Source organism: Pontibacter pamirensis (assembly GCF_010015475.1).
Classification (GTDB): Bacteria; Bacteroidota; Bacteroidia; order Cytophagales; family Hymenobacteraceae; genus Pontibacter; species Pontibacter pamirensis.
In genome coordinates, this window is the sequence record NZ_SSNI01000025.1 from 1 (window position 1) to 57671 (window position 57671).

A 57671-nucleotide genomic window follows, 5' to 3' on the forward strand; every position below is an offset into this window, starting at 1 on the left:
GAGTGGTTTTGGAAAGTGCTCAGAAGGGTAATCAGGATAGGCAGGAAAGAAAAAAGAAGAGACAAAAACGGGCTACTAAAACCATCGCCAAATGATATACTTTACCCTTAGCCTGACGGCTATGGTGACAACACCAATAACGGCGAATTAGAAATGATTTAAACCTGTTACAGGTGTCCCTGCTGTATTCTCACCAACAATGCAAGAGGTGTCTTTTTTGTCCCCCTTTGAAGGGGGATTTTTCACAGACTTGACTTTTTCCTTTTTATAAATTCTAGAATTATCAGGAAATGTTTAAAGAGATATTCCTTTTCGAACTGAAGTACAGGCTGAAGCGGCCTGCTACTTATATATATTTCGGACTGCTGTTCCTGATGGCTTTTCTGGCGATGCTGGGACTAGCTGGGGCATTCGGTGCAAGTGTGATTATTGGGGATGCCAGCGGCGGGAAGGTATATGCCAACTCTCCTTACCAGATTAACTGGATTGTGACACTGCTGAGCTGGTTTGGGGTGCTGATAACCTCGGCCATGATGGGTACGCCTGTTTTCCGGGACTTCGAGCACAAAACACATTCGCTGTATTATACCACCCCCATCTCCAAGGCAGGCTATCTCTTTGGCCGCTTCTGTGGCTCCTTCCTTATCACGCTGCTCGTGTTTCTGGGAGTGGCGCTGGGGGCATGGGCTGCTACCTATATGCCGTGGGTAGAGCCTGAAAAGATTGGGCCGTTTAACGCCATGTGGTACCTGCAGCCTTACCTCACCATTATCATCCCGAACCTTATTCTGACAGGAGCCATTTTCTTTACCCTCGCCACGCTTACCCGCAGTGCCCTTTCCATTTACGTGGGCGGCGTGATTTTCCTGGTGCTGTATGGTGTTTCCAGCAGCCTCACCGGCGACCTGGACAATGAAATGTGGGCTAACCTGCTGGACCCAATGGGTGCCTCCGCCATCTACTTTACCCAACGCTACTGGACTACTGCCGAGCGTAATACCCTGATGCTGCCCTTCAGTGAGCACGTATTGCTTAACCGTGCGCTATGGACAGGTATTGGACTGGCTCTGCTGGCTTTCTGCTACTTCCGCTTTTCGTTCTCTTTCTCCAATGCAGGCATTAAGCTTTTCCGCAAGCGCAGCAGTGCTGAAGCCGCCGGTGCCTTTGTGCCGACTGCCAGGCTGCAACTACCTAAAGTAAAGCAGAATTTCTCCTTCAACCTCAGTTTGCAGCAGTTTTTCAAGCTCACCAAGTTGGAGTTTAAGGGCGTGGTGAAAAGCGTTTACTTCATCGCCATTGTGTCGGCGGGCATTATGTTCCTGTTTGTGACAGGTACCCAGATTGGGAAAATGTATGACACTAATTTCTTCCCGGTTACCTCGCAGGTAGTACAGATACTCAGTGGCACCTTCGCCTTGTTTTTCCTGATTATCATTACCTTTTATGCCGGTGATCTGGTGTGGCGCGAACGCGACAACCATATGAACCAGATATATGATGCCCTGCCTATCCCGAACTGGGTACCTTTCGCCTCCAAACTGGCCGCGCTGATGCTGGTGCAGGTCGTGCTGCTGTTTACTTTGATGCTTTGCGGCATCGTTATCCAGACGTTCAAGGGCTACTATAACTATGAACTGGACATATACCTGACCGGCCTCTTTGGTATAAAGCTAATTGATTACCTGATGCTGTGCGTGCTGGCCATGCTGGTGCAGGTGATTGTGAACAACAAATACCTGGGCCATTTTGTGATGGTGGTTTACTACCTGCTCAACATCTTTAAGGGGCAGTTAGGCTGGGAGCACAACCTGTACTCGTTCAACTCCGACCCGGGCGTCACTTATTCTGCCATGAACGACTACGGACACTTTGTGTGGCCTTTCACCGTGTTCAAGATTTACTGGGCCGCTTTTACCCTGCTGCTGGCAGTGCTGGCGAACCTGCTCTGGGCACGCGGCTCTGAAACCATGCTGAAGTGGCGCTTTAAGCTGGCGGGTCTGCAGCTCACAAAGTCTACTTTATTTGTAACGGGAGCAGGACTGGCAATATTCCTAATCTCCGGCGGCTTTATCTTCTACAACACGAATATCCTGAACGAATACCGCACTTCTGACGAGCAGGAGGAGCGTGCGGCCTTGTTCGAGAAAACCTACAAAAAGTATGACGGCATTCTGCAGCCCCGCATCACCGACGTGAAGCTGAACGTGGACATCTACCCCAAAGAGCGCAATTTTGCTTTTGAAGGCTATTTCTGGATGAAGAACAAGCACAGCCAGCCCATCGACTCGGTGCACCTGATGGTGAGCGACGAGGCGGATATCAGGAAGCTGGCCTTCTCTACCCCTGCGGAACTGGTGCTCACTGACAAAGCCAACGGCTATTACATCTATCAACTGGCGCAGCCCCTGCAGCCCGGTGATTCGGTTCAGCTGAACATGGACCTTTACTTTGAAACCAAAGGCTTCCGCAACCGTGGCTCCAACACCGGAATTGTATATAACGGCACCTTCATTAACAGCCAATACCTACCAAAAATCGGCTACCAATCTGGCGGAGAGCTGAGCCAGGACGACCTGCGCAAAGAGCACGGCCTGGAACCGAAACCGCGTATGGCCGACGTAAACGACCTGCAGGCCCGCATGAATACTTACATCAGCAACGAAGCCGACTGGATTAACTTCGAAGCCACCGTCAGCACGATCGAAGGTCAGATAGCCATCGCTCCGGGTTACCTGCAGAAAGAATGGACAGAGAACGACCGTCGTTACTTCCATTATAAAATGGATTCGCCTATTCTTAACTTCTATTCTTTCCTGTCTGCCGATTATGAAGTAAAGAAAGATGTATGGACGGATGCAGAAGGGAAGCCTGTCACCATTGAAATCTACTACCACAAAGACCACGACTATAACCTGGACCGCATGATAAAGGGCGTAAAGAAGTCGCTGGACTATTTTACAGCCAACTTCAGCCCGTACCAGCACCGGCAGGTGCGTATCCTAGAGTTTCCGGGCTACCAGAGTTTTGCACAGTCATTCCCGAACACGATTCCGTTCTCAGAGTCCATCGGTTTTATTGCGGATGTGGATGATGATGACCCGGAGGATGTAGATTATCCCTTCTATATTACAGCCCATGAGGTGGCGCACCAATGGTGGGCGCACCAGGTAATCGGTGGCAATGTGCAGGGTTCTGTGCTGATGTCAGAGACCATGAGCCAGTACAGCGCCCTAATGGTGATGAAGGAGGAGTATGGCGAAGAAAGAATGAATAAATTCCTGAAGTATGAGTTAAACTCTTATCTCACGGGCCGTACAGCGGAGCGCAAAAAAGAAATGCCGCTCTACCGCGTCGAGAACCAGCCCTATATCCATTACCGCAAAGGCAGCCTGGTAATGTATGCGCTGGCAAACTACATAGGTGAAGACAAGCTGAACCAGGCACTGCAGCAGTACATTGGGAAAGTAGCTTTTCAGCAGGCGCCTTATACCAACTCTGTCGAATTTATGCAGTATATTCGTGCCGCCACTCCAGATTCGCTGCAGTACCTTGTAACGGATATGTTTGAGAACATCACGCTCTACGAGAACAAGGCAACCGATGCAACTTATGAGGAGCTGAAGGACGGCAAGTATAAAGTATCGCTCACTGTGGACGCCAAGAAGCTGTACGCGGACAGCCTAGGCACCGAGAGTGAGGCGAAGATGAATGACTGGGTGGATGTGGGTGTGATGAGCCGCAAAAAAGTGGACGGACACTGGCAGGACGCACCGCTTTACCTTAAAAAGCACAGGCTGAAAACCGGTGAAAACAAGTTTGAGTTTATAGTAGATGAAAAGCCTGCCAAAGCGGGTATAGACCCGTATAATATTCTGATAGACAGGAATCCAGGGGATAATACAAAGACATTGTCGGCGAGCTAATAGCTTCCGGCAATAAGGTAAGCTTATTTTTAAAGGGGGTAAGCATTGCCTTTCCGTACCAAACAACCACAAGTGACGTTAAAAAGAAGAAGCCATACCTGCTGGGTGTGGCTTCTTTGGTTATATAGTATGTTTGTTTAAGAAGCCTCTAAAATAAAATTCTGCCCAAGCTGCCGTTGTGACTGTTCATCCAGCGGCATCAAGCCTACAGTTTCATTGTTTCTCTCTGAACTCTCCAGGCCGAGAGGCCTCGTCTTCGGGCATCGCGCTGGGAGTTTTTTGCGCCAAGGCGCTGCCGCGCGAGCGGCACCAAAAATCTCCAAATAGAGGGCTCCATTCCCCCAGGCGCTCTACCCAAAGACTGGAAACACCTTCACTCCGTGCTGACTTTTAGAATTCGAAGAAAAAAGCTTATCCAGTTTTTCTGAGAGGCGCCTTGTAAATTTCCGGTGCCACGCTAGTGGCAGCCGTAAGGCAGGAAATATACACAGCGCCGAACGGGAAAACGCGCCCTCGCGGGAGTGGAGTGCTAAGTTACATCCATGCAAAAGGTTGCTCATGAGTCGCTGGATGAACTACCACTACGGCAGCTTAGACAGAAACATTCCTTGCGAGTTAACTTGTGACTTATTATAGCCTGCTTTACTTAAACATACCCCCCAACTTACCACCTAAGCCCTTAGTAATAGAGTCTTTAATACCGCCGCCAATCAGGCTGCTCATAATGTCTGACTGTCCCATGCCCTCTGAGGTCACTTTGTTGGAGAACTTGTTCATGATAAAGGTCATTACAAACGGCCCAATCTGGTTGGCTACTGATGCTGGAATCCCCAGCTTGGTGGTCAGGTCTCCGACATACCTTTGGATGGCACCATTCACGGCCGTGCTTTCGGTAGCTCCCTTGTTCCCTTTCAGCACATCCATAATACCGCCGAAATCGCCGCTGCTGGCGCGGTTCTTCATCTCATCCATCAGGTTATCCTTTGCCAGATCTACTGATTTGTCCGCCTTCTCAGGCTCTAAATTATACTTGCTCTGCAACTCACCTGTCAGCTGCCCTTTCATGTTGTTGATAATATCTGTAAACATAGCTTTACGTATGGTTAAATGGTTGTTTTGTTACTTGCTTATCCTCTTTGTAATACCCCTCAATTGCTTTAAGTCAGCCTGATGAAGTTGCCGCACATACGGGAATAAGCACGCTCCCTTATCTAACGATATTTACCTGCAGAAGATATTACGGCACAATGAAAGCAGGTGGTGCATCGTTAGTGACTTTGGCAGAATAATTGCTTCTAAAGAGCAGTTCAGGCCCATTGTGCCTATAATTTCAATACCTTTGCCAACCGACCACTATGAATATGCGATATTTAGCTTTTTTAGCCATTCTTCTAATAACCGGCGTTGCTTTCGCTCAGCCCAAACCGAAAAAAGTAAACATCAGTAAGGAGCTAAGCGTCATGCTGCCGCGGGATTTCACACCGATGCCAGATGATGGAATCGCCCGCCGGTATCCTGCCACCACCAAGCCGCTCGCCGTTTACACCAGCCCGAATGGACAGGTAGACTTTAGCGTGACGCAGAAAATATCCCAGTTCAGAGCACAGGATCTGGGTATGATGCGTGAGTTTTACAAGGCTGCTTTGATGGAAAGGCATTCAAAAATCGATTTTATCCGCGATGAAGTGACGCAGATCAAAGGCAAAGACCATATTGTTTTTGAGTATGTGTCCTCGGTGGAGGATGAGCGCGGCGCCAGTAACCTGGCACCAGTGCAGAAATACAGCATTGTGCAGTACACCATTTCAGGAAACCAGATGATGATCTTCACTTTTCATGTGCCCTTCATGCTGAAGAACGATTGGCAGCAACCTGCCCGTGATATAATGAGCTCTATCAATATCAAATAAGAAAGAACCTTATGTATACTCTCAGAAGCCTCTCCTGTTGTGGAGGGGCTTTTACATTTGTAATGTGTTCTAAAACCGATCATTTCATTGTGGTTAGACAAGGGTACATTAACCACGGAGAATGAAAGACGGAGGAGCAGGTATAAAGTAACTTTAAAATATTCCTATATTTAGAATCTATCAAACTTATCTTCAAGAAAAACTTCTACACCACATTATTCAAATGGCAAACTCACCTCTCTTTATCTCTCTCCTGCTTCTCTTGTCGTCAGGCACATCGTCACTTGTCCAGGCTCAAAATTCTCACCCACCCACTACACAGGTTCCGGCACCGACAAAGGCTTCTGTATCGGCAGACAAAATAACAGCACCTCAGTACCCTGGAGGAGAAAATGAGATGTTAAAGTTGCTGGCGATGAACGCAAGGTATCCCTCTCAGGCTCAAATAGCTAAAAAAGCAGGCCGTGCCATTATGCAGGTAACCATAGATGAGGCAGGTAAACTTCGTAACATAAAAGCAGCCTATACTGATAACCCGCTCTTTGAGAAGGAAGGTATGAGAGTGCTCAAACTAATGCCAAAATGGGAGCCGGCAAAAAACAACGGAACCCCTGTTTCTTCCACTTACCTGTTTCCTTTTACTTTTAAGATGAGTGGATCAGATGGAAATGAGATGCCTTTACCGGAGGACAATACAAAAGAAGTCTCTGAGAAAATTTCAGCCGATGCTCCTGCTCAACCCGTTTACTTGGCTGAAGAAGTTGTCATCGTCGGTTATGGTGTAAGCAGAAGCAGATAATTTGCCGCCTGATATTAAGCACAGCCACTGTGCCTGCTTTTTGATTCGTACTCCCTATGCAGTAAATTTGCAGCAAAGGGGGTACACACTTCTGTTTGCATGCGCCACAGTATAGGCAAAGCCCATAGGTATATACCCTCCATCCTTACATAAAGCAGCCGGCTATAAAACCGGCTCCACCTAAACCAAACTTAATGGCAACAGACTTTTTATCAATCTACAGCGATGAGAATTTTATGCAGCAGGCGTATGTGCAGGCACAACAGGCCTTTGCCGAAGGCGAAGTGCCGATTGGCGCTGTGATTGTTTCTAATAACCGCGTTATTGCCAAGGCCTACAACCAGACCGAGAAGCTGAACGATGTAACGGCACATGCCGAGATGCTGGCTTTTACAGCTGCCTCTGAATACCTGGGCAACAAATACCTCCACGACTGCACCTTGTATGTAACGGTGGAGCCCTGCATTATGTGTGCCGGCGCCAGCTACTGGGCACAGCTGAAGCGCGTTGTGTTCGGAGCACCTGAACCTAAGCGCGGTTATCGGCGGGTGGGTAACCTGCTGCACCCCAAAACAGAGATGGTCAGCGGGATTATGGCGCAGGAGTGCGCCGGGCTGATGGCCTCCTTCTTTGCGGCTAAAAGAAATTAACTAACTTTGAAATCAACCCGTACACCTATAACAAGTGTACAAACATTATTTTTCAACCAAAAACCTATATAAAACTATGGCTTTCGAACTTCCGAACCTACCTTACGATTACAACGCACTGGAGCCGCACATCGATGCGCGCACCATGGAAATCCATCATACCAAGCACCACCAGGCTTATACAAACAAGCTGAATGAAGCCGTTCAGGGCTCTGACATGGAAGGTAAATCCATCGAAGAAATCATGCGCAACGTAAAAAAAGACAACGGAGCGGTGCGTAACAATGGCGGTGGTTACTACAACCACAACCTCTTCTGGACCATCCTGTCTCCGAACGGCGGCGGACAGCCATCTGGCGAGTTGGCTGATGCCATTAACTCTGCTTTCGGCTCTTTCGACCAGTTTAAAGAGAAATTCAACAGTGCTGCTGCTACACGTTTCGGTTCAGGCTGGGCCTGGCTTTGCGTGAAAGGCGGCAAGCTGGAAGTATGCTCTACCCCCAACCAGGATAACCCGCTGATGTCATTCGCAGATTGCGATGGACAGCCAATCCTTGGCTTGGATGTATGGGAGCATGCTTATTACCTGAACTACCAGAACCGTCGTCCGGACTACGTTAGCGCCTTCTGGAACGTGGTGAACTGGGACGAGGTAACGCGTCGCTTCAACGAAGCAAAGTAATCTTAAACAGCAGACGTTTAACGTCTATATTGTTAGTAAGTAAAAGCCCTGCCGGAAACGGTAGGGCTTTTATGTTGTGCAGGCAATCTATAGCAGCTCTGTTTCCTAATCCAGAAGAAAATCAGTAATATAGTCTTTTAGATTTAAGATTACCTATGGAATTAGCGTTGCTGCTGTTGCTTATTGTACTGGTGTTATGGCTGTCGAACCTGCTCTCCGAAAAGTTAAAGCAGAGCTCAATTGACATCCGCCAACTCAGCGATGAGGTGCAGCAACTGCGGGAGCAGCTGGAAAAGCAGGCCCGGACCAATACACCTATTAACCCACCAGCTGCTACAAGAACGACAGTGGCGCCTGCACCACCGCAACAGCAAGAGACGAAAACTCCTCTTACGCCACCAATTCCCGGACCAGAGCCAAAGCCTCCTGTTGCCCCTGCTCCTACGCCTTTGCGTGAACCTGCGCCACGGCGTATACCAGTGCCTGCCCCAGAACCGCAGCCTATAGCAGCTTTTACTTCAACAGAAGAACCAGTAGAATCAAAAAGCATTTTCTCTTCTTTCGGAGATAACCTGGATTTGGAGAAATTCATTGGCGAAAACCTCATCAACAAGCTTGGTATAGCAATACTGGTCCTGGGCATCGGCTTCTTCGTGAAGTATGCCATTGACCAGGACTGGATAAACGAAGTGGGACGTGTGGCGATAGGTATTCTGGCAGGTGGTGCTCTGTTGGCAGTAGCGCACCGCCTGCGAAAGGGCTACCAAGCCTTCAGTTCTGTGCTGGTGGGCGGTGGCATGGCCGTTTTATACTTCACAGTTGCCATTGCCTTTCACGAGTACCAACTGTTCAGCCAAACCGTCACTTTCCTGCTGATGGTGGGCATTACGGGCTTCTCTATTTTCATGTCTGTTGCCTATAACCGCATCGAACTGGCAGTATTGGCTTTGGTGGGCGGTTTTGCCAGTCCGTTTATGGTCAGCACAGGCGAGGGCAACTATGTGGTGCTGTTCTCTTTTATACTTATTCTGAACCTGGGCATTCTGGTGCTGGCTTACTTTAAAAAGTGGAACCTGCTCCATAGCATTGCTTATGTTTTCACAATTATCCTCTACGGCGGCTGGCTCTCTACCCGCGTCATCGGGGAACCGGACCGGCCTTATATTGGAGCTTTGGTGTTTGCCACGCTGTTCTACCTGGTCTTCTTCGGCATGAACATTATCAACAACATCAAAGAAAGCCGCCGCTTTACAGCTCCTGAAATTATGATGTTGCTGAGCAACACCTTTCTCTACTACTCCGCAGGCATGTATGCACTGGCGAATGTGGCAGGAGGTGCTTATCAAGGCCTGTTTACTGCCGCTATAGCCGTGTTTAATTTCGTGTTTGCTTACCTGCTATACCAGCGGCAGAGCACCGACCGCAATCTGGTGTACCTGCTCATCGGCGTGGTGCTTACGTTCCTCAGCTTAACAGCTCCTGTGCAGCTGGAGGGTAATTTTATCACCTTATTTTGGGCGCTGGAGGCTGTTCTGCTTCTGTGGCTCTCACAGAAATCAGGTATAAAGCTGATTAGAACTGCCTCTGTGGTAGTGTTGGCACTGATGCTCTTCAGCCTGATAATAGATTGGAGCATCTACAGCATGCCACTGGAAGCGCCGCTAAATGTTGTCTTCAATAAAGTGTTTATAACCGGCATAGTAGCGGTGCTGTCGATAGCTGCTACCTTTTGGTTGCTGCGCCGTGAGGAGGACGAAGAGGCTCCGGTGCTCTTTTCCTTTCTACCGGTAAGCCTGTATCGGACACTGGTGGCCGTCGTGTTTGCCCTGACCTTCTATGCGGTGCTGCTACTGGAGCTTCGTTACCAGCTAGACCGTTTTGGTTTAAGCTATGGCACCCAGGCCTTCATCTTCGGGCTGTATAATTACATTTACGTGTTTGGGCTGTTGCTGGGAAGCAAGCGGATGCACAACGCCAGGTTCAGACTGGCTGCAGGAGTTCTGGCCGCTATTAGTACCATTACATACCTTGCGGTGCTCCACCCAATTACCATTGAAACCCGTAACCTATACCTTCTGGAGCAGGGCGAGAGCTTTGGCAGCTTCCTGCTGCACTACTTCCCGCTGGCACTTATTCTGGCGATGCTGACGGTACTGGTGCGTATGGTGCGGCAAGAGACAGGCTTCCGAAACAAAGCAGGCAAAGCAGCCCTTTGGGCATTGAGCTTTGTCGCTGTTTTTATAGCTAGTGCGGAGCTGGAACATATTGCCCTCCTCTCGCTGCATGAACCAAATGCCAGAATTGCACCACTGCTCGATCAGATCCGTAAAATCGGGTTTCCCATTCTCTGGGGCATCAGTTCTTTTGTGCTGATGATGATCGGGATGCAGCACAAGTTGAAGACACTGCGCATTATTTCCCTGTCGCTGTTCTTCCTCACGCTGGCCAAACTTTTCCTGTTCGATGTCATGGACATGTCAGAAGGCGGTAAGATTGCCGCTTTCATTTGCCTGGGCATGCTGCTGCTGGTGGTTTCTTTTATGTACCAGAAGCTGAAGGTGCTAATTTTGGAAGATGATACGAATGCAACCCCGCAAGAACCTTCTACCGATGGGTTTCATGCATAAACTTCTGTTTAGCATCCTGCTTCTGCTGAGCGGGAGCACGTTTGCAAAGGCACAAGAATATGAATGGAAGGCTCCTGTTGCGCCAGCACCTGAAAAGGGCTATTACCGCATCCTGCTTTCTCCGGAGGTAAGAGGCAATTTACAGGCTGATCTCTCAGATGTAAGGCTGATAAATGAGCAGCAACAGGAAGTGCCTTACCTCCTGCGCAGCGAGCAGCCTGTGCAGTATAAGAAACTTTTCAAACCTTACATTATCCTGCATTACGACCGCGACAAAGACTGCTGTTCTGAACTGCTAATCGAGAACACAGATAAGCGGAAAATCGACAATATCAGCCTGCTCATCAAAAACGCAGATGTGCAGAAACAGGTGCGTCTCAGCGGCAGCGACGACCGCGAGAACTGGTTTGTACTAAAGGCACAGGATGTGCTGCACACTCTCAACAGCACAGAAAGCACCGCCAGGCTTAGGTTGCTGGAGTTCCCGCTCAACGATTACCGCTACCTGCGCCTGCAACTCAACGACTCCAGTAGCGCCCCTCTCAACATCCTGCAGGCCGGCTACTACGACACACAAACAGAGACCGGTCAGTATACCGCCATTCCGGTGCAACAGGTCACCCGCACCGACAGCGCCAGATACACCTATATCAGGCTGCAGTTTGCCGGGCCTGCGTACCCGGAGCAACTGGACATGAACATCACCTCTCCAGCGCTATACCTGCGTGAGGGCTACGTGATAGCCGGCAAAGCAACCCCTACCAGGAAAAGGAAGCGCCGCAGGAGGCTAAGCGAAACCGAGCCTGTGCGCGTGAATTTTACGCTTAACGCAAACGCACCTGCCCGCATCGCACTGCCACGCCGCCAGGTGCAGGAACTCACCATTGTCATTGACAATGCCGATAACCCGCCATTGCAGATAGCAGACATTACACCGCTGCAGTTCAACCGCTACCTGGTGGCAAACCTGGAGGCGAATGAAACTTATACCCTCTACTTCGGTGATAAAGACGCTGCAGCGCCCCTGTATGACCTTGAGTTCTTCAGCGACAGCATTCCGTCTGACCTGCCTGTGCTTATGACCACAAACATACATACAGTAACGGAGCGCCAACAGGCTACAGGCTGGAATGCCTCTAAATTCCTGCTTTGGGCAGCTATTGGTGTAGTAGTAGCAGGTTTAGGTTATATGACAGTGCGTATGTTGAGAGAGATGGAGCGGGAGAAAGGGCAGTGAAAGGGGCAAAAACAAATCCCCTGTCACGCAATTACAACGGCAGGGGATTACAATGAAGGTTTGGTTTCTGGTTATACCTACTGCTGTGCTACCTGGTCGTGCCTTGCCTTGTAGGAAGCGACACCTGCATCCAAGAAATTCACGAAGTTCTCCACGTTCAGGTCGTAGGAGATAGGCTTTACCAGCACATTCTCGTTCTCATCCATCAGCACATAATAGGGCTGCGCATTTACGTTGAATTTAGAAATTTGGTAATCAGCGTATTGCTTCCCGATGGTCTTTTTCACTTTGTCATCGTAGCTGCTGGTGTACCAATCTGCCTCGGGCAGCTCTGTTTTGTCATCGACATAGAGCGCTACAATCACATAGTCCTCACGCAGGCGTTGTAACACCGCCGGGTCCGACCACACGTTGGCTTCCATCTCGCGGCAGTTCACACAGCCATGGCCTGTGAAATCTATGAAGATAGGCTTGTCTTGCTCGGCAGCGCAGCGCTTTGCCTGCTCCAGGTCAAAATACCCTTTCAGGCCATGTGGCAGGTGCAGGAAATCAGCATATTTCGGCGGCTCACATAGCTGGTTCACATCTGAGGCTGCACTTGCTGCTCCTCCTCCTTGTTGCGCGATCAGGTTCAGATTGAAGTCCTGGGTGGTCTGTGGCGGCAGGTAACCTGCCAGGGCTTTGAGTGGCGCACCAAACATACCTGGCACCAGGTATATTACAAAGGCAAAAGTGACGATGGCCAGGAACAGACGCGGCACACTGATATACTTCAACTCAGAGTCGTGGGAGAACTTGAGTTTACCCAGCAGGTAAAAGCCCATGAGCGAGAAAATAATTATCCAGAGGGCGAGGTATACTTCCCTGTCCAGAATACCCCAGTGGTATACCTGGTCGGCAACACTTAGAAATTTAAGCGCCAGCGCCAGCTCTATGAAACCAAGCACCACCTTTACAGAATTCAGCCAGCCGCCAGACTTTGGCAGGCCGCTCAGCCACGACGGGAAAACAGCAAACAAGGTAAAAGGCAGCGCAAAAGCCAGCGAGAAGCCAAACATACCGACAACCGGACGTATGGTCTCGCCGCCTGCCGATGCTACCAGGATGCTGCCCACAATTGGTCCTGTGCAGGAGAAGGACACCAGAGCTAATGTAAAAGCCATAAAAAACACGCCAATCCAGCCGCCTCTATCGGCCTGGGCATCTACTTTAGTAAGCCAGGAACTCGGCAGCGTTATCTCGAACATGCCAAAGAAAGACATGGCAAAAAGCAGGAACACTGCGAAGAACAGCAGGTTGGGAAACCAGTGTGTACTTAAAAAGTTAGCGCCATCAGCGCCAAAAAGCTTGGCGACCACCGTACCGATGATGGTATAAATAGCGATGATGGACACGCCATAGACCAGGGCTTTCAGAATGGCCTGCCCTCTGCTGCCACTGCTTCCTGTAAAGAAACTTACCGTCATGGGCACCATCGGGAACACACAGGGTGTGAGCAGCGCAACCAGCCCCGAGCCAAAGGCAATCAGCATAAAAGCCCATAGACCATCGGCGGCAACCTCAGGCGCAGGCTCAGCGATAGCAGCGGGAACCTCGCTGGCTGTTGCCTCACCAGTAGGTGCACTCAGCTCCGGAATTACGGCCAGTGCTTCTGTGCTGTTTGGGGAAGCGGCAGTATCTTCAGTAGCAGCGGCCTGTGTACCGGCAGGCTCTTGTGCAGGAGGTGCAGGCTTTTGTTCTGGTGCGTCCTGCTCTACTTTTACAGGCACTTTATTAGCAGGTTGGGCAGCAGGACTCGCAGCGGGCGTAACAGCTATTTGTTTATTTGTGAAGGTGAATGTGTCATCGAACGGTATACAGCGTCCGTCAACATCTGTGCATACCTGGTACTCATACTCGCCTTTTACCTGCAGGTCAGGCTGCAACACGCGTATTTTCTGGCGAAACTGTGCTGTGCCGGTAAAGTAGGTATACTCTCCCTCCCAGATGTCGTCGTACTTCTTTTTCGGGTTAACGGGTTTAATTTCCCCCACCAACTCATAGGACGGATGCTTCTGGAAATCAAACTCCGTTACCATCGGCCCGAGGTCAGGGTCAAAGTCAGAGGAGTAGAGGTACCAATCTTTGTCAATTTTAACGTTAAAGATTAATTCCACCTCCTCACCTACAGCCACCTGTTTTTTAGAGACGTCATAGCTCCAGACAGCAGGCTTGAGCACCTGTGCCTGCGCCAGCACGGCCACCATCATAAGCAGCCAGGTGGCCAGCAACTGCTTTACTATCTTATTTCTATTCATCATTTGGGTTGGTTCGCAAATAATACCGGTACAGGGCACTTCAACTTCAAAAATAGCAGCATTACACTCCTGCAAAAATAGGCATTTTTGTACTGATCCGGCACCCGATGTCCTGGGTGTCGGATAAACAACAACTAAATAGACCTTAACGTTACCTGTTCCGGCATATAAAACTGCTATAGTGGGTGCAGGTGCCCCTTTATAAGTCAGGAGCCAGCTCTCTCTTTATTCTTTCGAAAAAAATTATCTCGCATTCAGTACAACTTTATCCTAGCCTGCTCCAGCTCAGGTACCCTCTATAGCAGTTTAAATACATATTTTGCAATATTTAATCAGTAAAATGCAGCCACACCGATACAATTTTAAATAAACATTTAGCAATTTATATATTAAAAAATAAACATAGTTAAATACTTTCCGTATTTGATACCATAACAAAGACATTCACATGTTATACAGATAGCTTAACCATTAAATGGTATACACTCACTAACAAAACGAGCTTTCTGTGTAACCCTGTGAATTATATATCAAATTATCTTGTAATATTTACATCAGGCAATATAAAATAGAACACATCAGAAATGGAAGAAACTCTACAAAGCTATGTTGATTTCACTTTGCGGACCGAGTGTGGCAAGATGTTCGAGAATGTCTTCAAAGCTATCAAGTTAGTGCGCGATGAGAAGCACAACTTCCATATAGTGTACAAAACTTTTTCTGATGAGTATATTTACTCCTTTTGTAATCCTTTTCTGGATGAAGCTGCCACACATACTTATACTATCATATCTGAGTCAGAGGCCCGGAACATTTTTCTACCCCGCCTGTCTCAGGAAAACGCCAGCGAGTTATTCAGCACCGCCAAGGCGACCCCTGCGCAGTTGCGCTCCTGACCATTTACACATGTCTGAGAACAAAAAGGTGCTTTGCGGCACCTTTTTGTTTTAGTGGCATCTATAAGATGCATACATAAAAAGCCCCTATACTGCCTGCACAGGCTGATATGGGCAGGTTTTGGCAACAGCAGCACCTCCCTTGGTGGTAAAAGCACGTATTTTGATTAATTTTACAGCTTTGCTGCTATACAACAGCAAGAACTCTCTATGACTTTTGATATACTGTTAACAATATTCCTGGTTCTTCTAAACGGTTTTTTTGTTGCGGCCGAGTTTGCACTCGTGAAGGTGCGCTCTTCACAAATTGAGCTGCGGGCGCTGGCAGGCCACAGCATGGCGAAACTAACCCAGAACATGCTAACGCACCTCGACGCCTATCTCTCGGCCACGCAGTTGGGAATTACGCTTGCCTCGCTGGGCTTGGGTTGGATAGGCGAAAGCGTGGTATCGCAGATTGTGATTAACGTGATGGAGTATTTTGGTTTTAGAGGTAGTGAAGTACTGGCCCACCAGATTGCCCTACCCATTTCCTTTGCCATCATTACCGTGCTGCACATTGTGTTTGGGGAGCTTGCCCCTAAGTCGCTGGCTATACAACGCTCTGAGTCTACTGCGCTGGCCGTGGCTTTTCCGCTTCGCTTCTTTTACGTTTTGTTCAGCCCCTTTATCTGGCTGTTGAACGGATTGGCTAACCTCGTGCTGCGCGGCATGGGCATACAGCCAACGCACGGTGCGGAGGTGCACTCAGCAGAAGAGCTGAGGCTGCTGTTTGAGCAGAGCGTGGAGAGCGGCGCCATTCTGGATGCGCACCACGAGCTGATTGAGAACGTGTTCGAGTTTAACGAGCGTATGGTAAAGCAGATACTGGTGCCGCGTACAAAAGTGGCAGCTGTTGATGTTAACGTGTCGGAGCAGGAGCTGATGGAACTGATATTCAACGAAGGCTATTCGCGCCTGCCCGTTTACAGCGGGAACATCGACAATATTGTGGGCATACTTTACGTAAAGGACATTCTGAGTATTGTGCGCCGTGGCGAGGCAATTCATGTTGAGGAGCTGATGCGCCCCGCTTACTTTGTGCCGGAAACCAAGAAAATAAACCTTTTGCTGAAGCAGTTTCAGCGCCGCCACATGCACATGGCCGTTGCCACAGATGAGTTCGGTGGCGTGTCGGGCATTGTGACGATAGAAGACATTATAGAGGAGCTGGTAGGAGAGATACAGGACGAGTACGACGAGGAGGTGCCCATCGTACAGAAAGTCGGCGACTTTGATTATAAAGTGAGTGGTTCTGCCACCGTCTCCGATGCCAATGACTACCTGCCTTACCCGCTGCCCGAAGGCGAAGACTATGAAACAGTGGGTGGCCTGCTGAACGTAATCTACGGACAGATACCGGAAAACCTGAACGAGATCACCAGCTTCAATGAGTATGAGGTGCGGGTTCTGGAAAAATCGGAAAGGCGCGTGGAGTGGGTACTCTTTAAAGTGCGCGAAGAAATGCTGAAGGGAGAGGAAGAATAACATATCTATGAAACGACACCAGAGCCTGCAGCCTATCTCGCGCCAGCACCACGGGGGTTTGCTAACAGCCAGGCTCCTGCAACATGGCGCCCCGCCTTATAAAGGAATGCCCACCACAGACGCTGCCAAGCGGGAGTACGTGCTGCAGTTTTACAAAGAGCACCTGCAGCCTCACTTCGTCTTAGAAGAGGCGACTGTTTTTGCGCTTGCCGGCGCTTTCTCTGCTAGCTTAAAGCAGCAGGCTGAACAGCTGCAGGCAGAGCACCGGAAACTGGAAGAGCTGATTCAAGTTTTGCCGCAGGCTACCGATGCAGCACTGCCGGATAAGCTCCATGAGGTGGGGCAGCTTTTAGAGCAGCACATCCGGCAGGAAGAACGCGTATTCTTTGAGCAACTGCAGCAAGAGTTGCCCGCAGATAAACTTCGCCTGCTGGAGGAGCAGGTGCTACAGCACTCAGCTTAAACTAAATCACGACCTGTGAACCAGCCGCTGTACATCACGTAGTTGTTGGCTACCTTATCCAGGCCTTCGATCTGCTCCGGGCTCAGCTGCTTCACTTTTTTAGCCGGAATGCCCGCATAAATCCACCCTGATTCGCACAAGGTATTTTCGAGCACAATAGCCCCCGCCGCCACAATGCAGTTCTGTTGCACCACCGCATTATCCATTACAATAGACCCCATTCCTATCAGCACATTGTCTTCCACGGTGCAGCCATGCACAATCGCGTTGTGGCCGATAGACACGTTACTGCCTATAGTGGTGGCAGCTTTCTGATAAGTGCAGTGAATGACAGCCCCATCCTGTATGTTCGACTTGTCTCCGATGCGGATGCTGTTCACATCACCCCTAATCACGGCGTTAAACCAGACAGAGCACTCGTTGCCCAAGATTACATCGCCTACCAGGGTGGCGTTCTCTGCTATAAAACAGCCTGTGCCCATTTGTGGCTTCACACCTTTAACCGGAAGTATAACTGGCATAGTTTAATTGTTAAATTGTTGAATTGTTAAATAGATAAGTATATGATGGCACATAAAACGCATATCGCCCCACCTTTTACAGAGTTACTGTATTCATTTCATCATAACGAACCAACAATTTAACCATTCAACAATTTAACAATTAAAAAACCTTTTCCAGGTGCCTTTCATGTAGTTGTACTTGAGGGTGCTGGGCAAGGCTTTCCAGAAGTACTTGTTAACCTCTACGGCAAAGCTGGGTTGCATGTAGCAGTTAATGGTGCAGCCTTCGCACTCCGGCAACCTTCCCTCCTGCCGTTTCAGTTCCTCCACTTCCCTGGACTTATACAGCTCATACAGCTTCCCGTCGATAGGGTAACTTTTAGAACCAAGGTGATAGCAGGGCAGCACCAGCTCGTTCTCCGGAGAAATAACCAGCGTGGTACTGGCAGCCTTGCAAACCGGATTTGCTATGTGATTGCCCCCGTCGCGGCGGAGCTGCACAAAACCATCGTTCAGGTATACGCTTTTACGCTTGCCAAAAGCAGTCAGGTAGTTTAGCTCTTCCGCTGTCAGTTGCTCCCCGGTGTCCACGGCATTATACTCAAAAGCAGGATTGATGACGAGCAGCAGCTTGTTTGGGAGTGTAATCTTCTGATACACCTCCTCCAACTGGTTTAGGTTATTTCTGAACACGGTAAAGAGTATGTCGGGGCGCTCACCTATTTGCTTTGCTATGGCAATAGATTCCATCACAAAGTCGTAACAGGCTACGCCGCGGCCTTTATCGTGCACCTCTTTTTCTGATGAATCAAGGGAAAAGTGCAGCATGTCTACTTTGCCTTTTAACCGTTTGGCCAGCTTCGGATACAGCATACCGTTGGTTGTGAGGGTGGTGATAAAGCCCATGTCGTGCGCCATCCTCAGCATCTCGTCTATCTGGCGGTGCAGCAGCGGCTCTCCTCCGGTAAAGTCTATCACCTGCACCCCCAGTCGCTTCAGGTCCTGCAGGTTTCGGGCCACGTCCTCCAGCGTAATGTACGGCGAAGGCTTCTCCCAAATGTCGCAGAACGAGCACTTTGCGTTACAGCGGTAGGTAACGTAGTAGTTGCAAAGCACGGGTTTTGAGGTCAGGCGCATGTAACAAAGATAAGGGGCAAGCAGCACAATCGGCCAGTTTAGTCTTACTTTCTACTGCCATTCTGGCTTTAGAGGTTTGGTGCATCGTGATTAAAACACTCCTTTAGATGCTGTAGCCCGCAGCGCTTTCGCGGTTACTGTTGACAATTATAGCAGCAGGGCAAGCTATAGTATAAGAATTTCCTTACATTGAAAAAAAGTATAGTGCTGATAGTACAAAGAAAGCTCGATGCGATTGCTACATGAACTCTACACAAAGTGCAGCTAACAGGAGTAGTACTCCAGCTACACAATAGTTGTAAGTCATTTTAAACACAGAAAAAATCCTTATGAAATATTCAATAATTTTCACTGTCCTGTTACTCATATCATTTAGCGCATCTGGTCAAGACAAAAAAGACTTAACTATTTCCGTTTCGGGTGGACTTTTAACTGGTCCTTACTACAATGAGGCTGCCCCTAACCTTTTTGGAGGTGTTGATTTTGATTATCACCTTAGTAAGCGACATGTACTAGCAGCAAATTTCATTGGAGGCTATCATACATACTATGAAGTTGAACCGCCAAATATTCCGGTTTGGATTACCTACTCCGATGGAACTAATGCTACAGCAGAGTATACTGCTTTTTCGTTGATGTATAAATACAAAATATCACACAATAACGCTATAAGCATCGTGCCAGGTGTCGGTGCTGGAATAGTGACTCAATCTCTAGAGTATCCTTCTAGTAATGGGAATACAACATATAGAACAACAACTTCATGGTCAACCCTTGTTTTTCCAGTAAGTCTGGACTTAAACTTCATGATATCTGAGCACTGGCAAGCAGGACTAAAAGGAGGCTTCACAATCCATCCTGACTATCCGATTTTAGCTTTGTATGCTGGACCTAAACTTTCTTATACTATTAAATAAAATACGCGTACAATCGAGTGGATGGCTGACAGCCAATTGACTGCCAGTGCACCCCTCACACCACCCTGCGTACGGTTCGCGTACAGGGCGGTTCGTTAAGCATAGCACAGTCGCTCTTTACACCGACCATGCCCTTGCCCTAGTTTGGGCTAAGGCTAGCAAACTCTAGGTTTGAACCTCCTTGTCGGATTTCAGGCAACTTAACGTTTGGTCCTTCATCACCCTATGAGGCCTCCGTAGCGCTTATGGCTCGTTTCCAGGTGACTACTGTGACCGCTGCTGACTTCTTGGCTCATAGAAACCGAATCTATTCCAAGACCTCCCCAGGTAAGACGCTCATCCTTCCACCTAATCCTGCTGCATCTACACAAAGTCGTTTGTTGGTCAGGGGCTTTGCAAAGATGTGCTTGCTTACCCACGGCTCTCTGCCTCTTATGCAGTTTCTGTTCGTCAGTTCAGGCTTTTGCAGTCCCGCTTTCTTCAGTGCATGGGTCACCCCAAACCACCTTGCGGCTTGCTAATCGGCTTCACCAACTCGCCGATAAGGGACTTGCACCCTCTGGATAATCTGAGTATGTTTCATAAGAAATATACTCGCGCCATACTGGGCGCGCACACCACCTATAGTGCATAAACGCACCATAGCCCACCCCGTTACCTATCATAGAAATTTATAGAACTTTGTCTTGAAGTCAGGCGTTAATGTAATAACTTTGTAATTACATTTTTTTTTAAATGCTATGGAAGTATCAATTATCCAAATAGGAAACTCTAAGGGACTTCGGCTGACCAAGTCCATTCTCGATAGGTATAACATCAAAGATAAAGTTGAGCTAATACTGGAAAAAGGGCAGATTATATTAAAGCCTATAGAGCATCCAAGAAAAGGCTGGGACAAGGCATTCAGTAAAATGAATGAGAATGGTGATGACCAGCTTTTACTGGATGATGTGTTTGGCGATGAAAGCTTTGACGAATGGAAATAAGCCAGTATGATATTGTCTTAGTGAATCTAGACCCCACTGTAGGAAGTGAAATACAGAAAACAAGACCATATGTAGTAATATCCCCTGACGAGATTAACCATAACTTGAGAACAGTAGTTGTCGCGCCGATGACTACCAAGAGTCGTAGTTATCCAACTCGCGTGAAAGTGAAACACAATAATCAATCGGGATGGGTAGTGATTGACCAGTTAAGGACCATCGATAAAGTCCGCATCTTTAAAGTGTTAGGAAACCTGAACCCTTCAGAAGTAGCTGCCTGCAAGGGTGTCATAAAAGAAACCTTTGTTGACTAATCAAAAACAACGATAGGTAACTCAGTGCAGCCGTAACTCCCGCTACGCTTCGGGCTTCGGCTGCACGAATAACGTTGGCACCAATTGAAGATGTCCTTAAAAAGAGTGCATTGAAGAAATGTATAAATTCAGAAAAGCATGAAAGATTCAGTAAATATATGTTTGTCTTGTGGGTTATGTTGTGACGGTACCGTGATTGGTTTTGTACAGCTCGGACGTGAAGAAGTGCCTGTATTGAGAGAATTCATCGATATGGAGAATGCAAATGGTGAAGGTTTTTTTCTTCAACCCTGCAACAACTATTGTGATGGTTGCACTATTTATTCCAAAAGACCGAAACAATGTGCCAGTTTCAAGTGCGGGCTTTTAAAATCCCTAGAACAAAAGGAAATAGATTTTGATTCGGCTATCGAAACAATTAACGTGGTTAAACAAAAAAAGACCGCTATAGAAAAAAAATTAGCGCTACTACAGCTTAAACTACACTCCCAATCATTTTACTTTAAAATGCTCGAATTGAAAAAGTTGTTTCAGAAAAACAAGTCTGAATCATCATTATCGCAAAACCATCTAGATTTAGTATCGGACCTCCAGCAACTCGATAATCTGCTGTCAAAAAAATTTAATATCTAAATGTTCTAACAATAAAAGATTATTGACTAAAAAAAAAGATTTTATGTAATTACCACAATTACCGTTACATGTTTACCTACTAAACAACTCTAGCGAGGCGGCGCTCATCGCTTTCACACCTGTTTTGATAGTTGGCTCGGGTAACGGTGCAAATAAAGGGGAATGCAGCGAAGGCAGTGCTTCTCCTTTTTGCTCGGCCTCCCGCACTTTAGCCGGATCCACGGCACCAAGCCAGAACATGCAGATAGGCACCTCCTTTTCCTGCCTGCCAAACCGGCTGAAATCCTCTCCTACCATATTAGGAGGCATCTCTACCAGGTTCTCCTCTCCAAAGCTCTTGCTTAGCACACTCACGAGTCTGTTAGTTAATGCAGGATCGTTGATGGTGGCAGGTGTCTGAGGATCACGGATGCTGATAATGGGCATTTTGCTTTCCGGCAATCCTGCCGACTCAGCTAAGTTCTTACTGATCCGGCGGATGGAGGAGATAATTTGCTCCCGTACCTCGTCGGAGTAAGAACGCAAGGTGAGCTGCAGTTTTACCTCATCCGGTATGATATTGTGCACCGTGCCGCCATGTATGGAGCCTACTGTGACCACGGCAGGTTCAATCGGGTTTATCGTTCGGCTTACGACAGTCTGGAAGGCCAGCACCATTTGGGAGCTTAGCACTACCGGGTCTATAGTGGTGTGCGGTGCAGCGCCGTGGCCGCCTTGGCCGAACACAGTAATATCCATCATGTCCACGCTGGCCATAAAAGCCCCTTCGCGGTAGCCGATTTTGCCGGCAGGCAGCGAGGCGTTATCATGCAGGGCAATGGCATAATCAGGAGTAGGAATTTTATCATACAGCCCTGCCTTAAACATCAGGTCTGCCCCTAATCCGTTCTCCTCTGCCGATTGCGCCACCATCACCAGTGTGCCTTTCCATTTGCCCTTTGTATGCACCAGCGCCCGCGCCGTTCCGGCAAACACGGTCATGTGTATGTCGTGCCCACAGGCATGCATCACGTTTACCTCATTGCCTGCAGCGTTCACGCCCCTGGCTGTGCTGGCATACGGGAGGCCGGTCTTCTCTTCCAGCGGCAGGGCATCCATATCTGTCCGGATGAGGACAGTTGGTCCTTTGCCGTTCTTTAGTACACCCACCACCCCATGGGCACCCATTTTCTCCATCACCTCAAAGCCAAGGCCTCTCAGTTCGCTGGCCATCACCTGGGCTGTCATCTCCTCCTGCAGCGATAGCTCGGGGTTCTGGTGGAGTTGCTTATAGAGCTTGTCAAGCGCCGGATAATTCTCATCGGTATAAGCGCTGACTTCTTTTAGTACAGGAGATTGTGCATGGCTAAAGCCAGCGGAGAGGGCCAGGGCAAGAAGTAAGGAAATTTTCTTCACAGGTAATAAAATTTTTATGTAGCGTAATTTACAGCTTTAACCTGAAAATACCCATTTACTACATATAGGCATCAAAGCATGAGTATGAATATTACGGCCATACATCTTATAGCAGTGGATAGCTTTGAACTAAAGTTTAAAACGATAGCGAAAGGAGTATATTCTGCTTTTTCCGTGTAACTTTTATACTGTTTGTCTATTTATTCCAGCTAATGGCCCATGAAAGCAACCTCTTCGTCTAATTTAACTTTAGCAGTGCCGCTTAATTGTTATATTTGATTAGCTTAATTGCTACGGTATACTTGTTTAAGGTGAGATGTAAGTAAGTTTCCTACCGTTTAAGTTCAGAAGCCGCACTTTTTTTAGTGCGGCTTCTGTCGTTTCATACCAACATTTGTTGTCCTGACGTTATACCCTGTATAAAAGCACCTGGATTAAATGTTGGAACTATGAAGAGAGTAATAATCATGCTTATGGCTTTGCTGACTACCAGTGTGGTAGCAAAAGCGCAGTTACAGGCAGGTGTGAAAGCAGGACTGAGCACCGCAAACGTAGACATACAAAAAGTCCGCGACGACCCGTGGCAGTACACTAAAGCAGAAAACGTGACCGGATACCATGCCGGCGCATTTGCCCGCCTTCAGGTGGCCGGCTTCTTTGTGCAGCCGGAGGCAATCTTAACCTCCACGGGTGGTGAAATTAAAGTATCGGGTGCAGACATTGTGGGTGTACGGGTAGAGGACTTTAAATTTAACCGCCTCGATGTACCTATTATGGTCGGCTACAATTTCTTTGATATAGTGCGTGTGCAGGCCGGACCGGTATCCTCCACCCTACTCAGCGCCAGGCAGGAGGGGCAGGACATTAAACAGTATATGCAGAATGCAGACTGGGGCTTTCAGGCAGGCGTCGGCCTCGACATTGGCAGTATCACGGCCGACGTCAGGTATGAATTGATAAACCGCCAGCTCACCAACACAGTTCAGCAAACTGGCATGCAGGTGAATAACCAGCAGTTTATCGTCAGTCTTGGCTATAAATTGATTAGGTAAGCTGAAAAGCCTAAAATACAGAAGCCGCAGGTACAACACCTGCGGCTTCTGTATTAAAGTAGGTGAAGAATAACAAGGTCTTGTGTCCTGATAAGTTTTTTTGCTATCGAGGCATATACATTTCTGCCCCCGGCCCAACCGGAATCCCTAGCAGAATCCAGATAATGAGCAGGATAACCCAGCCAATAAAGAACACGACTGAGTAGGGCAGCATCGTTGAAATAACCGTACCGATACCCGCATTCTTATCATAGCGCTGTATAAAGGCGACAATAAGGGCGAAATATGACATCATCGGTGAAATAATGTTGGTGACGCTATCGCCGATACGATAAGCTACCTGCGTAAACTCCGGCGTATAGCCCAGCAACATAAACATCGGGATAAATACCGGCGCCATAATTGCCCATTTGGCCGAGGCAGACCCCATCACAAGGTTGATGAGGGCGGCTACAATGATAAACGTGATCATGAGCGGGATATCACTTAGCCCGAGTGTTTTCAGCACATCAGCTCCATTGATGGCCAGGATCAGCCCCAGATTAGTCCAGTTGAAGTAGGCGACGAACTGCGCCGCGAAGAACACCAGCACAATGTATGAGCCAAGGGTTTCCATCGACTTGGCCATGCCCCGCATCACATCGTTGTCGTTCTTGATGGTTTTTGCACCCACACCATAGGCTATACCCGCTATACCTGCCAGCAAAAAGATAAAGGCCACAATACCGGACATAAACGGCGAGTGCAGAATCTCGTTTGTCTCCGGGTCGCGCAAGTAGCCGTTCTCGGGTATAAGGCCTCCCAGTATGAATGCTGTCATTAGCAGTATGGCAACAGTCGCATACAGCAGCCCGCGCTTTTCCAGTGCATTCAGTCTGTCTATGCTTTGGGGTTTCTCATCTCCTTCATACTCCCCCAGCCGCGGAATCACCACCTTCTCCGTTACCCAGGTACCCAGTGCGGCAATAATGAAAGTAGACACAAACATGAAATAATAGTTGGCCGCCGGGTTCACTGCATAGTTCGGGTCAATAATCCTGGCCGCCTCTGTAGACAAACCAGCCAACAGCGGATCGACGGTGCCCAACAGGAGGTTGGCACTGTAACCTCCCGATACCCCGGCAAAAGCTGCCGCCAGGCCAGCCAGCGGATGGCGGCCTGCCGCCAGGAAGATAACAGCAGCCAAAGGCACCAGCAGCACATACCCTACTTCCGAAGCTGTGTTTGAAAGCACCCCGGAGAAAACAATGACAAACGTAAGCAAGCGCTTCGGCGACGAGAGCACCACCAGGCGCAGCACCGCCCCAATCAAGCCTGTACCCTCGGCAATACCGATACCTAATAATGAAACCAGTACCGTACCCAGCGGCGCAAAGCCAGTGAAGTTGGTCACCATGCGCGTCAGGATCAGGTGCAGGCCCTCAGTGGAAAGCAGGTTGAAAGGCGTGATGGTCTCTCCGGTGCCCGGGTGTACCACGGCCAAGTCAAACAAGCTGGCCACCCATGATAAAATCACCACTAACAGGGCAAAACCAGCAAAAAGTGTGGCGGGGTGCGGCAGGGCATTGCCAATGCGCTCCACCACCGATAGGAACTTATCTACTCCTGATTTCTTCTTTTGTAGGTCAGTCATAAAAAAGGTTAGAATTTGCTTCTCAGAAGCGCAGCAGTTTCAGTTGCCCACAGGTGCTTCACGAGGTTTCGAAATTGGCCAAAAAAAGGCACCCCCGCAAATTTTATCTGAAAAGCCCTATATTAGCTTTCGCCTAACACTTTTCACTATGATTCCTGCTTTACAACCCGGCGACAGCATTGCCATTATTGCCACTGCCCGTAAAATAACCTTCCCTGAAATAGAGCTTGCCATCAGCACCTTCGAAAGCTGGGGACTGAAAGTAGTACTGGGGAAAACAATTGGCGCCAGCTACAACTATTTTGCCGGCGATGATGCTTTGCGCCTGCAGGACCTGCAGCAGATGATGGACAACCCGGAAATAAAAGCCATTGTCTGTGCCCGCGGCGGCTACGGCACCACCCGCATTATCGACCAGGTGGATTTCACACAGTTCAAGAAGCACCCAAAGTGGCTGGTAGGCTTTAGTGATGTCACAGCCCTGCACAGCCACATCCATACCCTTGGTATCGAAAGTGTGCACGCCATCATGCCCTTGCTATTTCCTAAGGAAGGCACCACTGACTCTATTGAGACGCTGCGTAAGGTATTATTTGGGGAAGAGTTAAGCTATACAGTTGCACCGCATGAACTTAACCGCACCGGCACCGGACAAGGGAAGTTGATAGGCGGAAACCTCTCGATGCTGGGCACCCTTACCGGCACACGCTCTGACAGCGACACCGCAGGCAAAATTCTATTCCTGGAAGACCTGGACGAATACCTCTACCACATCGATCGTATGATGGTGCACCTCGACCGCAGCGGCAAGTTAGCACAACTCTCCGGCCTCATCATCGGCGACATGAGTGACATGAAGGATCCTGCCACTCCATTCGGTAAAACCGCTTACGAGATTATTCTGGAGCACACGGGCAAGTATAACTATCCTGTTTGTTATGGCTTTCCGGTAGGGCATGAGCCGCTGAACTTAGCTTTGGTTTGTGGCCGTGACGCGAAGTTGGAGGTAAGTGAGCAGGGGGCGGTGTTATGGTACGTATAACTGGTTAAAGTATACTATTACACCTGATACGAGAAGATATTCAGAATGCAAGAACAACCTCATTGCGCATATTTTTATTGATAATAACAACAAGCCCACTTATCCGTTTTAAATTATACATAGAAATAAAAAAAAGATTATGCAGACTATACGATTAAGGGTAAACGAAAAAGTATATGAGCATTTGATGTGGTTTCTCAGCAAGTTCAATAAAGATGAACTGCAAATCATTGAGGAGGGCGAGGAGTTTGCGTCTATTCAAAAAGATTTACAGCAAGAACTGACAAGGGTCGAAGAAGGTAGTGCCGAGTTTATTGATTTGCAGCAGCTTGATACAGATCTGGAATCCACTATTCAAAAATATGAAGCTTAAAGTCACGAAAGGCTTCAGAGATAAGTTGAATGCTCAGGTAGACTGTATCGCAAAGGATAAACCGGCAGCTGCACGAAAATTCAAAAATGACCTTATTTCAAAAAATCAAAGAGATTCCTGAGATGCCCTTTAAAAACAGGAAGTCAATTTTCTTTGACAGAGATGACATAAGAGATTTAGTTTTCAAAGGTTATATCATAATCTACAAGGTAAATTAGAAATCACAGGAAATTCAGGTGTTCGGATTAACTAGATATGAACAAGATCCCTTTAAAAAATGATTGCTAGTACTACCCTAACGAATCAATACTCCTCCTGTACCCTACGCCGCCTGGTCTATCCCCTTTTCCCGCACATCCTGGTAATAATTGCAGATGCTGTTGAGCACGCATTCCCCACACTTCGGGCTGTAAAAAGTGCAGACACGCTGGCCATGCCAGAACAGGTGCTTGTGAAAGTTAAAAAGTTCTATAGCGTCCGGCGGCAGCATCCGGAGGAGCAGGTCATGGGCTTTGTTGGCGGTTACCTTCGCCCCGATTAGCCCTACCCGCTGGCTTACCCGGAATACATGCGTATCAACAGGCAGCACGGGCTTCTTGAAGTTGAAAAGCAGGAGTAAAGTAGCTGTCTTTAAGCCTACGCCAGGCAACTTTGTCAGCCAGTCCATGGCCTCCTGCACAGGCATCTCTTTCAAAAAACCGATACTTATCTCTCCCCGTTCTTCTTTTATAATGCGGAGCGTCTGCTGTATCTGGGGGGCTTTCTGCAAAGGATATCGGGTGGTTTGCACAGCATCCGCCAGTTCGTCTACGTCTGCGTTCATTACGCCCTCCCAGTCGCCGAAGCGATCCAGCATGGTATTATATGCTTTTTCTTCGTCGGCATGATTGGTACGGTGCGAGAGCATGGTAGAGATCAACTCGTGCATCGGGTCGCGCCGGCTATTCAGTGTTAGGCGCTTGTAGATCTCGTTCAGCAACTCGTGCGTCATCAGCGCCTTGTCTTCCTGGGGCAGTTTATGAGCATCCATAGGCCTATACGTATCAGGCTATAATTTACGGCAGTGCCTGTACCTGTGTTGGTTTTGATACTTCGCAGTCAACCATCATGCAATGCATACCTGCTGAACACAACGACTACTGTATATTATAGGTTTACTTTAAAGTTTTCAACATCCCCTTAAAAAATATAACTATATACACAACTATTTTCACCCCTTTCCGCTATATGCTTTAATCTGTTCAGTGCAGCCTATGTTGTCACATTTATAAACTTGTATGCAAATTAAATTTTTAGGGACAGGCGGAGCATTTGATACCGACTATCGTAACTCGGCTGCTTTGCTGGAATTCAGAGATATCAACTTATTGATCGATTGTGGGTTTACCGTGTTCTCAACGTTGGTGGAGAAGAATCTGACACAGAAGATAGATCATATCATACTCACACACTTGCACAACGACCACTGCGGCAGCCTGGCAAACCTGCTCCTCTACAAACATATTGTGGAGAAGAGCAAGCGCCCTATCATACTTTACCCTTCAGAGCAGTTTAAGCAGCAGCTTTATAAGTTTCTGGAACTACAGGTAAAAGATCCGGATAAATATGCTGAATTCGTGCCCCTCGATCAGGTAGAGGGCATTATCCCCATTGACACCTATGGCCAGCACTCAGAGGGCCTGCAGACTTACGCCTATATTTTCGATAATGAAAGCCGCATTGTATACTCCGGAGACCTGAGTAAGCCAGAAGTGCTATTCGAAAGACTAGAACGGCTACCAGGAAAAAAAACAAGTGTTTTCCACGACATTACCTTTAACTCCGATAACACCGGCCACACCTACTATAAGAAGTTGCTGCCTTACATAAATGGCATTGACATGTACGGTTACCACTGCGACCCCACACAAAGCCCTCAGGACAACCCTATCAGGCTGGTATTCCACGAAAAGGCGCTGATGGCGTAAAACGGCTGCTTTCAAATCCTTGATTGCTTTCTTAGCGAGCTTTCTCCCTTTTTCAGGCGCATAAAAAAATGAATTGCTGTTGCTGATTTACGGCGTGCCGTGAAAATCAAAATACCGGATTTACAGCCTGTTATGCTATAAAATTCTTGTGCACTAAAACCTATCTTGCGCATAAAGGTTAACGCTGCAGAACAAAAATCTTCTGCCTGATGTACCATGTAACCATGACCGCGAGACCAGATGCCAAAAGGCCATACCTGAGCCAGCCCCTGCATATACTCTATAGCCTGCTGTTTGCCGGTTTCTGGGTGTACACAGGGCTTACCACGCCTGACCTGGTAAATTGGTTGATGGAGAATACACTCACGCTATCCCTGATCATTTTCCTGGTGGCGTTTTACAATATCTTTCGCTTTTCAGACACAAGCTACACGCTTATATTCCTGTTCCTGCTACTGCATGTGTATGGCAGCCAGTATCAGTATGCTGAGAATCCGTTTGGAGAATGGCTCAAAGAGCAGTACGGCTTTCAGCGAAACCACTATGACAGACTGGTGCACCTGGGTTTTGGCCTCTTGCTCGCTTATCCGATGCATGAGGTGCTGGCCTACGGCTTTAAGGTAACACCTTACTGGCTGACGTTCCTGATGCCGGTAGAGTTCATATTATCTTTCAGTGCCCTGTATGAGATAGTGGAGTGGCTGGTAGCCGATGTTGCGTTTAGTGGCACTGAGCAGGGAATGGATTTCCTGGGGATGCAGGGCGATATATGGGATGCTCAGAAAGACATTGCCTTAGCATTTGTGGGCGGTATAGTAGCCATGGGAACAGCATTTGCTTTAAAGCGCCGGCGATAGCTGAAAGAAATGAGCTAAATGGCAGCAAAAAACATTTAGGCTTGATTTTATCAGCTGTCTCTTTAAAAATGAAGACTTGGAGGCAACCTGCCAAAAGCATGAATCATTTAAGTTTACCGGAACACATCACCAGCGTTCTGATATGATTCTTCATTTCCCCCGCAACAGGCACTATTTAGTCTCTGCAGAAGTCCCTTTTCCTGTAATAGTGGTCGCAGAGGCATCAGCCACCAGACGTTCGCAGGCACTAAAAAAGGCAGTGATCAGCAGGCTCAGGAGAGCCATGTATAAGTATTTCCTAATCATGTTCATGGCCGGGCAAAGATATATTTCAACAAGATTTCAGCAGGTTCAACTGTGTAATACTGGTCGTAAAAAAGCCAGCCGCACATAAGTGCGGCTGGCAGTAAATAAAAAAATCAGGCTGTTATTACAAGTCGCCTCGTTCAGCGGCTTTCTTCATATCTTCGTTTGCAAAGATAGCAATCTCAACACGTCGGTTCTTCTGGCGGCCAGCTTCCGTCGTGTTGTCGGCAATCGGCTGGTCAAAGGCATATCCCTGTGTGGTTATACGGCTACGATCAACACCCAAAGAGGCAGCATAGTCTGCTACAGCCTGGGCACGGCGCTCAGACAATGGCTGGTTGATCTCACGTGAACCAGTATTGTCTGTATGTCCTTCAATCACAATATTTGTGTCAGGGTACTTCTTCAGCGTTTCGGCTAGTTGTGAAATTTCTGTTTGAGCAGCTGGCTGTAACTGTGCAGAGTTCGTCGGGAACAGGATACCAGAGTCAAACGTGATTTTTATACCTTCTCCAACGCGCTCTACTTCCGCATTCTCCAGGTCTCGTTCCAGTTCCTCGGCCTGCTTGTCCATTCTGCGCCCGATGATGGCACCAGTCGTACCCCCCACAGCAGCACCGATTATAGCACCCGCAGCTGTGTTACCAGCCACTCTACCGATTACGCCACCTACCACGGCACCAGAACCAGCACCAATCACACCGCCTTTTGTAGTTCTGCTCATTCCACCGTTATCAGAAGCAGTACCAGCCTGCTGAGAAGATGTACAAGAGGTGGATAAGAAGCCAAGTAAGGCGAATATGGATAGATAAATTCTTAGGTTTTTCATGTTTTTCATCTTAAGTAAAATTTTATGAACTCGAAGTTCAGTGGTAAATACTACTCTTTCTTTTTAAAAATGTTCGGTAACTATAAGCTCCTCCGCTTATCAATCAGCACTTAAACGGCCGTTGCCGCTAAAGGTTAGCCCTTTAGAAGTTTTAAATATTTTACTATTTAACGTTCCCAACATTGTCAGGTTCTGGGGACTTCAGCGCTTTAGAACTATTTCACACCGCCACCCGCACAAGGCGGCTATAAAAAAGCAGCGCCCGCCAACTTGCGCTGGACGGACACTACCTCAAAAAACAGGAAGTAAAATCTACTAATTCAGCGCGCCAGACTCGGCGGCTTGCTTTAATTCTTCGTTGGCTACAATGATGATTTCCACACGGCGGTTCTGCTGGCGGCCTTCTACCGTAGTGTTATCAGCAATTGGCTGGTCATAGCTGTAGCCTTTCGCCTGCAGACGACCATTTTCCACACCCAGGCTGCGGGCATAAGAAGCCACTGCCTCGGCACGACGCTCCGACAACTTCTGGTTAAGTTCATAAGAACCTGAGTTGTCTGTATGGCCTTCTACAATTACGTTTGTTCCCGGATAATCTTTAAGCGTTTTTGCCAGCTTCTCAATGTCTCGCTTAGCATTGGGGCTCAGTTCTGCAGAGTTAACCTGGAAAAGGATACCAGAATCAAAGTTCACACGAATAGCTTCGCCTACGCGCTCTACCTTAGCACCTTCCATTGTCTTCTCCAGTTCTTCTGCCTGCTTGTCCATGCGTCTGCCAATTACGGCACCTGTGGCACCACCTACGGCTGCACCTACAATGGCACCGGCGGCAGTGTTACCTAACCTGTTACCAATTAATCCACCAAGCACAGCACCGCCACCGGCTCCGATGATGCCGCCTTTTGTGGTTTTCTTCATGCCGGGCTTGTCGGGCTCCGTTTCAGCGGTTTTGGCTTGCGTCGTTGTTTCGTAATCACCGGAGCCCGCTACGGGTGCCGTAGACTGGCACGAGGAAAACAGCATGGTCGCGGCTAAAAATGAGCTAAGAGTTATGTTAGTTAATTTCATGGTCTTGTTTGTAAAATTTTGGCTAATAATATTGTTGTTAAAATGTTAATTAAACTAAAGCATGCTTGATATCTCAATTGCAACTCTCATGCCAGAACGAAACAAATACTGCTATAATATTTTGTAGCCAATATATTTTTCTGGTCTTATACAGGCTGCTTTTATATATCCCTGACAATCAGCGGGGCCTGCTATAAAAAATAGCAGGCCCCGCTGATTTCATTTTACTTAAATGATTATGATGCCTGTGCGGCTTTGCGCTTCTTCGGCTTTTCGCTTTTTGGTTCCGCTTCCTGAGCAGGAGGCATGACCATACTTAGCAGGTCTGTCAGCTTCTGCTTCATTGCCTTGCGGTCTACTATAAAATCGAGGAAGCCGTGCTCTAATACAAACTCAGCACTCTGGAAGCCTTTTGGCAGGTCTTTACCAATTGTTTCTTTGATCACGCGCGGGCCGGCGAACCCGATCAACGCACCTGGCTCTGCAATGTTAAAATCACCCAACATGGCATAAGAGGCTGTTACGCCACCCGTGGTAGGGTCTGTGAGCAGGGAAATGTAAGGCAACCCTTCCTCTGACAAAAGCGCCAGTTTTGCCGATGTTTTCGCCATCTGCATGAGTGAGAAACCAGCTTCCATCATACGCGCACCGCCTGATTTAGAAATCATCAGGAATGGGGTGCGGTTTTGGCGGGCGTAGTCTATGGCACGTGCAATTTTCTCGCCCACCACCGAGCCCATCGAGCCGCCGATAAAGGCAAAGTCCATGCTGGCGATGGTGATGTCCTGGCCGTTTATTTTACCGTAGGCTGTGCGAACGGCATCTTTCAGGCCAGTTTTCTTTTCTGTGGCTGCAACGCGCTGTGGGTATGGCTTGGAATCCGTGAAATCAAGTGGGTCACCAGAAGTGAGGTTCTCGTCCATCTCCGTAAATTCGTTGTCATCAAACAGAATGGCAAAGTACTCTTTAGAACCAATTCGGTCATGGTAATCGCACTTCACGCAGGTGTGCATGTTCTTGCGATGCTCGGCCATGCTGGTAACTGCTTTGCATTCCGAACATTTATACCACAACCCATCCGGTGTCTCCTTCTTCTCCTCTGTGGGTGTGTGAATTCCTTTTTCAACTCTTTTAAACCAAGGCATCATAGACAAAAGCGTGCTTGCAGCACTTTTAAATGTTGGGTACTATTTCTTTGCCAGGCAGCAAAGTGTAAAAAAACATAGCCTGCCCTAATCCTTCCCTCACAGAGGCTTCAGAAGAGGCAGGCTGCAAAAATATGTAATTATCTGCAGTTGTGCTACAAATTATGCTACTGTAATCTCTTTTGCCAGATACACGTCCTGCACCGCATGCAGCAGCTCCACGCCTTCTTCAAATGGTCTTTGGAAAGCCCTCCTGCCCAGGATCAGCCCCGTGCCGCCGGCCCGCTTGTTGATAACGGCTGTGCGCACAGACTGCTGCAGGTCTGACTCCCCCTGAGATTCGCCGCCAGAATTGATGAGGCCGGCGCGGCCCATATAGCAGTTTGCCACCTGATAGCGGCACAAGTCGATGGGATGGTCAGTGCTTAGCTCGGTGTACATTCTTTTATCAGACTTTGAGAAGTTGATGGCAGTAAAGCCCCCGTTGGTTTCCGGCAGTTTCTGCTTGATGATGTCTGCCTGAATGGTTACACCTAGGTGGTTGGCCTGGCCTGTAAGGTCTGCCGCCACATGATAATCTTTCCCGTCTTTTTTGAAAGCGCTGTTTCGGGTGTAGCACCATAAAATAGTGGCCATGCCCAACTGGTGTGCCCGCTCAAAAGCCTCCGCTACCTCTATAATCTGCCGCGACGATTCCTCAGAACCAAAGTAAATTGTGGCCCCCACGGCTGCCGCACCTAAATTCCAGGCCTCATCTACAGAACCGAACATAATCTGGTTGTACTTGCTTGGGTAAGTCAGCAGCTCGTTATGGTTTATTTTAACGATGAACGGAATCTTATGGGCATACTTCCGAGACATCATCGCCAGGTTACCAAACGTAGTGGCCACCCCATTGCAGCCACCTTCTAAGGCCAGTTTCAGTATATTCTCCGGGTCAAAGTAAATAGGATTTGGGGCAAAGGAGGCGCCTGCTGTATGCTCGATGCCCTGGTCGATGGGCAAAATAGAAATATAGCCCGTACCTGCCAGGCGGCCATGGTCAAATAGCTGCTGCATGTTGCGCAGCACCTGCGGGCTGCGGTTCGTCTGAGCAAAAATCCTGTCTACGAAATCAGGGCCCGGCAAATGCAGCTGCTCTTTCCCGAAGGTTTTACTTTCATGCAGTAAAAGGCTATCCGCATCCTGGCCAAGGGTCAAAACAATGTCATCGTACGTCATCTGTCTTTAGCTTTTTAAATGGAGACACTTTGTGGATTATTGGTTTCGAATAAAAGGGGTGCTGAGGCACATATATACATGATCGGCAGCCTGATGAAGGTATCTTATTTTCGTTCGATGTAAAGCTGTCCGGCCTGTGAGGAAACCTGTTTTGAAGGGTTCCTTTAAAATTTATACTAAGAGCGGCTTAAAAAGTTGCTCTTTAAGAAAGCGCCAGCCACTTATATAAAACACCTGACACAGAGTATTTTAAACATCTATCCTCCCCTGCCTAGGTGCCCCTTTCACTCTTGGCAATAAAAAAAGTCCTTCTTGTAATGAAGGACTTTTTTTATTGCCAAGAGTGAAAGATAGTGTGACCTTGTTAACAAAGGTCTTGCGGCAGTAGCGGTGTACTTGCAGTCATACAAAGTACATGAGAGGTGGGATTACTGCCTTCAATCTATGGCACTACTTGAAGGAGGGATTACGTTTTTTCTAACCGATGCAGCAATCAATGCGCACTGGCCGCTACCGGCGAATTGCCAATCTGCTGCATCAGGGCCACTGTGTCTGCTTGCATCCAGTGGTTGACAACTTTATTATTTTCTAATTCATAAATAATGATGAGATCGACGTTTACTTCCCGACCAGTTGGGGCTATACCGAAAAGCTCCCCCTTGTGCTCGCCTTTAACTGTTCCCCGCAACACCACTTTGTTTCCCTCTACAATCATGTCCTTGGCAATTATTTGATAGTTAGGCAAGCCTGCCTCGAAGAGAATTATATGGCCTTTCAACTCAGGGTCGGCTATGTATTTGTCAATGGTAGCTTCAGACTTGTCCAGGCTTATGGCCTGTACGTATTCCTGTATCAGCTTTTTGCTTTGATCTGTGGTCATCATAGTTTGATTCTCCTTTTTGTTTATGTTGTTTTCATTGAAGTAAAGCTAGCACTATACTTCTATTATTTATTGTAAAAAATGGACATTCTCAGGCACCAACTAATGCTGCCAACGCACGGTTATAGTTCACAAATTCAGATGGCTTCTTACCTGAAAAATCGCAAAAGTCCCTGATAAAGTGTGCCTGATCATAATAGCCGCCTTCATGCACCATGTCCATCCAGATACCCGAAGAAGTAGTGGACAAGTTAGAGATATAGTTGAATCGTTTGATGCGGGAGAACAACTTAGGGCTGACTCCCACCTTTTCAGAGAAGCGCCTCCTGAATTGCCGCGGGCTGATGCAGAGTTTATCTGACAGCTGGCTGATAGACAAAATACCTTTCTGCTGCACAATGGTAGCTAAGGCATAATCTACCACATCAACTGTAAGGTTAGTGTTATAGAGCTTATGCAGCAGGAACTGCTCCAGCACTGAAATCCGCTGCTGGTTTGTTTTGCTTTCCAGTATCTGGTGCTCCAGTTGGGCTGTTTCTTTACCTAATACCAAGTTTAAATCAGTGCGTAGGCCAGTGAAGGCTATCATGGGCATGCCCAGCAGGTGGGAAAGGCCCGCTGGCCAGAAAGCGACACCAACCGTACCGAGCTTACCGCTCAGGCGCAATGTATAGCTCTTTGTAAACTGCCCGGCTACAAAACAGTTGGGCACGCTTTCCCAATTACCTTTTTCACTTAGTGCCTGGTAGGGGTCGCCATAATTAAATACTATACCACCAAGGCCATTAGGAGGGGAATGTATTTCCAAAGGCCCCTCCATCTGCTGCTGGTTCTCCCAGACGTAATAGCACATAACGTAAGGCTGTAGGGCAGCAGAGGGTTGATATTTAAGATAAATCATAATCTGCCTCTTGTGGTGATAAATACAAACCGGAGAACAAATAAGCTGGAGGTAATAAAAATCTTTAACCTGTAGCGGGTGAACATTTACAGGCTAAAACGCTAACATATTTTAAATATTCATTTATGAATAACAAATATAATTATACTCACCCCTGTAATCAAGCGCTGGTAACAGAAATTTAAGCCTGAAACAAAAAACTCCCATTCTTCATTTGAAGTATGGGAGCCTGTCTTTGAAGGTAATAATTTAGGTTAGTTTAGCCATACAACCAAGCCATTTTATTCTTGCCGTAAAACAAGGAAGCCAATTTCCTGTTCATACTCCTGACGATGTTCATTTTATATCTTAAGAACCTGAACTGCGTTAATAACAGGACCAAAATAACCTAACAGAGAACAAACCATGAAAATAAGCATTAAATCATCTTCACAAAAGCTCTTGTCCTACCTTACGGTTTTAGTCATAGGCCTGGGTCTTTATGGCTGCGCCGCCTCCACCGAGGTGATAGGCTCCTGGAAAAGGCCGGAAGCTGTAACTGAGACCTATAACAATGTGGTGGTAGCCGCCATGACAGACAACATTCAGGCGCGGCAGATAATAGAGGAACAGCTCGAAAACCAGTTAGAGCTGCGCGGAGTAAAGGCTACTAAAAGTATTGAGTTGTTTCCGCCCTCTGCCGCAGACAAACAGGGTGGAGACCCTGACATGATGTTGCAGCGCATTCAAGGCGAAGGCTACGATGGCATTATTACAGCAGCCGTGGTAGACCAGGAGACGGAAACCCGCTATGTTCCGGGCAACCTTGGATATGGTGCCTATGCCCCGGTAACGCGTTTTGGTTGGTACAACACCTTCAGAGGATACTATGGGTATATGTCGCCCGCGCTATACCAGCCCGGCTATTACACCAAAGACAAGATCTACTTCCTGGAGTCTAACCTGTATGATGCAGGCTCAGAGAACCTTGTTTGGTCAGCACAGTCGCGCTCTTACGATCCAGGTACCGTTACTTCCTTTGCCGATGAGTTTGCAGAGGTTACGGTAAAGCAATTGGCAAAAGACAACGTTATTCAGTAAGAGCCGGCAAATAGAATATTTGTGTCAAGTATTAAGACGCCTGATGAGAAGGATACAAGAATATACCTGATTGTGCAGGTTTCTTATAAATAAGTTTCTCACATTGACTAAAAGCAGAAAGGCCTACATTGTAGGCCTTTCTGCTTTTATACTTTTCGCTTTCATGCGAAGCTATTCGTTGTACAGCACATGCAACACTGTTTGCCCTACGGCTTTCAGGGTGTTTTTGCTGATTACATCCATATTATCGCTATGGCGGTGATGGTAGGGACCAAAATAATCGCCGTCAGCGGCACTCATGTTATACTCTATGATGTCAATCATTCGGATGTTACCCAGCCGGTTCACATAGTAGTGGTCGTCTATAATAGCAGGTGCGTTCACGTACTTAAAGTAATCGGAGTAGCCAATCCTGTTACCTGCTTTCCATACTTTGTTTACAACTTCGCGGGCAAACTGCATGGAGTGTCCCTCGCGGGCAAAGCGTGCATTCTCAGCACCCACCATATCTAATAGAATCCCGTAGTTGGCTCTGTAGTTAGGTATGTGTTTGTTCTTACTCCAATACTGCGAGCCTAAGGCCCAGGTATCCTCTTTGTAAGGCAACTCACTGTTGTCCGGCTGCCCGTAATCTTCTCCGTCAAAAAAGATAAGGTCTACGCCTACATCCGGTTTCTGCTGAGCTTCGTGTATGGTTCTGGCAATTTCCAGCAGCACGCCTACGCCACTCGCGCCGTCGTTGGCACCTGCAATCGGCGTGTCCGGCTCGTTCTCGTCTTTATCAGCAAAGGGCCGGGTATCCCAGTGGGCGGCCAGCAGTACACGATTGGCAGCATCGGGGTTATAGGAGGCAACGATGTTGCGCAGGTTCAGCGTGGTGCCGTCGTAGGCCTGCATCTGAAACTTCTGCTCTTTTACCTCTGCGCCATATTCTTTCAGCTTTTCCACAATCCATTCGCCAGTGGCATAGTGCGCCGCAGTATTAGGTACACGCGGGCCGAAGCTCACCTGCTTCTCCACCAGCGCATAAGCAGTGTCAGCATTAAAAGCGGGCGCCTGCACGATTTCTTCCTGTTCCTCTACCCTTACCTGTCGCGCCGCACCGTTATCGGCAGAGTCGCAGGAGTAAAAGACCAGAGAACCACAAAGTAGCAGTGCCAGCATGTTCAATCTATTCTTCATAAGCCCAGTCAATTCCTGTTTTCAGGTCTTTGATCACGATGCCCTGCTTTTTCAGTTCAGCACGAATCACGTCGACCTTATCATATTGTTTAGCCTCTTTGGCCTCTTTGTAAAATTGCAGCACAAGGTCCAGCATTTCCTCCACGTCCCCGAGTGCTTCTTCCTGCAGCCCCAATACTTCCAGCACCAGTTCCTGATAGGTTTCCCGGATGGTATCGAACGTGCCCCTTGAAAGCTGCTCCATCTTAACTTGCCCTAAGTTCAGGCTGTTTATCTTCTTGAGCAGGTTAAAGAGCGAGGCAATGGTACGGGCTGTGTTCAGGTCGTCATTCAGGCCCCTGTAGCAATCCTCTGTCAGTTTCAGCAGTTCCTCGTTCAGTTTGGCATCCGGCGCCACTGCCGTTGTGTCTTCTGTATACCTCAGCTTTTTAAGCACATTCAAGCCATTCATCAGCTTGGTGTAGCCTTTCCGGGCCGCCTGCAGTGCTTCGTTGCTAAAGTCGAGGGTACTGCGGTAATGCGCCTGTAGTATAAAGAAGCGGATAGTCATGGGGCTGTAAGCCTGCTCCAGCATCTCATGGTTGCCGCTGAACAGCTCGCTCAGGTTAATGAAGTTGCCCAGAGACTTGCCCATCTTCTGCCCGCCCACGGTAATCATGTTGTTATGCACCCAGTAACGGGCACCGTCGCTGTGGTCGCAGCTCGCCTTGTTCTGCGCGATTTCGCACTCGTGGTGCGGAAACATCAGGTCTAAACCTCCTCCGTGTATATCAAAGGTTGTGCCTAAATATTTGCGGCTCATGGCAGAACACTCCAGGTGCCAACCCGGAAAGCCATTGCTCCAAGGCGAAGGCCAGCGCATGATATGCGAGGGAGACGCCTTTTTCCATAGGGCAAAATCCACAGGCGAGCGTTTTTCCTCCTGCCCTTCCGTGTCACGGGTATTCCCCAGCAGGTCCTCCACCACACGCCCGGAGAGCTTGCCGTAGTTGTTTTCTTTCTGGTAGGCCTGCACATCAAAGTAAACCGAGCCATTTACTTCGTAAGCAAAGCCATTGTCCAGTATTTCCTTTATCATCTCTATCTGCTCAATAATATGGCCGGAGGCACGTGGCTCAATGTCGGGCGGCAGCACATTCAGTTTGCGCAGTTCCTCGTGGTACACGTTGGTATAGTGCTGCACCACCTCCATCGGCTCAAGGTGCTCAAGCTTGGCCTTCCGCTGGATTTTATCTTCGCCTTCGTCCGCGTCGTTCTCCAGGTGGCCTACATCGGTTACATTGCGCACATAGCGCACTTTGTACCCCAGGTTCTTCAGGAAACGGTTCAGTATATCGAATGTAACGGCACTGCGGGCATGGCCCAGGTGCGGCTCTCCGTAAACGGTTGGCCCGCAGACATACATCCCTACAAAGGGAGCATTCAGCGGTTCAAACATCTCTTTCTTTCGCGTAAGCGTATTGTACAGGTTCAGTTTCTGTTGCATGACGAATCAAATATATACACCCTCGGGTGCGGCGCTTTCAGGCGCGTCGGCCAGTATAATCCGGCTGATTAATGGTTCAAAACTATAAATATTGCTTTCCATCTCCTAACGCTACTCTTCCTCCTTTGGCTCCAGCACATACTTTGCCGATATCGGAAAGTGATCCGATAAAGCCATCTCGTAGTGCGTCTCGAATTCGTAAGCCTGGAGCCCTTCACTGTAAAACTGGTTATCAATACGTAAAAACGGCAACGGGCCATTATAGGTGGCTCCCAGCCCACTACCCGCCTCTACAAATGCATTCGTCAGCCTTTTTGCCAGTTCGTTATAAGTATAACTAAAAGGAATATCATTGTAGTCGCCGCTGATAACAAAGGGGTAAGGGCATGTTTCAAAATGCTCCAGCAGGAGTTCCACCTGGTAACCCCGCTTTACGAATCCGTTTCGCAGGCGCCTTGCCAGGTTCCGTCCTTCTTTCTTAAAGCTCTCCTCGTCGCTTCCTATGGCAGTATAGGTATTCTCAATATCCTCGGCCTTAATGCTCATAGACTGCAGGTGGGTGGCATACACCCGCACCGTATCTCCATCCATATCCAGGTCAGCCCATATCGCACGATTGCCACTCGGTTTCTCAGAAAAATGAATGACTCCTTTATCCACAATAGGATACTTGGAGAATATCGCCACTCCCAGATCACCGTGCCTGCTGCTGGAACTGGCTGCGGAAAAAAAATGCTCTTTGCCATACCGGGCACCTATTCTGCTGATGATGTTGAAATCATACTCTTTCGAGTTAGGGTTGCTGTAAAACTCCTGCAGGCAATACACATCTGCCGGATGCGCGGCTACCCAATCTACCATCTCGGAAGATACGCCTGCAGTTAGTCTTTCTTTGCCATGATACGCGGTAAACATATGGGTATTCAGGCTCATCACATGCAGGGTTTTAGCATCCTGTGGCGGCAGTTCTTTTACCAGGCCCAAGGGCAGCAGCCGCTCATAGTAAGTCCAGCCCAGCACCATCACCGCCAGGGGCAAAAATAAAAACCAGGAACGGCGCAGCGCCCAGTAGAGCAGGAACAGGAAGTTCAGCACCAGTGCCCCAGGAAGGGAGAAGGCTATAAAGCCTGCGGGCCAGAAATCATGAGGGGGCACCTGCATACAAAGCACCCCCAGCAGCACCCACAGCACCACTGCGATGTTGAGAATGAGCCATATCCGGGTGCGTATTTTTTTGAAGGTACCTGACACAAAAGCAAACTTACGAATTATGATAGTATCTATTTCTATCCCACGCCTGAAGTCAGTATATATTATGCCCTGCAGCATAAATTTAGTGGGCTACAAGGCTGCCACGGCACTACCCGAACTAAACTACAGCTGCTGCTGTTACAGACCAAGGCCACACGTAACGGGCCTCCTGCACAGTTCGGCTTTTGCCATCTCTTCCTTGTAATTAAGTGATTGCGATAATTTAATACAGGCATTGGCAATACGCTATGTTGTTTATCTAAGGATTTTGTAGTAAATTTGTGCCATTATTTCCAAGGAGATGAGGGGACACGAAGTCCCCTTCTTTATTTCTTAACCGTTTGCTATGGCACTTACTGCAACAACCATAAGAAAGATGGCAGAGACAAGCCTGCCGGAGCAAGATCTGTTTATCGTGGATGTGGCCGTGTCTGACTCGGCTGTCCGCCCAAAGATTACAGTGCTGGCCGATGGGGAGCAGGGCATTACGATAGACCAGTGCGCTACCATCAGCCGCCGCATCAACAAACAGATTGAGGAGATGCTCGGCGAAGAAGAGCTAAGTTATGTACTCGAGGTGAGCTCACCCGGTCTTGACTTCCCGCTGACACAGCCGCAGCAGTTTAATCGTAATATAGGCCGTAACCTGAAGCTAAGGCTGCAGAACGATACTGAAAAAACAGGAAAACTGGAGGAGGTAACTGAAACCGGCCTTAACCTGTTGGAGGAAGTTAAACAAAAAGGCAAAAAGGCAACGTATGTGCCTGTGCAAATACCTTTCGGGGAAATTGTAAAAGCAAATGTTGTGATATCTTTTAAATGATAAAATAATGAATAGTTCAGTCCTGATCGAGTCGTTCTCCGAATTCGCGAAATTCAAGAACATTGACCGCCCGACCATGATGCGCATCCTCGAGGATGTGTTTCGCACCATGATTCGTAAAAAGTGGTCTACTGACGAGAACTTTGACATCATTCTAAACGTGGAAAAGGGTGACCTGGAGATTTGGCGCAACCGCGAGATAGTGGACGACAACTCGGAGGATATCTGGGACCATGATAAAATCAGCCTGTCTGATGCCCGCAAGATTGAGCCTGACTTTGAAGTAGGCGAGGAAGTATCTGAAGAGGTGAAACTGGAAGACTTCGGCCGACGTGCCGTACTGACAGCCCGCCAGACCCTGATCCAGCGCATCAAGGATATGGAGAAGGAGTTGGTGTTCCAGAAGTACAAAGACCAGGTGGGAGAAATTATCTCCGGCGAAGTATACCAGGTATGGAACCGAGAGGTACTATTGCTTGACCAGGAAGAAAATGAGTTACTGATTCCGAAGGTGGAACAGATACCGAAAGACCGTTACCGAAAAGGGGATACGGTGAGAGCGGTGGTGCAGCGCGTGGAGATTGTGAACGGTAACCCGAAGATCATTCTCTCCCGTACATCGCCAGCTTTTCTGGAGCGTCTGTTCGAGAATGAGGTGCCGGAAATCTATGATGGCCTGATCGCGATAAAGAAAATTGTTCGTGAGCCGGGAGAGCGTGCCAAGGTAGCCGTGGAGTCTTTCGACGACCGCATTGACCCGGTAGGAGCCTGCGTAGGTATGAAAGGTTCCCGTATCCACAGCATCGTACGCGAGCTGGAGAACGAGAACATTGACGTAATTAACTACACAGAGAACACGGAGCTTTACATTCAGCGTGCCCTTAGCCCGGCTAAGATTAGCAGCATGAAGATTGATGAGGAGTCAGGTCGCGTATCTGTATTCCTGAAGCCGGACCAGGTGTCACTGGCTATTGGTAAAGGTGGCCAGAACATTAAGCTGGCTAGCCGCCTGGTAGGCCTTGAGATTGACGTATTCCGTGAGTCTGAAAGCTATGAGGAGGATATCAGCCTGGAAGAATTTACAGATGAGATTGAAGATTGGGTGATTGCAGAATTGAGACGCATCGGCCTCGATACAGCGAAAAGTGTGCTGGCTGTGAGCAAAGAAGATTTGCTGCGCCGCACCGAGCTGGAAGAAGAGACCATTGATGATGTGTTCACTATCCTGCGCGAAGAGTTGGAAGAAGAAGATAATCAGTAGTTGCGAGTTGCGCTCTGTTCTTTTAATTTTGAAAGAATTACAACAGAGCGCGGCTTTTAGTCTCTGACGAAGCAACTATATTTTTACACAGAATTAAAAGACAGCATATTAGAACAAAATGGCAGAAGAAAAAACAAGGAGGCTCAAACAGGTTGCAACTACATTGAACATTGGTACATCTACCATTGTGGACTACCTCTCTGCTAAAGGTTTTGACGTGGAAAACAAACCCACTACCAAAATCACGGCAGAGCAGTTCGGTATGCTGGCTAAAGAGTACGCTTCCTCTATGCAGGACAAGCAGGAAGCGGAAGAAATAAACATAGGAAAGAAGCCGCAGAGCAACCAGGTGATTGAGTCTGAAAAGCACCACCCTGAACCAAAGAAGCAAAGCGAACCTGAGCAGGAAATCCTGATCAAGAACAGCAGCCAGCCAAAGCAGGAAGCTCCTGCCCCTAAACCGGCAGCGCCTGCTGAGCCCGCTTCCCAACTACCAGGCATAAAAGTAATAGGCAAAATTGAACTGGATGCCAAAGGCCGTCCTGTTCCAAAGCAGCCTGCACCAGCCCCTGCAGAGAAACCGGCGCCTGCACCAGCAGCTGAACCAAAGGCAGCCGAAAAGCCTGCTCCAGTTCCAGTTGCAGAAGCACCGCAGACACCTGCGCCTGAGCAGCCTGCTGCACCTGCGCCAGAGAAGCCTGCTGCGCCAGCACTTGATAAAACAGAAGCTCCAAAGGCAGAAGCTCCTGAGACTCCTGTTGCACCAGAACAACCAGCAGCCAAGGCTCCTGAGGCTCCTGCCAAGCCTACAGAACCGGAAGCACCTGCACCACAACCTGCGAAGCCTGCAGCTGAAAAACCAGCCGCAAACGCACCGCAACAGCCAGCAACAGAGAAGGCGCCACAGCAACCGGCCACTCCTGATGCAGCTAATGACCAAGAAAATAAAAAGGATATAGAAAAGATTTCAGGAAGAGCAGACCAGTTAAAAGGTCTCACTGTACTTGGCAAAATAGAATTGCCGACAGAATCGCGCAGAAAAGGTTCTAAGCCTGTGGCGTCATCAGACGACAAAAAGGGCAAGAAGAAAAAGCGCAAACGCATTATTGTAGGCGAAGGTGGCCAGCAGGGCCAGGCGCAAGGCCAGGGGCCTGGGCAGGGCAATCAGCGGCCTATCGTTCCTTCGCAGCACCGCGCTGCCGGCGGAGGAGCCGCCGGGCGCCCTCCAAGAGGAGGCAAAGGTGGGCCGAGGCCTACTACTCCAGCTGGAGGCAGACCTGTAAAAGCGGAGGTTACTGATAAGGAAATCCAGGAGCAGATTAAGGCTACGCTCGCGAAGTTGAGCGGAGGTAAAGGCGGAGGTAACCGAGCCAAATACCGTCGTGAAAAGCGTTCTGCCGCTGCCGATGCCAGCGAAGAGCGCCGCATGGCAGAACAGGCCGAGTCTAAGACACTGCGTGTAACTGAATTCGTGTCGGCCAACGACTTAGCCTCGCTGATGGATGTGAGCGTGAACGACATCATTAAGGTGTGTATGCAGATGGGCATGTTCGTGTCCATTAACCAGCGCCTTGATGCCGAAGCCATCACTGTTATTGCAGATGAGTTTGGCTATGACGTGGACTTCATCACAACTGAAGAAGAACAGGGACTTGAGGATATTGGCGAAGAGAACGAGGAGGATCTGGAAGAACGTGCACCAATCGTGACCATCATGGGACACGTTGACCACGGTAAAACTTCCTTGCTCGACTACATCCGAAACGCAAACGTGACTGCCGGTGAGGCCGGTGGTATTACGCAGCACATTGGTGCCTATAAGGTGAAAACCGAAAGCGGCCGTACTGTTACGTTCCTTGATACACCGGGTCACGAGGCCTTTACGGCCATGCGTGCCCGTGGTGCCAAAGTAACAGACGTTGTTATTATTGTGGTTGCCGCTGACGACTCCGTGATGCCTCAGACAAAAGAGGCCATCAACCATGCGCAGGCAGCCGGTGTACCAATTATCATCGCACTGAACAAGGTAGATAAGCCAACCGCTAACCCGGATAAGGTAAGAGAAGAGCTTGCGCAGATGAACGTGCTGGTGGAAGAATGGGGTGGTAAGTACCAGTCGCAGGAAGTGTCTGCTAAAACAGGATTAGGTGTACCTGACCTACTAGAGAAGGTGCTGCTGGAAGCTGAAATACTTGAACTGAAAGCCAACCCTGACCGTGCGGCAATCGGTACCGTTATTGAAGCCTCTCTGGACAAAGGCCGTGGCTACGTAGCTACCGTTCTGGTGCAGACAGGTAACCTGAAAATTGGTGATGTGGTGCTGGCTGGCTCTCATTATGGTAGAGTAAAAGCCATGACCAACCACCTTGGCAAGAAAATGAAAGAAGCAGGTCCGTCTACGCCAGTGCAGTTGCTCGGTTTAGATGGAGCGCCACAGGCGGGTGACAAGTTCCTGGTGATGGAATCGGAGCGTGAGGCACGTGAAATTGCCACAAACCGTTCGCAGGTACAGCGTGAGCAGAGCTTGCGTACACGTAAGCATATTACACTGGATGAGATTGGCCGCCGTCTGGCAATCGGATCTTTCAAGGAGCTTAACGTGATTGTGAAAGGTGACGTGGATGGTTCCGTGGAAGCACTAGCTGACTCCTTGCTGAAGCTGTCTACGCCTGAAGTTCAGGTAAGCATTATCAACAAAGGGGTGGGTGCCATCTCTGAGTCTGATGTGTTGCTGGCTTCTGCCTCTGACGCGATTATCATTGGTTTCCAGGTGCGCCCTTCGTTGAATGCACGTAAACTGGCAGAGCAGGAACAGATTGATGTACGCCTGTACTCTATCATCTACGACGCTATTAACGAGGTGAAAGACGCCATGGAAGGTATGCTTGCACCAACACTGAAGGAAGAGATTACAGGTAACGCACAAGTGCGTGACGTATTCAAGATAACGAAGGTGGGTACTATTGCAGGTTGTATGGTAACAGATGGCAGCATACAGCGTAACGCCAAAGTTCGCCTGGTACGTGATGGCATCGTAGTACACGACGGTGAAATACTAGCGCTGAAGCGTTTCAAAGATGATGTATCAGAAGTGAAACAAGGCTACGAGTGTGGTATCAGCCTGAGAAACTACAATGAGATTGAGATGGGAGACGTGATTGAAGCCTATGTAGAAAAAGAAATTAAGCGTACGCTGTAAATCAGAATATACTTCAATACCAAAGCGTCCCAGCTGCTAACGCGGCTGGGACGCTTTGGTATTTAGGTTCACCAGGTATGCACCAACTTCTTTTGGTTCCAAGAATTTATACCGAATCTCCTGAACCGTACTCCCTAGTATTGAGCAGTATTGGTAGTATGTAATTCTGTCTAAGCTGCCGTGGTGACTGTTCATCCAGCGGCAGCTTGCCAAATGTTTCATCTCTCTTGTCTGAGCTCTCAAGGCCGAGAGGCCTCGTCTTTGGGCATCGCGCTGGGAGTTTTTTGCGCCGGGGCGCTGCCGCACGAGCGGCACCAAAAATCTCCAAAGGCGCTCAACCCAAAGACTGGAAACACCTTCACTCCGTGCTGACGGATAGAAAAGGCTACCACTTTATGGAAAGAGCTTCATTTGTATGGGTATAAGACATGAACACGCGCCAGTAGAATCTATTTGTTGTAAAAGCAAGGAAGCCTGCCAGAACTATCTCTGGCAGGCTTCCTTGCTTTATTTTCAGTAAAAGAATGTGTTATTGTGAGCGACGTAAGCGGCGTTTGTCACGCTTATGTTTTTTCATCATTTTCTTTTCCTTCTTCAGAATCTCTTTCATCCGCTTGCTGTTCGCTATTTTCTTTTTATCAAAGTTCCTGCGGCGGTCATTTTCATACGCATTGAAACGAGTGTCTAAACCTGCTGCACGGCGATCTGCGGCATCAACTGATGTACCTTTGCGCTCTACCTTTGCAGTACCCCAATACTCATCTTTCGCAGACAAAGTGCTGCTTTGAGAGGTCTGGGCATTCGCTTCCGGGTATAAAAGGATAATTCCAAAAGTAAATATCAGCAGGGTCAGTTTCTTCATATTAATGCTACTTATCTGTGTTTTTCAGGTCTATAACGTGAAACCCTTTCTAAAGGTATCACTTAAGTTACTCTAACACGAAATAAGAAGCTAAAAGTTCTGATATATAAAATTTTATGCCACTCTGGCTACACCACTTTGTTACTCGGTTCGGTAGCGGAAGCCTCGTCTTGCCCCTTCAACAAGTCTCGGATCTCGGCCAGGAGCACCTCCTGTTTATTTGTTGCCGGCGCAGGCTTAGCGGCTTCTTGCTCCCGCAGGCGGTTAACAGTGCGCACTAACAGGAAGATGGCAAACGCAATAATAAGGAAGTTGAAAATGGCCTGCAGAAAGTTGCCATACCTCAGCGTAACGGCAGCCTCCACTACTTCTCCGTTTTCTACCACAGCCTGCTGCAGCACCAGTTGCAACCTCGACAGGTCTACGTTGCTCACCAGCAGGCCCAGGGGCGGCATGATAACGTCGTCTACCAGCGATTTGGTAATGGCCCCGAAAGCAGCACCAATTACCACACCTACAGCTAAATCTATCACATTCCCTTTTACGGCAAACTTTTTAAACTCTGAAAAGAAACCCATGCACTTATATGATTTATGAACAAGAAGTAATGCGCGAATTTAGTTATTATTCAGATACTCCACACCCCTTCCTGCACCAGTGTTACCCGTAGCGTACCTGATAAGCTATTTAAGGATTGAACTAAATCACTATCTTTGTAAAAGAAAAAATTGATTTTAACCTGAGTTGGATCAACTTATGACGACATACGAGAACCTGCTGCTTACCCTCGACAATGGCATACTAACAATTACTATCAACAGGGCAGCTAAGCTGAATGCGCTAAGTATTGAGACTGTAACGGAGATAAGAAGTGCCGTGCAGCAAGTGTATGACGATGCTGCCGTGAAAGGAGCCATCATAACGGGAACGGGCCCGAAGGCATTCGTGGCTGGCGCTGACATCTCTGAAATTGCTGAATTAAGCGAGGTGACAGCCCGTAGCTTTGCCGAACGCGGCCAGGAGGTCTTCAGCATGATAGAGCGTTGCAACAAGCCCATTATAGCAGCCGTGAATGGTTTTGCCTTAGGGGGAGGTTGCGAACTGGCCATGGCCTGCCACATACGCGTAGCCAGCGACAATGCCCGTATTGGCCTGCCAGAGGTAAGCTTGGGCATATTACCGGGATACGGTGGCACACAGCGCCTGACACAGTTGGTAGGCAAAGGTAAAGCCATGGAACTGATAATGACCGGTGACATGATTCCTGCAGAAGAGGCGAAAGCACTTGGATTGGTAAACCATGTCGTGCCGCAGGAAGACCTGATGGCTAAATGTGTGCAAATAATGGAGAAGATTATGATTAAGGCACCATTGGCAGTAGGCCTTGTGATAGATTGCATAAATGCAGCGCTCAATAAAGATGAGAACGGTTACCAGACAGAGGCCAATGCCTTTGCCCGCTGCTGTGCATCAGAAGACTTTGTAGAAGGCACGAACGCGTTTCTAGAGAAGCGTACGCCGAACTTTACAGGTAAATAAAATAAGCTACACCCGGCCCTCAACCACATGACATGAGTATAGCCAAGAAATTGGTCGGGCAGACTGCTGCCTATGGCTTAAGTAGTATTGTAGGCAGAGCCCTCAATTACCTGCTCGTACCTATTTACACCGCTATTTTCATTCCAGCGGAGTATGGTGTAGTCTCTTATCTCTACGCGTTCGTCGGCTTCTTCAACATCCTGTATACCTACGGAATGGAGACAGCCTTTTTCCGCTTCGCCAATAAACCCGGGGCTGACAGAGATAAACTTTACAACGAGGTGCTCACCCTGATTATCTGCAGCAGCGCCATTTTTACTGGTATACTTCTACTTGCTTCCGGGGCCATTGTCGACTTTAAAGGTTACCCAGAGGACTACCAGAGTTACATCAACTGGCTTGCTCTTATTCTTGCTATCGATGCCATTGTAGCCATCCCCTTTGCGAGGCTGCGCCTGCAGAACAAGCCGATTAAGTTTGCGTCTATCAAGCTCATCAACATCCTGCTGACGGTAGGCGGTAACTTACTATTCCTGGTGGTTTTCCGCCATATTTATGAGGGTGCTTATTTGCAAGAGCTTCGCCCGCTGGTAGCACAGCTTTATGACCCTGACTTTGGGATTGGTTATATCTTCCTGATAAACCTGGTGGCTAATGCTCTACTGATTCCTATGCTGTGGAAGGAGTTCTCTGTACTACGGTTTGAACTGAACAAGGAGCTGCTGCGCCCGATGCTTGTATATGCCTACCCGCTATTATTTATGGGTTTGGCAGGTATGGTAAATGAGGTGATTGACAGAATCCTTTTGGAAGAGTGGCTACCGGAAAGTTTTTACCCTAACCAGGACAACATGGCGGCTGTCGGAATTTACAGTGCCTGCTATAAGCTATCAATCTTCATGACACTGGCCATACAGGCATTTCGTTACGCAGCCGAGCCGTTCTTCTTTTCGCAGGCCGAAGAAAAAGATTCGCCTCAGTCATTCGCCCTTATCATGAAGTGGTTTGTGATTGCCTGTGCCTTTATTTTCCTTTTCATCTCAGCTAATTTAGAGGACTTTGCCCTGCTACTGCGAAAAGAAGAGTACAGAGAAGGCATTATGGTGGTTCCCGTGCTGCTGCTGGCCAACCTGTTTCTGGGGGTATATTATAACCTATCGGTGTGGTTTAAACTGACTGACAAGACTAGATACGGCACGTACATCAGCTTTGGAGGAGCGGCCATTACCATTACCTTCAACCTGCTCCTGATTCCGGTGTTAGGCTATATGGGCTCTGCTATCGCTACCTTTGTATGCTACTTCACTATGGCAACAGCCAGCTACCTGCTTGGCAACCGCCACTATCCTATTCCCTATCCAACCAAAACGATCATAGCTTACATTTTGCTGGCTACAGGCTTAGTGTGGCTGGCACTTGCAGTTGATATTGAGAACTTCTGGCTGCGCCATGCTTACCATTTGGCCGTTTGTGCTGCCTTTCTGGTCATCGTGTGGTTACGCGAGCGGCCGCGCTTCCGCCTTAAAGCTTAGGCATTATATTTCATGCGTATTATATTTAGAGATGATGAACAACAAGAACTTGCTGGTTAACGTCATTAACCAATCCAAACACTCACTTCCCTCCTACCAAACGCAGCATTCGGCAGGCATGGACCTGCGGGCAAACCTCGAAGCGCCGGTTACGTTGAAGCCACTGCAGCGCGCACTTATCCCGACGGGTTTGTTTATTGAGTTGCCGGAGGGGCACGAGGCGCAGATTCGCCCGCGCAGCGGCCTGGCTTTCAAACACGGTATTTCTATCGTTAATAGTCCGGGTACTATTGATGCCGATTACCGGGGCGAGGTAAAGGTACTGCTGGTAAACCTGTCTGATCAGGAGTTTGTGGTAGAGGATGGTGAGCGCATTGCGCAGATGGTAGTAGCCCGGTATGAACGCATAGCATGGCGTGAGGCGGAAGCACTGACTGACACAGAACGCGGTGCAGGCGGCTACGGCAGCACCGGAACCAAATAATTTTTGTAACCTCCGCGCTTTTTTTCGTTATTAATAAAAAGTGTTCACTACTATTATAACAGTAAATCACCCCAATTATTAAAATAAATGTAAAATTGCTGCAGCAGCAGATGCTCCTGTAGCTTAAACCAATCAAAAAACTATGAGGATAATCATACCGATGGCGGGAATGGGCAAGCGCATGCGCCCTCACACCTTAACTGTTCCAAAACCACTTATTCCAATTGCAGGCAAGCCTATAGTGCAGCGCCTTGTAGAGGACATTGCAAAAGTATGCGAGGAGCCAATTGAAGAGGTTGCTTTCATTATTGGCCACTTTGGTGACCAGGTAGAGCAGGACCTGAAAAAAATCGCTGCCGCCGTTGGTGCCAAAGGCAGCATCTATTACCAGGAGGAAGCTTTGGGTACAGCCCATGCCATCCTGTGTGCACAAGCTTCTCTGGAAGGCAAAGTAGTGGTAGCCTTTGCAGATACGCTTTTTAAAGCCGATTTCCAGCTCGACACAAACGCCGATGGTACCATCTGGGTACAGCGTGTGGAAGACCCGCGTCCTTTTGGCGTGATAAAGCTGAACGAGCAGAACGAGATCACTGATTTTGTGGAGAAGCCAGAGCACTTCGTTTCCGATTTGGCCATCATCGGCATCTACTATTTCCGCGACGGAGAGTACCTGCGCAGCGAGCTGCAGTACCTGCTGGATAATAACATCAAAGACAAAGGTGAGTTCCAGTTAACCAACGCATTAGAGAATATGAAGAACAAAGGAACCACCTTTATTCCAGCTGTTATCTCTGAATGGCTCGATTGCGGAAATAAAAACGCAACTGTGTATACTAATCAACGCTATTTAGAGTATATAAAGGACGAGGAAGGCCTGGTGGCCTCATCGGCGAAGCTGGAGAACGCAGTAATTATCCCTCCTGTATACATTGGTGAAAACGTTAGCATTACCAATTCGGTAATTGGCCCGCACGTTTCAATCGGAAATAACACAAGCGTATACAACTCGGTGGTGAGCAACTCTATTATTCAGCAAGACACCGCCCTAAAAAATGGCAATGTTGCAAACTCTATGTTAGGCAACTTTGTTGTGTATGAAGGGCGCCCGACTGACCTCAGCCTCGGCGACTTTAATACGCTTACAGAGTAGATATTTATGAAAACATTCAGAAACGTAATACTTGCCACGTGCTGCCTGGCCTTCGTTGCATCAGGTGAAAGCAACGCTCAGTCTTCGAAAAAGAGAGCCCGTTCTGCAACCGACACGGCCACTGCCCCGCAAAAGCAGGAGCCATCAGCGCGCGACAGGCAAATAAGCGAGGCACTGTTTCTGGATGGAATGAAATATTATATGCTGGAGGACTATCAACAAGCCCTCCAGCTTTTTCAAAAAGCCTACACCGTTACCCCCGACAACGCCGCTTTAAATTATAAGATAGGCGAAACATACCTGCACCTTAAAGACTCAGAGTCGGCAATGCCTTTTGCAAAGGCAGCAGTAGTCCTTGAAAAGCAGAACGCCTACTACTACCTCCTGGTAGCGCAGCTGCACACAGAAAAAAAGCAGTATACCGAAGCTGCCCAGGCTTTCAACGACCTGCTGCGCAATGTGCCCAACTCAGAAGAGTACCTTTTTAACCTGGCCGATCTCTATTTGTCGCAGTCCCGTTTTGAGGATGCTCTGAAAACGTATGAGCGCATTGAAGATGAATTTGGTGAGATGGAGCAGCTCCTCGTAAACCGCCAGCAGATATACCTGCGCCAGAAGAATATGCCAAAGGCGATTCTGGAAGGTGAGAAACTATTAGCAACCAACCCAACGGAAGTACGTTACTTTTTGGCCCAAGCTGAGCTTCTGAACGCTTCCAAGAAGCCGGACGATGCTATCCAGGTGCTGGACAAGGCGCTGCGCATAGAGCCGAATAACCCCTTTGCCCATCTTATGCTCTCGGACCTGAATCGCCAGAAAGGCAATAAAGCGGAAGCTGAGAAGCAGGTAAAAGAGGCATTTAGCAGCGCGGAATTAGACATCGATACCAAAGTGCGCATCTTGGTTGACTTCATACGCCAGCTACCTAACCCTGAAGTGAAAGATGTAGCGCTGGAGCTTGTTGACCTGACCATCGAAAAACACCCTGACGAAGCCAAAGCTTATGCTGTAGCAGGCGATTTGCAAACAATTGTAGGCAAGAAAGAGGACGCGCGCAATAACTACCTTCAGGCTGTAAAGCTGGATGATTCTCATTTCAAGATCTGGCAGCAGATTGTGCTGCTGGACGCAGAGCTCTCAGAGGCGAGTGCCATGGTGAAACACTCTGAGCAGGCGTTAGAGCTTTTTCCAAACCAGGCAGTATTCTGGTTCTATAACGGAACCGGCCACCTGATTGCGAAAAACTATGACAGGGCTGTAAAATCGCTGGAGCACGGCAAGCGCCTTTCAGCTGGCGAACCGGAGTTGCTGGTACAGTTTAATATGCAACTGGGCGATGGCTACAATTCGCTGAAAGAGTATGAAAAAGCGGACAAGGCATACGAAGCAGTACTGGCGCAGGACAAAGACAATGAGCACGTACTAAACAACTACAGCTATTTCCTGTCGCTGCGCAACCAGAACATGCAGAAAGCCATGGAAATGGCAGAGCGCCTTGTAAAGCAGCATCCTACTAACCCTACTTACCTGGATACCTATGCCTGGGTGCTGTACAAAAGCGGCAAGTATACGGAAGCACGTAAATACCTGGAGCAGGCGGTAGCCATTTCAGACGATGCCACCATTGTAGAGCATTACGGTGATGTGTTGTTCAAGCTGGGAAAAAAAGAAGAAGCTGTCAGCCAATGGCAGAAAGCCAAGCTAAAAGGCGAAGCCTCAGCCTTTATTGATAAAAAAATAAAAGACAGAAAGCTGTATGAGTAAACACATTTTGCTCTGCCTGGCAGTAGTTTTCCTGCTGGCAGGCTGCAAAAGAGAAACAGCGCCCACCACTGCCTCTGCCACTACAGAAACCATAGGCACAGTATCCGTTAACAATTTTGATTTTGATTACTTCAGCTCTAAAGGCCAGCTTTCGCTGAACAGCAAAAAAGAGAACCTATCATCAGGCGTTTCCATCCGGATGAAGAAGGACAGCGTGATATGGGTATCAGTGCAGCCGGGACTTGGCATTGAGGCAGCCCGCATGATGCTGACACAGGACTCCGTATACCTGATGAACCGCCTGCAAAAGGAGTATGTGGCCACCGACTATTCCTTTCTTCGCAACAGGTTTCAGGTGGATGTAAACTTTGAGATACTGCAGGCCATCCTGCTGGGCAATTACGAGCAGCAGGGTACAGAGAAAGCCATGGATGAGGGCGAACTGCAGCATGTGCAGCAGATGCGTGAGAACTTGCTGTTCGACTACTTTATTGGCCGCCTGAACAGTAAACTGCAACAGCTGAATGTACAGGACCAAAACACAGGCAACACCATCACTGTGCTGTATAGCAGCTTTGAGGATATAGGGCAGGAGCCCTTTGCACACGCACTGGCAGCGCAGGTACTTCAGAAAGGTGAGGTGTCTGACTTTAAAATCAACTACAGTCGTGTAGCGGTCTCTGACGAGGCGCTCTCTTTCCCGTTCAGTGTACCGTCTGATTATAAGCGCCCGCCTGTCAATTAAATATCTGAGGCTGTTGGTTCTTCACTTATAGTTTTGCCATATTTGTAAACTCAGAGTAGAAGAACCACCCTTGTGATGAACGCCCTTTACAGACTCACTTTTTTCCTGCTATTGCTTTCCCTGCCCCTGGCTACCCAGGCCCAGAAAAAGAAAAGCAAGGCCCAGTTGGAAAAAGAGAAGAAAGAAAATCTTAGCCGTATAAAAGAAGCAAACCGCATTCTGCAGCAGACCAAGAAGCAGAAGGAGGCTTCTATTGGTCAGCTAAATGCCATCAAAGAAAAAATAACGGTTCAGAAAGGTGTTATCAGCAACATCTCCCGCGAAATACACTTTATTGAGTCTGATGTACAGGAGACGGAGGGCATTGTAGGGGCACTCCAGAACGACCTCGACAGGTTAAAAGCGGAATATGCCACCATGGTGTACGCTGCCTCCAAAACAGCAAACAGCTATAACAAGCTCATGTTCCTGTTTGCCTCCGATAACTTTAATCAATTGGTGCGGCGCATGCGCTACCTTCAGCAGTACTCAGAAGCCCGCAAAAAACAAGTAGAGCAGATAAGCAAGGTGCAGACTGTTCTCTCCGGTCAGTTAGCGATACTGGAGTCGAAGAAGCAGCAAAAGCAAAACCTGCTGAATAAGCAACTGTCAGAAAACAAGAACCTGCTAACCTTGCGCCAGCAGCAGGACAGTGTTATCACCAACCTCAGCAAACAGGAATCAAACCTGAAACAGGAAGTGGCGAGCCGCCAGGAATCTGTCAAGAAACTAGATAAACTGATTGCCGACATTGTACGCGAGGAAATTGCCCGCGCCGCGCGAGCCGCCCGTGCGGCAGGTAAAGCATCCAGCGCCGGTGCCGGCAAGGTTACCCTCACACCGGAACTGGCTCTTATCTCCTCTTCTTTTGCAGGTAACAAGGGCCGCCTGGCCTGGCCTGTGGAGCGGGGCTTTGTTTCCCAGAAATTCGGCCGCCACAACCATCCGGTACTAAAAGGAGTTGTGGTAGAAAACCACGGTGTTGATATACAGACCACTCAGGGAGCCAGCGCACGCGCTATTTTTGAAGGTACGGTGCTCACTGTAGCTTCCGTGCCGGGTATGAACAACATTGTGATGGTGCAGCATGGTGACTACTTTACCGTGTATGCGAAGCTGAAAACGGTTACCGTGAAGCCTGGCCAGACAGTTAAGCTAAAAGATGTAATTGGCACGGTCTACACCGATAGCGACGGCACCACTGCGCTTCAGTTTCAGGTCTGGAAGAACCAGCAGAACCTGAACCCGGAGACCTGGATTGCCCGCTTGCAGTAAAAGAGCACAACCGGTGGTCCCGGTTCAACAGGAAAGCCGGTGCCTCAGGATGTGTGTAGCTTACGAAACACATCCTGAGGCACCGGCTTTATCGTGATAACACGTTAGAGCCTTACCTCTCAGTGATTTATGACTTTGCCTGCTTCAGTAGCCTTGGATACCTCTATGAAGAGCATGAAAGATGCGCCACATCAGCAGGGCCATAAATAAAAAAACACCCCACAGTGTAGGGTGCCTTTCCAAGCTATGAAAACAAACTTAATACTTTATATGAAAGCAAGCTTCTGAACGCCTGCATCAAAATCAAAATCAAATTTACAACGATATGGTTACAAATGCAACTGTAATGCATTAACCAGAAGTATCTTTAAATTTATTTATATATATACTTATATTTAATTGAAAAGTTTTGCTAATCCTCTCTTTTATTTTAAAAACAAATGAAAACATTGGTAAGTTGCTTCTGAAGCGGATATTTTAGTGCCTCTTTACCCTAATACGTCCGCCCAAAAGCGACACAGGGACGCTTTATCTCTTAATTGTGTGTTGCCAAATCCAATAGTCTGCCCAAACTGTTGGTATTTAAGCGAATTATATTTTACCTTACCTGTGTCATTCGTCTGCTGTTGTATATAGGAAGTTGTTCCTATCGTCTTACTGCTTCAGAATCATCAAGAGCAGCAAGCCCTGGGGAGCAGTACAGACAAGCATGCTATTCCTGAGGCGGCAGGAACTGGCAGCCAGCCATAACTTTATTAATCATAGGTTGCTGAATAACAGGCAATAACCATATTATTTACAGCGTTTAAGAGCAGTATTAAACTTATCTAAGCTGTTATGGGTTTAATTAAAATATTAGATCTAATTTTGTAGCAATCATTTAAACATTTAAAAGATGGAAATTACCAACACACTTTTGTTTATTGGAGGTCTCGGAGGCACAGAAATTTTCTTAATCCTCTTCGTTATCCTGCTTCTTTTCGGTGCTAAGCGTATTCCTGAACTAGCCAGAGGTATGGGCCGCGGCATCCGTGAGTTCAAAGACGCTACAAAGGAGATCAAGAACGACATTGAGAGCTCAGTAAAAGACGACAGCCACACTACTACTAAGTAATCCACCTATAAGCTTTCATTAGCTGTATGTACTTTAGTACTGTATTCCTTTTCCTGGGGGACCTTGGAGGAGGAGAAATGCTTGTCGTCATGATGGCAGTGCTTTTACTGTTTGGCGCTGATAAAATTCCAAATATAGCACGTTCTGTTGGGCGCGGCATGCGGGAGTTTAAAGATGCGACAAACGAAATCAAAAACGAACTTGAACAATCCATCAAAGACGAACCTAAGTCAAAAATAGATTGAGACAGTATAACTCGCTACACGACATCCGCACGGATATCGCCAATGGGCAGATTACGTGCCGGAACCTGGTAGAACACTATCTACAGAACATCAAAGAGAAAGCTGAACTGAATGCCTTTCTGGAGGTATTTGAGCAGGAAGCAATCACGCAGGCAGACATCGTAGATCACAAAATTGCCAATGGCACAGCCGGAAAACTGGCTGGAATGATCATCGGCATTAAAGATGTTCTTGCCTACAAGGGGCACAGTCTGCAAGCTTCCAGCAAAATCCTGGACGGCTTCAAGTCACTTTACACCGCTTCGGCTGTAGAACGCCTCCTTCAGGAAGATGCCATCATCATTGGCCGCCAGAACTGCGATGAGTTTGCCATGGGTGCCTCTAATGAGTCATCCGCCTTTGGCAATGTGCTCAACGCCGACGACACCTCCCGTGTACCAGGCGGTTCTTCAGGTGGTTCGGCTGTGGCA

Annotated in this window: 51 protein-coding genes (1 of these 51 running past the window's edge); 33 read left to right on the forward strand and 18 right to left on the reverse strand. The window is 48.2% G+C overall.

Annotated elements, in window-relative coordinates:
• Window positions 1–290 precede the first annotated feature (290 nt).
• The gene (locus E1919_RS18675; RefSeq protein ID WP_162054940.1) at window positions 291–3923 is read left to right on the forward strand and encodes an ABC transporter permease/M1 family aminopeptidase; all 3633 of its coding nucleotides are present in this window, start codon (window positions 291–293) and stop codon (window positions 3921–3923) included.
• A 642-nt stretch (window positions 3924–4565) separates the two neighbouring features.
• Here the strand turns inward: E1919_RS18675 and E1919_RS18680 are convergent.
• A complete protein-coding gene (locus tag E1919_RS18680) occupies window positions 4566–5012 on the reverse strand; it encodes a hypothetical protein (protein ID WP_162054941.1) in 447 nt (148 codons plus the stop codon).
• A gap of 266 nt (window positions 5013–5278) precedes the next feature.
• Here E1919_RS18680 and E1919_RS18685 point away from each other — a divergent pair, with 266 nt between their 5' ends.
• The 6 genes from E1919_RS18685 to E1919_RS18710 all read left to right on the forward strand — a co-directional run bounded on the left by E1919_RS18685 (window position 5279) and on the right by E1919_RS18710 (window position 11828).
• Window positions 5279–5833 carry a hypothetical protein gene (locus E1919_RS18685; protein WP_162054942.1) on the forward strand — a complete coding sequence of 185 codons (555 nt, stop codon included), beginning with the start codon at window positions 5279–5281 and terminating at the stop codon, window positions 5831–5833.
• Between the two features lie 223 nt (window positions 5834–6056).
• Complete coding sequence (locus E1919_RS18690; RefSeq protein ID WP_162054943.1) at window positions 6057–6632, forward strand: energy transducer TonB; 576 nt, start codon at window positions 6057–6059, stop codon at window positions 6630–6632.
• 194 nt (window positions 6633–6826) lie between these two features.
• Window positions 6827–7282 carry a nucleoside deaminase gene (locus E1919_RS18695; protein WP_237144624.1) on the forward strand — a complete coding sequence of 152 codons (456 nt, stop codon included), beginning with the start codon at window positions 6827–6829 and terminating at the stop codon, window positions 7280–7282.
• Between the two features lie 76 nt (window positions 7283–7358).
• Window positions 7359–7964 (forward strand): superoxide dismutase, encoded by a 606-nt coding sequence (locus E1919_RS18700; RefSeq protein ID WP_162054944.1) that lies wholly within the window; start codon window positions 7359–7361, stop codon window positions 7962–7964.
• A 155-nt stretch (window positions 7965–8119) separates the two neighbouring features.
• Window positions 8120–10591, forward strand: a complete 2472-nt coding sequence (locus tag E1919_RS18705; RefSeq protein ID WP_162054945.1) for a DUF2339 domain-containing protein — start codon at window positions 8120–8122, stop codon at window positions 10589–10591.
• On the forward strand, window positions 10584–11828 hold the full coding sequence (locus E1919_RS18710; RefSeq protein ID WP_162054946.1) for a DUF3999 family protein: 1245 nt from the start codon (window positions 10584–10586) through the stop codon (window positions 11826–11828). The genes E1919_RS18705 and E1919_RS18710 overlap by 8 nt, the downstream gene beginning before the upstream one ends.
• A gap of 77 nt (window positions 11829–11905) precedes the next feature.
• Here the strand turns inward: E1919_RS18710 and E1919_RS18715 are convergent, their stop codons facing one another.
• Complete coding sequence (locus E1919_RS18715; RefSeq protein WP_162054995.1) at window positions 11906–14125, reverse strand: protein-disulfide reductase DsbD family protein; 2220 nt, start codon at window positions 14123–14125, stop codon at window positions 11906–11908.
• A gap of 584 nt (window positions 14126–14709) precedes the next feature.
• Here E1919_RS18715 and E1919_RS18720 point away from each other — a divergent pair.
• From E1919_RS18720 to E1919_RS18730, 3 genes are all read left to right on the forward strand, one after another.
• Window positions 14710–15021, forward strand: coding sequence for a hypothetical protein (locus E1919_RS18720; RefSeq protein ID WP_162054947.1), 312 nt, complete (start codon window positions 14710–14712; stop codon window positions 15019–15021).
• 210 nt (window positions 15022–15231) lie between these two features.
• Entirely contained in the window at window positions 15232–16548 is a 1317-nt protein-coding gene (locus E1919_RS18725) for a hemolysin family protein (RefSeq protein WP_162054948.1), read from the forward strand.
• Window positions 16549–16555: 7 nt separating this feature from the next.
• Window positions 16556–17011: a hemerythrin domain-containing protein gene (locus tag E1919_RS18730; protein WP_162054949.1), complete on the forward strand. Its 456-nt coding sequence runs from the start codon at window positions 16556–16558 to the stop codon at window positions 17009–17011.
• Here the strand turns inward: E1919_RS18730 and E1919_RS18735 are convergent.
• Entirely contained in the window at window positions 17008–17532 is a 525-nt protein-coding gene (locus E1919_RS18735) for a gamma carbonic anhydrase family protein (RefSeq protein ID WP_162054950.1), read from the reverse strand. The two genes, E1919_RS18730 and E1919_RS18735, sit on opposite strands and share 4 nt — an antisense overlap.
• A 135-nt stretch (window positions 17533–17667) precedes the next feature.
• Window positions 17668–18651: a radical SAM protein gene (locus E1919_RS18740; RefSeq protein WP_162054951.1), complete on the reverse strand. Its 984-nt coding sequence runs from the start codon at window positions 18649–18651 to the stop codon at window positions 17668–17670.
• Between the two features lie 329 nt (window positions 18652–18980).
• On the opposite strand from E1919_RS18740, the gene E1919_RS18745 reads away from it, so the two are divergent.
• From E1919_RS18745 to E1919_RS18760, 4 genes are all read left to right on the forward strand, one after another.
• The gene (locus E1919_RS18745) at window positions 18981–19568 is read left to right on the forward strand and encodes a hypothetical protein (RefSeq protein ID WP_162054952.1); all 588 of its coding nucleotides are present in this window, start codon (window positions 18981–18983) and stop codon (window positions 19566–19568) included.
• 740 nt (window positions 19569–20308) lie between these two features.
• Complete coding sequence (locus E1919_RS18750) at window positions 20309–20554, forward strand: AbrB/MazE/SpoVT family DNA-binding domain-containing protein (RefSeq protein ID WP_162054953.1); 246 nt, start codon at window positions 20309–20311, stop codon at window positions 20552–20554.
• Window positions 20545–20868, forward strand: coding sequence for a type II toxin-antitoxin system PemK/MazF family toxin (locus tag E1919_RS18755; protein ID WP_162054954.1), 324 nt, complete (start codon window positions 20545–20547; stop codon window positions 20866–20868). The genes E1919_RS18750 and E1919_RS18755 overlap by 10 nt, the downstream gene beginning before the upstream one ends.
• A 138-nt stretch (window positions 20869–21006) precedes the next feature.
• Window positions 21007–21501: a YkgJ family cysteine cluster protein gene (locus E1919_RS18760; protein ID WP_162054955.1), complete on the forward strand. Its 495-nt coding sequence runs from the start codon at window positions 21007–21009 to the stop codon at window positions 21499–21501.
• 72 nt (window positions 21502–21573) lie between these two features.
• Here the strand turns inward: E1919_RS18760 and E1919_RS18765 are convergent, their stop codons facing one another.
• Window positions 21574–22896: an amidohydrolase gene (locus tag E1919_RS18765; protein WP_162054956.1), complete on the reverse strand. Its 1323-nt coding sequence runs from the start codon at window positions 22894–22896 to the stop codon at window positions 21574–21576.
• A 449-nt stretch (window positions 22897–23345) separates the two neighbouring features.
• Here E1919_RS18765 and E1919_RS18770 point away from each other — a divergent pair, with 449 nt between their 5' ends.
• Window positions 23346–23948 carry a porin family protein gene (locus E1919_RS18770; RefSeq protein ID WP_237144626.1) on the forward strand — a complete coding sequence of 201 codons (603 nt, stop codon included), beginning with the start codon at window positions 23346–23348 and terminating at the stop codon, window positions 23946–23948.
• 103 nt (window positions 23949–24051) lie between these two features.
• On the opposite strand, the gene E1919_RS18775 is transcribed toward E1919_RS18770, so the two are convergent.
• Complete coding sequence (locus tag E1919_RS18775) at window positions 24052–25581, reverse strand: AbgT family transporter (protein ID WP_162054957.1); 1530 nt, start codon at window positions 25579–25581, stop codon at window positions 24052–24054.
• A 148-nt stretch (window positions 25582–25729) separates the two neighbouring features.
• On the opposite strand from E1919_RS18775, the gene E1919_RS18780 reads away from it, so the two are divergent.
• Both E1919_RS18780 and E1919_RS18785 read left to right on the forward strand, forming a co-directional pair.
• Window positions 25730–26623 (forward strand): S66 peptidase family protein, encoded by an 894-nt coding sequence (locus E1919_RS18780; RefSeq protein ID WP_162054958.1) that lies wholly within the window; start codon window positions 25730–25732, stop codon window positions 26621–26623.
• A gap of 139 nt (window positions 26624–26762) precedes the next feature.
• Entirely contained in the window at window positions 26763–26996 is a 234-nt protein-coding gene (locus E1919_RS18785) for a tRNA pseudouridine synthase A (RefSeq protein WP_162054959.1), read from the forward strand.
• Between the two features lie 322 nt (window positions 26997–27318).
• Here the strand turns inward: E1919_RS18785 and E1919_RS18790 are convergent, their stop codons facing one another.
• Window positions 27319–28026 (reverse strand): endonuclease III domain-containing protein, encoded by a 708-nt coding sequence (locus E1919_RS18790; protein ID WP_162054960.1) that lies wholly within the window; start codon window positions 28024–28026, stop codon window positions 27319–27321.
• A gap of 247 nt (window positions 28027–28273) precedes the next feature.
• Here E1919_RS18790 and E1919_RS18795 point away from each other — a divergent pair, with 247 nt between their 5' ends.
• Both E1919_RS18795 and E1919_RS18800 read left to right on the forward strand, forming a co-directional pair.
• Window positions 28274–28963, forward strand: a complete 690-nt coding sequence (locus E1919_RS18795; RefSeq protein ID WP_162054961.1) for an MBL fold metallo-hydrolase — start codon at window positions 28274–28276, stop codon at window positions 28961–28963.
• Between the two features lie 224 nt (window positions 28964–29187).
• Entirely contained in the window at window positions 29188–29820 is a 633-nt protein-coding gene (locus E1919_RS18800; protein WP_162054962.1) for a DUF2238 domain-containing protein, read from the forward strand.
• A 430-nt stretch (window positions 29821–30250) separates the two neighbouring features.
• Here the strand turns inward: E1919_RS18800 and E1919_RS18805 are convergent, their stop codons facing one another.
• The 6 genes from E1919_RS18805 to E1919_RS18830 all read right to left on the reverse strand — a co-directional run bounded on the left by E1919_RS18805 (window position 30251) and on the right by E1919_RS18830 (window position 36170).
• Window positions 30251–30955, reverse strand: coding sequence for a YiaD family glycine zipper/OmpA-like lipoprotein (locus E1919_RS18805; RefSeq protein ID WP_237144628.1), 705 nt, complete (start codon window positions 30953–30955; stop codon window positions 30251–30253).
• Between the two features lie 315 nt (window positions 30956–31270).
• Window positions 31271–32023 carry a YiaD family glycine zipper/OmpA-like lipoprotein gene (locus tag E1919_RS18810; protein WP_237144630.1) on the reverse strand — a complete coding sequence of 251 codons (753 nt, stop codon included), beginning with the start codon at window positions 32021–32023 and terminating at the stop codon, window positions 31271–31273.
• A 236-nt stretch (window positions 32024–32259) separates the two neighbouring features.
• The gene (gene accD, locus E1919_RS18815; RefSeq protein WP_162054998.1) at window positions 32260–33168 is read right to left on the reverse strand and encodes an acetyl-CoA carboxylase, carboxyltransferase subunit beta; all 909 of its coding nucleotides are present in this window, start codon (window positions 33166–33168) and stop codon (window positions 32260–32262) included.
• A 162-nt stretch (window positions 33169–33330) separates the two neighbouring features.
• Window positions 33331–34389 (reverse strand): class I fructose-bisphosphate aldolase, encoded by a 1059-nt coding sequence (locus E1919_RS18820; protein WP_162054964.1) that lies wholly within the window; start codon window positions 34387–34389, stop codon window positions 33331–33333.
• A gap of 493 nt (window positions 34390–34882) precedes the next feature.
• Window positions 34883–35272 carry an ester cyclase gene (locus E1919_RS18825; RefSeq protein WP_162054965.1) on the reverse strand — a complete coding sequence of 130 codons (390 nt, stop codon included), beginning with the start codon at window positions 35270–35272 and terminating at the stop codon, window positions 34883–34885.
• An 88-nt stretch (window positions 35273–35360) separates the two neighbouring features.
• Window positions 35361–36170, reverse strand: a complete 810-nt coding sequence (locus E1919_RS18830; RefSeq protein WP_317168243.1) for an AraC family transcriptional regulator — start codon at window positions 36168–36170, stop codon at window positions 35361–35363.
• Window positions 36171–36575: 405 nt separating this feature from the next.
• On the opposite strand from E1919_RS18830, the gene E1919_RS18835 reads away from it, so the two are divergent.
• Window positions 36576–37250: a hypothetical protein gene (locus tag E1919_RS18835; RefSeq protein WP_162054967.1), complete on the forward strand. Its 675-nt coding sequence runs from the start codon at window positions 36576–36578 to the stop codon at window positions 37248–37250.
• A gap of 171 nt (window positions 37251–37421) precedes the next feature.
• Here the strand turns inward: E1919_RS18835 and E1919_RS18840 are convergent, their stop codons facing one another.
• From E1919_RS18840 to E1919_RS18850, 3 genes are all read right to left on the reverse strand, one after another.
• Window positions 37422–38432, reverse strand: coding sequence for a M28 family peptidase (locus E1919_RS18840; RefSeq protein ID WP_162054968.1), 1011 nt, complete (start codon window positions 38430–38432; stop codon window positions 37422–37424).
• Window positions 38422–39918: a cysteine--tRNA ligase gene (gene cysS / locus E1919_RS18845; protein ID WP_162054969.1), complete on the reverse strand. Its 1497-nt coding sequence runs from the start codon at window positions 39916–39918 to the stop codon at window positions 38422–38424. Before cysS ends, E1919_RS18840 begins: the two co-directional genes overlap by 11 nt.
• Before the next feature lie 111 nt (window positions 39919–40029).
• Window positions 40030–41247 (reverse strand): endonuclease/exonuclease/phosphatase family protein, encoded by a 1218-nt coding sequence (locus E1919_RS18850; protein WP_237144632.1) that lies wholly within the window; start codon window positions 41245–41247, stop codon window positions 40030–40032.
• Between the two features lie 268 nt (window positions 41248–41515).
• On the opposite strand from E1919_RS18850, the gene E1919_RS18855 reads away from it, so the two are divergent.
• From E1919_RS18855 to infB, 3 genes are all read left to right on the forward strand, one after another.
• Complete coding sequence (locus E1919_RS18855) at window positions 41516–41992, forward strand: ribosome maturation factor RimP (protein ID WP_237144634.1); 477 nt, start codon at window positions 41516–41518, stop codon at window positions 41990–41992.
• A 7-nt stretch (window positions 41993–41999) separates the two neighbouring features.
• Window positions 42000–43253 carry a transcription termination factor NusA gene (nusA, locus tag E1919_RS18860; protein ID WP_115567525.1) on the forward strand — a complete coding sequence of 418 codons (1254 nt, stop codon included), beginning with the start codon at window positions 42000–42002 and terminating at the stop codon, window positions 43251–43253.
• A 118-nt stretch (window positions 43254–43371) separates the two neighbouring features.
• Entirely contained in the window at window positions 43372–46452 is a 3081-nt protein-coding gene (gene infB, locus E1919_RS18865; protein WP_162054970.1) for a translation initiation factor IF-2, read from the forward strand.
• A gap of 529 nt (window positions 46453–46981) precedes the next feature.
• Here infB and E1919_RS18870 read toward each other — a convergent pair.
• Together E1919_RS18870 and mscL are read right to left on the reverse strand one after the other, a co-directional pair.
• Entirely contained in the window at window positions 46982–47314 is a 333-nt protein-coding gene (locus E1919_RS18870) for a hypothetical protein (RefSeq protein WP_162054971.1), read from the reverse strand.
• 128 nt (window positions 47315–47442) lie between these two features.
• Window positions 47443–47892 (reverse strand): large-conductance mechanosensitive channel protein MscL, encoded by a 450-nt coding sequence (gene mscL, locus E1919_RS18875; protein WP_162054972.1) that lies wholly within the window; start codon window positions 47890–47892, stop codon window positions 47443–47445.
• 178 nt (window positions 47893–48070) lie between these two features.
• Here mscL and E1919_RS18880 point away from each other — a divergent pair, with 178 nt between their 5' ends.
• From E1919_RS18880 to gatA, 10 genes are all read left to right on the forward strand, one after another.
• Entirely contained in the window at window positions 48071–48853 is a 783-nt protein-coding gene (locus E1919_RS18880) for an enoyl-CoA hydratase/isomerase family protein (RefSeq protein WP_162054973.1), read from the forward strand.
• Window positions 48854–48885: 32 nt separating this feature from the next.
• The gene (locus tag E1919_RS18885) at window positions 48886–50385 is read left to right on the forward strand and encodes a lipopolysaccharide biosynthesis protein (protein WP_162054974.1); all 1500 of its coding nucleotides are present in this window, start codon (window positions 48886–48888) and stop codon (window positions 50383–50385) included.
• 34 nt (window positions 50386–50419) lie between these two features.
• Window positions 50420–50869, forward strand: a complete 450-nt coding sequence (dut, locus tag E1919_RS18890) for a dUTP diphosphatase (RefSeq protein WP_162055001.1) — start codon at window positions 50420–50422, stop codon at window positions 50867–50869.
• A 142-nt stretch (window positions 50870–51011) separates the two neighbouring features.
• Window positions 51012–52019: a sugar phosphate nucleotidyltransferase gene (locus E1919_RS18895; protein ID WP_162054975.1), complete on the forward strand. Its 1008-nt coding sequence runs from the start codon at window positions 51012–51014 to the stop codon at window positions 52017–52019.
• Window positions 52020–52025: 6 nt separating this feature from the next.
• Complete coding sequence (locus tag E1919_RS18900; protein WP_162054976.1) at window positions 52026–53783, forward strand: tetratricopeptide repeat protein; 1758 nt, start codon at window positions 52026–52028, stop codon at window positions 53781–53783.
• Entirely contained in the window at window positions 53776–54528 is a 753-nt protein-coding gene (locus E1919_RS18905) for a lipoprotein insertase outer membrane protein LolB1 (protein WP_162054977.1), read from the forward strand. The genes E1919_RS18900 and E1919_RS18905 overlap by 8 nt, the downstream gene beginning before the upstream one ends.
• 75 nt (window positions 54529–54603) lie before the next feature.
• Window positions 54604–55842 carry a murein hydrolase activator EnvC family protein gene (locus E1919_RS18910; protein WP_162054978.1) on the forward strand — a complete coding sequence of 413 codons (1239 nt, stop codon included), beginning with the start codon at window positions 54604–54606 and terminating at the stop codon, window positions 55840–55842.
• Window positions 55843–56737: 895 nt separating this feature from the next.
• Window positions 56738–56956, forward strand: a complete 219-nt coding sequence (locus E1919_RS18915) for a Sec-independent protein translocase subunit TatA/TatB (protein WP_162054979.1) — start codon at window positions 56738–56740, stop codon at window positions 56954–56956.
• 26 nt (window positions 56957–56982) lie between these two features.
• On the forward strand, window positions 56983–57201 hold the full coding sequence (locus E1919_RS18920) for a Sec-independent protein translocase subunit TatA/TatB (protein ID WP_162054980.1): 219 nt from the start codon (window positions 56983–56985) through the stop codon (window positions 57199–57201).
• Window positions 57198–57671, forward strand: the 5' portion of a protein-coding gene (gene gatA, locus E1919_RS18925; protein ID WP_162054981.1) for an Asp-tRNA(Asn)/Glu-tRNA(Gln) amidotransferase subunit GatA. The gene runs 963 nt beyond the window's last position; 474 of the gene's 1437 nt are visible here — the first part of the coding sequence; it begins with the start codon at window positions 57198–57200; its stop codon lies off the right edge, out of view. Before E1919_RS18920 ends, gatA begins: the two co-directional genes overlap by 4 nt.

Coding starts and splice junctions, on each gene's coding strand:
- E1919_RS18675 (WP_162054940.1), top strand. CDS start 291: ATGTTTAAAGAGATATTCCTTTTCGAACTGAAGTACAGGCTGAAGCGG.
- E1919_RS18680 (WP_162054941.1), bottom strand. CDS start 5,012: ATGTTTACAGATATTATCAACAACATGAAAGGGCAGCTGACAGGTGAG.
- E1919_RS18685 (WP_162054942.1), top strand. CDS start 5,279: ATGAATATGCGATATTTAGCTTTTTTAGCCATTCTTCTAATAACCGGC.
- E1919_RS18690 (WP_162054943.1), top strand. CDS start 6,057: ATGGCAAACTCACCTCTCTTTATCTCTCTCCTGCTTCTCTTGTCGTCA.
- E1919_RS18695 (WP_237144624.1), top strand. CDS start 6,827: ATGGCAACAGACTTTTTATCAATCTACAGCGATGAGAATTTTATGCAG.
- E1919_RS18700 (WP_162054944.1), top strand. CDS start 7,359: ATGGCTTTCGAACTTCCGAACCTACCTTACGATTACAACGCACTGGAG.
- E1919_RS18705 (WP_162054945.1), top strand. CDS start 8,120: ATGGAATTAGCGTTGCTGCTGTTGCTTATTGTACTGGTGTTATGGCTG.
- E1919_RS18710 (WP_162054946.1), top strand. CDS start 10,584: ATGCATAAACTTCTGTTTAGCATCCTGCTTCTGCTGAGCGGGAGCACG.
- E1919_RS18715 (WP_162054995.1), bottom strand. CDS start 14,125: ATGAATAGAAATAAGATAGTAAAGCAGTTGCTGGCCACCTGGCTGCTT.
- E1919_RS18720 (WP_162054947.1), top strand. CDS start 14,710: ATGGAAGAAACTCTACAAAGCTATGTTGATTTCACTTTGCGGACCGAG.
- E1919_RS18725 (WP_162054948.1), top strand. CDS start 15,232: ATGACTTTTGATATACTGTTAACAATATTCCTGGTTCTTCTAAACGGT.
- E1919_RS18730 (WP_162054949.1), top strand. CDS start 16,556: ATGAAACGACACCAGAGCCTGCAGCCTATCTCGCGCCAGCACCACGGG.
- E1919_RS18735 (WP_162054950.1), bottom strand. CDS start 17,532: ATGCCAGTTATACTTCCGGTTAAAGGTGTGAAGCCACAAATGGGCACA.
- E1919_RS18740 (WP_162054951.1), bottom strand. CDS start 18,651: ATGCGCCTGACCTCAAAACCCGTGCTTTGCAACTACTACGTTACCTAC.
- E1919_RS18745 (WP_162054952.1), top strand. CDS start 18,981: ATGAAATATTCAATAATTTTCACTGTCCTGTTACTCATATCATTTAGC.
- E1919_RS18750 (WP_162054953.1), top strand. CDS start 20,309: ATGGAAGTATCAATTATCCAAATAGGAAACTCTAAGGGACTTCGGCTG.
- E1919_RS18755 (WP_162054954.1), top strand. CDS start 20,545: ATGGAAATAAGCCAGTATGATATTGTCTTAGTGAATCTAGACCCCACT.
- E1919_RS18760 (WP_162054955.1), top strand. CDS start 21,007: ATGAAAGATTCAGTAAATATATGTTTGTCTTGTGGGTTATGTTGTGAC.
- E1919_RS18770 (WP_237144626.1), top strand. CDS start 23,346: ATGAAGAGAGTAATAATCATGCTTATGGCTTTGCTGACTACCAGTGTG.
- E1919_RS18775 (WP_162054957.1), bottom strand. CDS start 25,581: ATGACTGACCTACAAAAGAAGAAATCAGGAGTAGATAAGTTCCTATCG.
- E1919_RS18780 (WP_162054958.1), top strand. CDS start 25,730: ATGATTCCTGCTTTACAACCCGGCGACAGCATTGCCATTATTGCCACT.
- E1919_RS18785 (WP_162054959.1), top strand. CDS start 26,763: ATGCAGACTATACGATTAAGGGTAAACGAAAAAGTATATGAGCATTTG.
- E1919_RS18790 (WP_162054960.1), bottom strand. CDS start 28,026: ATGGATGCTCATAAACTGCCCCAGGAAGACAAGGCGCTGATGACGCAC.
- E1919_RS18795 (WP_162054961.1), top strand. CDS start 28,274: ATGCAAATTAAATTTTTAGGGACAGGCGGAGCATTTGATACCGACTAT.
- E1919_RS18800 (WP_162054962.1), top strand. CDS start 29,188: ATGACCGCGAGACCAGATGCCAAAAGGCCATACCTGAGCCAGCCCCTG.
- E1919_RS18805 (WP_237144628.1), bottom strand. CDS start 30,955: ATGAAAAACCTAAGAATTTATCTATCCATATTCGCCTTACTTGGCTTC.
- E1919_RS18810 (WP_237144630.1), bottom strand. CDS start 32,023: ATGAAATTAACTAACATAACTCTTAGCTCATTTTTAGCCGCGACCATG.
- accD (WP_162054998.1), bottom strand. CDS start 33,168: ATGCCTTGGTTTAAAAGAGTTGAAAAAGGAATTCACACACCCACAGAG.
- E1919_RS18820 (WP_162054964.1), bottom strand. CDS start 34,389: ATGACGTACGATGACATTGTTTTGACCCTTGGCCAGGATGCGGATAGC.
- E1919_RS18825 (WP_162054965.1), bottom strand. CDS start 35,272: ATGATGACCACAGATCAAAGCAAAAAGCTGATACAGGAATACGTACAG.
- E1919_RS18830 (WP_317168243.1), bottom strand. CDS start 36,170: ATGATTTATCTTAAATATCAACCCTCTGCTGCCCTACAGCCTTACGTT.
- E1919_RS18835 (WP_162054967.1), top strand. CDS start 36,576: ATGAAAATAAGCATTAAATCATCTTCACAAAAGCTCTTGTCCTACCTT.
- E1919_RS18840 (WP_162054968.1), bottom strand. CDS start 38,432: ATGAAGAATAGATTGAACATGCTGGCACTGCTACTTTGTGGTTCTCTG.
- cysS (WP_162054969.1), bottom strand. CDS start 39,918: ATGCAACAGAAACTGAACCTGTACAATACGCTTACGCGAAAGAAAGAG.
- E1919_RS18850 (WP_237144632.1), bottom strand. CDS start 41,247: ATGCTGCAGGGCATAATATATACTGACTTCAGGCGTGGGATAGAAATA.
- E1919_RS18855 (WP_237144634.1), top strand. CDS start 41,516: ATGGCACTTACTGCAACAACCATAAGAAAGATGGCAGAGACAAGCCTG.
- nusA (WP_115567525.1), top strand. CDS start 42,000: ATGAATAGTTCAGTCCTGATCGAGTCGTTCTCCGAATTCGCGAAATTC.
- infB (WP_162054970.1), top strand. CDS start 43,372: ATGGCAGAAGAAAAAACAAGGAGGCTCAAACAGGTTGCAACTACATTG.
- E1919_RS18870 (WP_162054971.1), bottom strand. CDS start 47,314: ATGAAGAAACTGACCCTGCTGATATTTACTTTTGGAATTATCCTTTTA.
- mscL (WP_162054972.1), bottom strand. CDS start 47,892: ATGGGTTTCTTTTCAGAGTTTAAAAAGTTTGCCGTAAAAGGGAATGTG.
- E1919_RS18880 (WP_162054973.1), top strand. CDS start 48,071: ATGACGACATACGAGAACCTGCTGCTTACCCTCGACAATGGCATACTA.
- E1919_RS18885 (WP_162054974.1), top strand. CDS start 48,886: ATGAGTATAGCCAAGAAATTGGTCGGGCAGACTGCTGCCTATGGCTTA.
- dut (WP_162055001.1), top strand. CDS start 50,420: ATGAACAACAAGAACTTGCTGGTTAACGTCATTAACCAATCCAAACAC.
- E1919_RS18895 (WP_162054975.1), top strand. CDS start 51,012: ATGAGGATAATCATACCGATGGCGGGAATGGGCAAGCGCATGCGCCCT.
- E1919_RS18900 (WP_162054976.1), top strand. CDS start 52,026: ATGAAAACATTCAGAAACGTAATACTTGCCACGTGCTGCCTGGCCTTC.
- E1919_RS18905 (WP_162054977.1), top strand. CDS start 53,776: ATGAGTAAACACATTTTGCTCTGCCTGGCAGTAGTTTTCCTGCTGGCA.
- E1919_RS18910 (WP_162054978.1), top strand. CDS start 54,604: ATGAACGCCCTTTACAGACTCACTTTTTTCCTGCTATTGCTTTCCCTG.
- E1919_RS18915 (WP_162054979.1), top strand. CDS start 56,738: ATGGAAATTACCAACACACTTTTGTTTATTGGAGGTCTCGGAGGCACA.
- E1919_RS18920 (WP_162054980.1), top strand. CDS start 56,983: ATGTACTTTAGTACTGTATTCCTTTTCCTGGGGGACCTTGGAGGAGGA.